General features: G+C 59.1%; 52 protein-coding genes (2 of these 52 cut by a window edge). 36 read left to right on the plus strand and 16 right to left on the minus strand.

Annotated features, from left to right (window positions below):
- The 4 genes from LAO20_11870 to LAO20_11885 form a co-directional block, all read right to left on the minus strand.
- Window positions 1–154: the beginning of a DUF4350 domain-containing protein gene (locus tag LAO20_11870; protein ID MBZ5532119.1), read on the minus strand. It extends 1,028 nt beyond the left edge of the window; the window shows 154 of its 1,182 coding nt (coding positions 1–154); its start codon is at window positions 152–154; its stop codon lies off the left edge, out of view.
- The gene (locus tag LAO20_11875; protein ID MBZ5532120.1) at window positions 145–1,107 is read right to left on the minus strand and encodes a DUF4129 domain-containing protein; all 963 of its coding nucleotides are present in this window, start codon (window positions 1,105–1,107) and stop codon (window positions 145–147) included. Before LAO20_11875 ends, LAO20_11870 begins: the two co-directional genes overlap by 10 nt.
- Entirely contained in the window at window positions 1,104–2,069 is a 966-nt protein-coding gene (locus LAO20_11880) for a hypothetical protein (GenBank protein MBZ5532121.1), read from the minus strand. Before LAO20_11880 ends, LAO20_11875 begins: the two co-directional genes overlap by 4 nt.
- Window positions 2,070–2,158: 89 nt before the next feature.
- Window positions 2,159–3,130: a glycerophosphoryl diester phosphodiesterase membrane domain-containing protein gene (locus LAO20_11885; GenBank protein ID MBZ5532122.1), complete on the minus strand. Its 972-nt coding sequence runs from the start codon at window positions 3,128–3,130 to the stop codon at window positions 2,159–2,161.
- Window positions 3,131–3,436: 306 nt separating this feature from the next.
- On the opposite strand from LAO20_11885, the gene LAO20_11890 reads away from it, so the two are divergent.
- Together LAO20_11890 and LAO20_11895 are read left to right on the plus strand one after the other, a co-directional pair.
- The gene (locus tag LAO20_11890; GenBank protein MBZ5532123.1) at window positions 3,437–4,747 is read left to right on the plus strand and encodes an amidohydrolase family protein; all 1,311 of its coding nucleotides are present in this window, start codon (window positions 3,437–3,439) and stop codon (window positions 4,745–4,747) included.
- A 106-nt stretch (window positions 4,748–4,853) separates the two neighbouring features.
- Window positions 4,854–5,036 (plus strand): hypothetical protein, encoded by a 183-nt coding sequence (locus LAO20_11895; GenBank protein ID MBZ5532124.1) that lies wholly within the window; start codon window positions 4,854–4,856, stop codon window positions 5,034–5,036.
- A 277-nt stretch (window positions 5,037–5,313) separates the two neighbouring features.
- Here the strand turns inward: LAO20_11895 and LAO20_11900 are convergent, their stop codons facing one another.
- The 3 genes from LAO20_11900 to LAO20_11910 all read right to left on the minus strand — a co-directional run bounded on the left by LAO20_11900 (window position 5,314) and on the right by LAO20_11910 (window position 8,301).
- On the minus strand, window positions 5,314–5,895 hold the full coding sequence (locus tag LAO20_11900; GenBank protein ID MBZ5532125.1) for an outer membrane beta-barrel protein: 582 nt from the start codon (window positions 5,893–5,895) through the stop codon (window positions 5,314–5,316).
- Between the two features lie 355 nt (window positions 5,896–6,250).
- Window positions 6,251–7,375: a lactonase family protein gene (locus LAO20_11905; GenBank protein MBZ5532126.1), complete on the minus strand. Its 1,125-nt coding sequence runs from the start codon at window positions 7,373–7,375 to the stop codon at window positions 6,251–6,253.
- Between the two features lie 155 nt (window positions 7,376–7,530).
- Window positions 7,531–8,301 carry an energy transducer TonB gene (locus tag LAO20_11910; GenBank protein MBZ5532127.1) on the minus strand — a complete coding sequence of 257 codons (771 nt, stop codon included), beginning with the start codon at window positions 8,299–8,301 and terminating at the stop codon, window positions 7,531–7,533.
- Window positions 8,302–8,381: 80 nt separating this feature from the next.
- Between LAO20_11910 and LAO20_11915 the strand changes: the two genes are divergently transcribed.
- From LAO20_11915 to LAO20_11955, 9 genes are all read left to right on the plus strand, one after another.
- Complete coding sequence (locus LAO20_11915; protein ID MBZ5532128.1) at window positions 8,382–10,040, plus strand: AsmA family protein; 1,659 nt, start codon at window positions 8,382–8,384, stop codon at window positions 10,038–10,040.
- Between the two features lie 91 nt (window positions 10,041–10,131).
- Window positions 10,132–11,277 (plus strand): peptidylprolyl isomerase, encoded by a 1,146-nt coding sequence (locus LAO20_11920; GenBank protein MBZ5532129.1) that lies wholly within the window; start codon window positions 10,132–10,134, stop codon window positions 11,275–11,277.
- Window positions 11,278–11,432: 155 nt separating this feature from the next.
- Entirely contained in the window at window positions 11,433–12,212 is a 780-nt protein-coding gene (locus LAO20_11925) for a hypothetical protein (GenBank protein MBZ5532130.1), read from the plus strand.
- A 171-nt stretch (window positions 12,213–12,383) separates the two neighbouring features.
- On the plus strand, window positions 12,384–13,109 hold the full coding sequence (locus tag LAO20_11930; protein MBZ5532131.1) for a hypothetical protein: 726 nt from the start codon (window positions 12,384–12,386) through the stop codon (window positions 13,107–13,109).
- Window positions 13,106–14,260 carry a M48 family metallopeptidase gene (locus LAO20_11935; GenBank protein ID MBZ5532132.1) on the plus strand — a complete coding sequence of 385 codons (1,155 nt, stop codon included), beginning with the start codon at window positions 13,106–13,108 and terminating at the stop codon, window positions 14,258–14,260. The genes LAO20_11930 and LAO20_11935 overlap by 4 nt, the downstream gene beginning before the upstream one ends.
- Before the next feature lie 120 nt (window positions 14,261–14,380).
- Entirely contained in the window at window positions 14,381–15,826 is a 1,446-nt protein-coding gene (gene tilS / locus LAO20_11940) for a tRNA lysidine(34) synthetase TilS (protein MBZ5532133.1), read from the plus strand.
- The gene (locus LAO20_11945; GenBank protein ID MBZ5532134.1) at window positions 15,816–16,352 is read left to right on the plus strand and encodes a hypoxanthine phosphoribosyltransferase; all 537 of its coding nucleotides are present in this window, start codon (window positions 15,816–15,818) and stop codon (window positions 16,350–16,352) included. The genes tilS and LAO20_11945 overlap by 11 nt, the downstream gene beginning before the upstream one ends.
- 246 nt (window positions 16,353–16,598) lie before the next feature.
- The gene (gene ftsH / locus LAO20_11950) at window positions 16,599–18,524 is read left to right on the plus strand and encodes an ATP-dependent zinc metalloprotease FtsH (GenBank protein ID MBZ5532135.1); all 1,926 of its coding nucleotides are present in this window, start codon (window positions 16,599–16,601) and stop codon (window positions 18,522–18,524) included.
- Between the two features lie 238 nt (window positions 18,525–18,762).
- Window positions 18,763–19,389 (plus strand): hypothetical protein, encoded by a 627-nt coding sequence (locus tag LAO20_11955; GenBank protein MBZ5532136.1) that lies wholly within the window; start codon window positions 18,763–18,765, stop codon window positions 19,387–19,389.
- 93 nt (window positions 19,390–19,482) lie between these two features.
- Here the strand turns inward: LAO20_11955 and selD are convergent, their stop codons facing one another.
- The 4 genes from selD to tldD all read right to left on the minus strand — a co-directional run bounded on the left by selD (window position 19,483) and on the right by tldD (window position 24,407).
- Complete coding sequence (gene selD / locus LAO20_11960) at window positions 19,483–20,523, minus strand: selenide, water dikinase SelD (protein MBZ5532137.1); 1,041 nt, start codon at window positions 20,521–20,523, stop codon at window positions 19,483–19,485.
- 322 nt (window positions 20,524–20,845) lie between these two features.
- On the minus strand, window positions 20,846–21,376 hold the full coding sequence (locus LAO20_11965; GenBank protein MBZ5532138.1) for a DUF2393 domain-containing protein: 531 nt from the start codon (window positions 21,374–21,376) through the stop codon (window positions 20,846–20,848).
- Between the two features lie 200 nt (window positions 21,377–21,576).
- Window positions 21,577–22,959 carry a TldD/PmbA family protein gene (locus tag LAO20_11970; GenBank protein MBZ5532139.1) on the minus strand — a complete coding sequence of 461 codons (1,383 nt, stop codon included), beginning with the start codon at window positions 22,957–22,959 and terminating at the stop codon, window positions 21,577–21,579.
- Window positions 22,960–22,976: 17 nt separating this feature from the next.
- Complete coding sequence (tldD, locus tag LAO20_11975; GenBank protein ID MBZ5532140.1) at window positions 22,977–24,407, minus strand: metalloprotease TldD; 1,431 nt, start codon at window positions 24,405–24,407, stop codon at window positions 22,977–22,979.
- A gap of 300 nt (window positions 24,408–24,707) precedes the next feature.
- Between tldD and LAO20_11980 the strand changes: the two genes are divergently transcribed.
- Both LAO20_11980 and LAO20_11985 read left to right on the plus strand, forming a co-directional pair.
- Window positions 24,708–28,235 carry a DUF11 domain-containing protein gene (locus tag LAO20_11980; protein ID MBZ5532141.1) on the plus strand — a complete coding sequence of 1,176 codons (3,528 nt, stop codon included), beginning with the start codon at window positions 24,708–24,710 and terminating at the stop codon, window positions 28,233–28,235.
- 53 nt (window positions 28,236–28,288) lie between these two features.
- Complete coding sequence (locus LAO20_11985; GenBank protein ID MBZ5532142.1) at window positions 28,289–29,845, plus strand: hypothetical protein; 1,557 nt, start codon at window positions 28,289–28,291, stop codon at window positions 29,843–29,845.
- A gap of 19 nt (window positions 29,846–29,864) precedes the next feature.
- On the opposite strand, the gene LAO20_11990 is transcribed toward LAO20_11985, so the two are convergent.
- Window positions 29,865–31,142: an excinuclease ABC subunit C gene (locus LAO20_11990; protein MBZ5532143.1), complete on the minus strand. Its 1,278-nt coding sequence runs from the start codon at window positions 31,140–31,142 to the stop codon at window positions 29,865–29,867.
- 184 nt (window positions 31,143–31,326) lie between these two features.
- Here LAO20_11990 and LAO20_11995 point away from each other — a divergent pair, with 184 nt between their 5' ends.
- Together LAO20_11995 and LAO20_12000 are read left to right on the plus strand one after the other, a co-directional pair.
- On the plus strand, window positions 31,327–32,019 hold the full coding sequence (locus LAO20_11995; protein ID MBZ5532144.1) for a hypothetical protein: 693 nt from the start codon (window positions 31,327–31,329) through the stop codon (window positions 32,017–32,019).
- 3 nt (window positions 32,020–32,022) lie between these two features.
- Window positions 32,023–32,478: a type II toxin-antitoxin system VapC family toxin gene (locus LAO20_12000; protein MBZ5532145.1), complete on the plus strand. Its 456-nt coding sequence runs from the start codon at window positions 32,023–32,025 to the stop codon at window positions 32,476–32,478.
- Window positions 32,479–32,507: 29 nt separating this feature from the next.
- Here the strand turns inward: LAO20_12000 and LAO20_12005 are convergent, their stop codons facing one another.
- Together LAO20_12005 and LAO20_12010 are read right to left on the minus strand one after the other, a co-directional pair.
- Window positions 32,508–33,308, minus strand: coding sequence for an ATP-binding protein (locus LAO20_12005; protein MBZ5532146.1), 801 nt, complete (start codon window positions 33,306–33,308; stop codon window positions 32,508–32,510).
- Window positions 33,309–33,857: 549 nt separating this feature from the next.
- Window positions 33,858–36,161 (minus strand): malate synthase, encoded by a 2,304-nt coding sequence (locus tag LAO20_12010; protein ID MBZ5532147.1) that lies wholly within the window; start codon window positions 36,159–36,161, stop codon window positions 33,858–33,860.
- Window positions 36,162–36,316: 155 nt separating this feature from the next.
- On the opposite strand from LAO20_12010, the gene LAO20_12015 reads away from it, so the two are divergent.
- Window positions 36,317–36,796 carry a hypothetical protein gene (locus LAO20_12015; GenBank protein ID MBZ5532148.1) on the plus strand — a complete coding sequence of 160 codons (480 nt, stop codon included), beginning with the start codon at window positions 36,317–36,319 and terminating at the stop codon, window positions 36,794–36,796.
- Between the two features lie 21 nt (window positions 36,797–36,817).
- Here the strand turns inward: LAO20_12015 and LAO20_12020 are convergent, their stop codons facing one another.
- Window positions 36,818–37,504 carry a hypothetical protein gene (locus tag LAO20_12020; GenBank protein MBZ5532149.1) on the minus strand — a complete coding sequence of 229 codons (687 nt, stop codon included), beginning with the start codon at window positions 37,502–37,504 and terminating at the stop codon, window positions 36,818–36,820.
- 425 nt (window positions 37,505–37,929) lie between these two features.
- On the opposite strand from LAO20_12020, the gene rpmE reads away from it, so the two are divergent.
- The 6 genes from rpmE (at window position 37,930) to galU (ending at window position 42,483) form a co-directional block, all read left to right on the plus strand.
- A complete protein-coding gene (gene rpmE, locus LAO20_12025; GenBank protein ID MBZ5532150.1) occupies window positions 37,930–38,148 on the plus strand; it encodes a 50S ribosomal protein L31 in 219 nt (72 codons plus the stop codon).
- A 51-nt stretch (window positions 38,149–38,199) separates the two neighbouring features.
- Window positions 38,200–38,625 carry a hypothetical protein gene (locus tag LAO20_12030; GenBank protein ID MBZ5532151.1) on the plus strand — a complete coding sequence of 142 codons (426 nt, stop codon included), beginning with the start codon at window positions 38,200–38,202 and terminating at the stop codon, window positions 38,623–38,625.
- Window positions 38,609–39,091: a hypothetical protein gene (locus tag LAO20_12035; protein ID MBZ5532152.1), complete on the plus strand. Its 483-nt coding sequence runs from the start codon at window positions 38,609–38,611 to the stop codon at window positions 39,089–39,091. Before LAO20_12030 ends, LAO20_12035 begins: the two co-directional genes overlap by 17 nt.
- Window positions 39,092–39,292: 201 nt before the next feature.
- Window positions 39,293–41,017, plus strand: a complete 1,725-nt coding sequence (locus tag LAO20_12040; GenBank protein MBZ5532153.1) for a DUF885 domain-containing protein — start codon at window positions 39,293–39,295, stop codon at window positions 41,015–41,017.
- 134 nt (window positions 41,018–41,151) lie between these two features.
- Window positions 41,152–41,382: a hypothetical protein gene (locus tag LAO20_12045; protein MBZ5532154.1), complete on the plus strand. Its 231-nt coding sequence runs from the start codon at window positions 41,152–41,154 to the stop codon at window positions 41,380–41,382.
- A 207-nt stretch (window positions 41,383–41,589) separates the two neighbouring features.
- On the plus strand, window positions 41,590–42,483 hold the full coding sequence (gene galU / locus LAO20_12050; protein MBZ5532155.1) for a UTP--glucose-1-phosphate uridylyltransferase GalU: 894 nt from the start codon (window positions 41,590–41,592) through the stop codon (window positions 42,481–42,483).
- Window positions 42,484–42,574: 91 nt separating this feature from the next.
- On the opposite strand, the gene LAO20_12055 is transcribed toward galU, so the two are convergent.
- Complete coding sequence (locus LAO20_12055) at window positions 42,575–42,739, minus strand: Trm112 family protein (GenBank protein MBZ5532156.1); 165 nt, start codon at window positions 42,737–42,739, stop codon at window positions 42,575–42,577.
- 293 nt (window positions 42,740–43,032) lie between these two features.
- Between LAO20_12055 and folD the strand changes: the two genes are divergently transcribed.
- The 14 genes from folD to rocF all read left to right on the plus strand — a co-directional run.
- Complete coding sequence (folD, locus tag LAO20_12060) at window positions 43,033–43,965, plus strand: bifunctional methylenetetrahydrofolate dehydrogenase/methenyltetrahydrofolate cyclohydrolase FolD (protein ID MBZ5532157.1); 933 nt, start codon at window positions 43,033–43,035, stop codon at window positions 43,963–43,965.
- Between the two features lie 4 nt (window positions 43,966–43,969).
- Complete coding sequence (gene coaE, locus LAO20_12065; GenBank protein MBZ5532158.1) at window positions 43,970–44,602, plus strand: dephospho-CoA kinase; 633 nt, start codon at window positions 43,970–43,972, stop codon at window positions 44,600–44,602.
- A 35-nt stretch (window positions 44,603–44,637) separates the two neighbouring features.
- The gene (locus LAO20_12070) at window positions 44,638–45,777 is read left to right on the plus strand and encodes a trypsin-like peptidase domain-containing protein (GenBank protein MBZ5532159.1); all 1,140 of its coding nucleotides are present in this window, start codon (window positions 44,638–44,640) and stop codon (window positions 45,775–45,777) included.
- Between the two features lie 102 nt (window positions 45,778–45,879).
- Entirely contained in the window at window positions 45,880–46,371 is a 492-nt protein-coding gene (locus LAO20_12075) for a GAF domain-containing protein (protein ID MBZ5532160.1), read from the plus strand.
- A 202-nt stretch (window positions 46,372–46,573) separates the two neighbouring features.
- A complete protein-coding gene (locus LAO20_12080; GenBank protein MBZ5532161.1) occupies window positions 46,574–47,392 on the plus strand; it encodes a DUF1837 domain-containing protein in 819 nt (272 codons plus the stop codon).
- Window positions 47,393–47,875 (plus strand): hypothetical protein, encoded by a 483-nt coding sequence (locus LAO20_12085; protein ID MBZ5532162.1) that lies wholly within the window; start codon window positions 47,393–47,395, stop codon window positions 47,873–47,875.
- The gene (locus LAO20_12090; protein MBZ5532163.1) at window positions 47,862–49,634 is read left to right on the plus strand and encodes a DEAD/DEAH box helicase; all 1,773 of its coding nucleotides are present in this window, start codon (window positions 47,862–47,864) and stop codon (window positions 49,632–49,634) included. The genes LAO20_12085 and LAO20_12090 overlap by 14 nt, the downstream gene beginning before the upstream one ends.
- A gap of 588 nt (window positions 49,635–50,222) precedes the next feature.
- Window positions 50,223–50,786: a hypothetical protein gene (locus tag LAO20_12095; GenBank protein ID MBZ5532164.1), complete on the plus strand. Its 564-nt coding sequence runs from the start codon at window positions 50,223–50,225 to the stop codon at window positions 50,784–50,786.
- A 2-nt stretch (window positions 50,787–50,788) separates the two neighbouring features.
- Window positions 50,789–51,859 carry a GNAT family N-acetyltransferase gene (locus tag LAO20_12100; GenBank protein MBZ5532165.1) on the plus strand — a complete coding sequence of 357 codons (1,071 nt, stop codon included), beginning with the start codon at window positions 50,789–50,791 and terminating at the stop codon, window positions 51,857–51,859.
- A 239-nt stretch (window positions 51,860–52,098) separates the two neighbouring features.
- The gene (locus LAO20_12105; protein ID MBZ5532166.1) at window positions 52,099–52,476 is read left to right on the plus strand and encodes a hypothetical protein; all 378 of its coding nucleotides are present in this window, start codon (window positions 52,099–52,101) and stop codon (window positions 52,474–52,476) included.
- A gap of 343 nt (window positions 52,477–52,819) precedes the next feature.
- The gene (gene ggt / locus LAO20_12110; protein MBZ5532167.1) at window positions 52,820–54,556 is read left to right on the plus strand and encodes a gamma-glutamyltransferase; all 1,737 of its coding nucleotides are present in this window, start codon (window positions 52,820–52,822) and stop codon (window positions 54,554–54,556) included.
- Entirely contained in the window at window positions 54,556–55,386 is an 831-nt protein-coding gene (locus LAO20_12115) for a sugar phosphate isomerase/epimerase (GenBank protein MBZ5532168.1), read from the plus strand. The genes ggt and LAO20_12115 overlap by 1 nt, the downstream gene beginning before the upstream one ends.
- A 206-nt stretch (window positions 55,387–55,592) precedes the next feature.
- A complete protein-coding gene (gene asnS, locus LAO20_12120; GenBank protein MBZ5532169.1) occupies window positions 55,593–56,927 on the plus strand; it encodes an asparagine--tRNA ligase in 1,335 nt (444 codons plus the stop codon).
- A gap of 42 nt (window positions 56,928–56,969) precedes the next feature.
- Window positions 56,970–57,671: the 5' portion of an arginase gene (gene rocF, locus LAO20_12125; GenBank protein ID MBZ5532170.1), read on the plus strand. It continues 270 nt past the right edge of the window; the window shows 702 of its 972 coding nt (coding positions 1–702); the start codon lies at window positions 56,970–56,972; its stop codon lies off the right edge, out of view.

A 57,671-nucleotide genomic window follows, 5' to 3' on the forward strand; every position in this document is an offset into this window, starting at 1 on the left:
CTTTCGCGCCGCGCGACTGCGCCGAATACGAGCTGGGTACGCCAGACTCTTCTTCATTTCGGGGCGCCAGCGCCAAAGCAACGATGATGGGGAAAATGATGAGGCCGGCCCACATGAGCAAACGACGGTCGCTCTTGGCGATGTTCAGCGGCACCCGAGTCTCTCCAATTCGCTGAGAGTTTCCTGAAAATCGGGCTCGCCCGCCGGGCGATGGCCGTACCAGACCACCTCAAACTTGCGGGTTAGCGCGGCCAGCGGCGGATGCTGCGGCGTCCATGCGCCCAACAGCCGCAAATACTCGCGCGGTGTGCGAGCGCGATTCGGCTTCCACGCCCCGTTCTCTTCCAGAAAGGAAATCCCCGCCCAATACGCCAAGTGGATGGCATTGGCCCAGTCCTGTTGCTGGGCAAACGCGCGGGCCTCCGCCAGCCACGTGCGCCAGCCTTTGGCCGAAGGCGAAAATGGGATGATCTCCCGCGGCCCATCTTCTGGCGCCGGCCGCGCCAGGCGAAGGATGGTCCATATCAGCAACGTGCCCAGGGCCGCGGCGGCCAGACCATAAACGATGACCTGCAACACCGTCCACGTAGCCTGACCGGGTGTACGCATGCGGCCCAAGAGCCGCCCCAACCAGCGCAGCACTCGGTCCACCCAAAGGTCAAACGCGCTTGGGCCGTGGACGCGGCTGAATTCCTTCCGCGCCAGGATCGTGTCCAGTTTTTTGCGCGCCGCGCTGGAGTCACCCGGCTGGTCATAGGCTTCCGCCTCCGTCCCCAGCGCATGGACGTAGCCGCGGAGGTGCAGCAACAAGGCCGGCCGGCGCGTGGCGTCTCCACTGGAGAAAGCTGCCAGATCGTTCTTCAAGGCGCGATATCTGACTTCCACCTCGCCTCGGCTGGTGGCAACTTTCACGTTGTCAGGCAGAGCAGTTTGGATTCCGGCCGCAGCTTCCGGAAGTTTTTCCAGCGACTCAATCTTGTTTTCCAGTTCGCTGAGCTGGGCGCGATATTCGTTCATGGAGATGGTCTTGGCTGAGTCCGCCCGGGCCGGGCAAAGAAGAACGCAGACAGCCAGGAGAACGGTGATCCGTGCAGCGCGGTGTTTCATCCGATCAGAGGCGGTGCGGGGTTGGGCGGTAGAGGAGCCTGTTGGCCTAGGGTTTCCATCATGAATTGCAGATCAAAAGCTTCTTTGCGCACACGCTGGTCAAAGTAGATCAGAGACCCTGCTACCGTTGCAATCGGGTAGGCAATGGTGCTGGCAATGAAGTCGCCTACATACTTCACGGCGAGGAGCGGAATCACCAGACCATCACCCTTCCTGGACGCGAAAACAACCATTCCAATCAGATAGGGGACAAGAGAAAGGGCCGCAGACAGCGCGATGCTGAGGACGAACGCCAGCACAAAGATCAGGATAATACGCCAGAACGTGCCTTCGGTCAGCCGGAAGCTGCGCTGAAGAGAATCAATGACCCCCAGCTTCTCCACCACGCACGCGGCAATCGCCAGAGAGAATTTCGCGTAGATGAAGAGCATGGCTGCCAGCGTGGCTCCTCCGAGAAGGACAGCCAGCGAAACCTCGCCGATCCGCGCGCCCACGCCTCCGCCGGTTGAACCTGAAACCCCGATGACGATCATAACCGCGCCAAAACCAAGCCCACCCACCACTCCGCCGGCGAGGCCCGTCAGGACTTCGATGCCCAGGATCCGCCAGAACGCGCCCTTGATGAACGCAAAAGATTGCCGAATCGTTGTCGCGTAGCCCAGGTGAAGGCACCACACGGCGAACACGGAAGCGCCCGATGTAAACGCATATCCCACCAGCCAAAGGACTGACAACACAAGGACAATGCCGACAAACGTGACCTCAAGGCCAACCACCGCAGCGGGCCCCACCCGGCCGATCGCCGAAAGGCCCAGCGTCACAAACAACAGTTGTCCAATCAGGAGACATGCTGGCGGCAGGATGGCAATGCCCGCAAATAAGATGAAGTTCTTGCGGTAGAGACTAAAGGTCCTATCCAGTACCTGGGAAAGACTAAGCGGGCGAAGAGTGTAGTCCATCATAGGTCGGGCCAAACCATCTTGGGCTAAATCAGCTTTGGGCTGAATCAGGCGCGCATAGTATCACAGAAAAGTCGCCAACTAACTAAGCTTCACTGCGGGATGGTAGCGGCGGGGGCTGGCGGCGGCGCCTGCGGAGGTGGCGGCTGTGGCAGGTCAGCACTGGGGATTGATTGCATCATCCATTGCAGATCAAAGGCCTCCTTGCGCACGCGCTGGTCATAGTAGATCAAAGCCACCGCAATGGCGGCAATCGGGTTGGCCAGGGCGCCGGCAATGAAGCCTCCAATCTCCTGCAAAAGAACGCCCGCCAGGAACGACTTGCCATGCATTGCCAGAGCATAGACTTGGCCCGGTACAGCAAACACGAAGCCGAGGGCAAAACCAAGTACCCACGCCAACAGGTACACCAGCATGAGACGTCCGGCCGAGCCCTTGGTCAGAGACCAACTGCGCGACAGGGCTGATCCAACGGGCAGCCGTTCCAGCATGCAAGCGGGCACCGCCAGGGAGAACCTGACGTAAAAGAGGAAAGCGACAAAAATTGCGGCCCCAAACAGGCAGATGGCCACGATCACTCCGGCAATGGCCGCGCCCGTGGCAGCGCCGCCCGCGCCGGAGAGTATCTTGAGGGACCCGGCAAACACTGCCACCACAACAATGGCAATAATTTCACCCCCGATGATCACCACCATGAGCATCAAGAAAACGAGGATGACAATGCCCAGAATCCTCCAAAAACGGGAGAGTACTTGCTTGTAGGCCCCGCCAATGGTTACTTCCTCTCCCAGGTGCAGCTTCGCCACGCCGTACACGGTAGCTCCTCCGGTGAGCGCCTGGCCGATGAAATAGACCACAAAATAACAACCCAAAAACCCAAACAATACGGGAAAAAGAGCGAATGGGTTCGCGGCTTCATTCCCGCGTGGAGGCCAGCCCAGAGGCACAAAGGCCAGCTGGACCGCCAACAACAGGGCCGGCAGAAGGACCCCAATTCCCACCAGCAGCGCAAAATGCCGTCGATAGAGTTGGAATGTCCGGTCCAGCACTTGTGAGGTGCTCATAGGACGCAACGCGGTTTCCATCGAATCGAACCTCCAGGGGCCTGCGCGTCGCATGGTAGCACAGAAAATTTCTTCTCCGTCTGGGACCTTTTTCTCGTCCGGCGGTAGCAGAGTATCTATAGCTGCCCATAGTTGCCGGTTGCTGGCCAACCCAATAAGCGCGGCATGATAGCGCGCACCAGGTCATCAATCTATCCAGGATTCCCTTTGCTTTCTTGGTCCCGTTGCCGGTGTGCTTCAGTTTTCGCGCAGAAAATATTTCTGTTAGCATTGCCAGCTTGTTACGGATTGAAAAGAGGTGCAGTCATGAAGAATGCTTTCGTCTTTGCCATGGTCTGTGCGCTGGCGTCTTTCGCCGCGGGGCAGGAAAAGAAGAACGTACAAGTCCCCGCCGTCACGCGCGTGGTCCGTTGCGGCGCGCTGATCCAGCCCGATGGCGCACAGGTGCAGCACAACGTGCTCATCACGATTCAGGGCGAGCGCATCAAGGAAGTCAAAGAAGGCGGCGTGGCGTCCGCCGGAGTTCCGGTGATTGACCTCTCTGACCACACCTGCCTGCCGGGAATGATTGACGCGCACACTCACACCTTGCTGCAAGGCGACATCACCGCCGAAGATTACGACGTGCAGTTGCTGAAGCAAACGTCAGCCTATCGCGCGATCCTGGGTACGCGTTCGGTGAAGCGCGCCTTGGAATACGGCTTTACCACCATCCGTGATCTGGAGACCGAAGGCGCGGGCTACGCCGACGTGGACCTGAAGAAAGCCATCAACAACGGCGTGATTCCCGGCCCGCGCATGAAAGTGGTCACGCGCGCCATGGACGTGACCGGCGCGTATCCGCTGCTGGGTTATTCCCCGGAAGTCCCGGTGCCGCACGGCGTGCAGGTAGTGGACGGGCCGGACAACGCGCGCAAGGCCGTCCGCGAGCAGATCAGCTACGGCGCTGACTGGATCAAGATTTACTCCGACCGCAGTTACTTCCTGCGTCCTGACGGCGTGCTGGACGACATACCCACCTTCACCATGGACGAGCTGCGGGCCATTGTGGATGAGACGCATCGCCAGCGGCACAAGGTGGCGTCGCACGCCATGGCGCTCAACGGCGTCCACAATTCGGTGGAAGCCGGCGTGGATTCCATTGAACACGGCAACTACATCGCTGACGCCGACCTGAAAACCATGGCGCAAAAAGGCATCTATTACGTTCCCACCATTTATGTGGGCGAGTATGTGGCGCAGGGCCGCGCCGACGCCGGAGCCAAGGTCTGGCTGGAGATGATCAAGGTCCATGCTGACACCTTTACTCGCGCGCTTCATGCCGGCGTGAAGATTGCCTTCGGAACAGACGTAGGCGGTTTCGATTGGGGCATCAATCCGGCGGTGGAGTTCCCGTACATGGTCAAGTACGGCATGACTCCGGCCCAGGCCATCCGCTCAGCGACGATGACAGCCGCGGAGCTGCTGGACATGCAGAATGACGTGGGCAGCATCGCGCCCGGCAAGTTCGCCGACCTGGTGGCCGTGAAGGGCGACCCCCTGGCGGACATTACTCTGCTGCAGAAAGTGGACTTCGTCATGAAAGGCGGCGAGGTTTACAAGTCTTTCATGCATTAAGGCTCGGGCATTGAGTCTTGGGCGCGTTGAGCTTGTGCGCATTGAAGCAAAAATTTAACCGGCAAAAGGCGCAACTTCTTGACCATGGCGCGAATCTATTACGTGAATGCTGCTGCTATGGACCATTGTCGCGCTGGGCTGGCTGGCGATTGCGTTATTGGCAGCCGCGCTGTTTCGCCTGGCATCTTACGCTGATAAGAAAGTGCGCCGTGACCGGGCCAAGGGCAGCGTTCAGCGCATCGTCATCACAAACAGGGGCGCGGAGTCTCGCCACAGACCGGCCGCATAAATACTGAAAACCAAGCATCTTCTTTACCGCGCATTTCTTGCGCGGCGCATTTCAATTTCTCGTTCATATCCGTTCAAGGAAAACCGCTGGCGACGCTGGGCGCTTTCTTGCCGCCCAGCGTCACCAGAAATTATTTCCTCTCAAGCAGCGGCACGGGACAAAAGCAAATCCTGGATAAAACAAACACGATAATCGGGATCAATGTATGTTGGCGCATTTCGTCGTCTGCTCAAGGTTGAGGGTTGTTGTTTGCGCCCGGCACTTGGCGCGCTGGCAATCAGAAGCGCAACACCACGCCTCCGCCGGCGAACAGGTTGTGGCGAACTTTGATTCCGATGGTGTTCAGGTTAGGGACGCCGGTGTAGAAGTCGCGTACTTCCACGCGAAAGGCCACCGGCAGCAGCGGAGGATGAAAGTCCGCTCCGGCGCCGCCCTGCACGGCGCTCTTGGTGGAGCCCTTCACCGTGGTAGTCGCCCCGCCCACTGTGGTGCTGCTGGGATTGAAGTGGACCAGGCCTCCGCCCGCGGAGATCCATGGACTGAAGACGGACTTGGACGCAATCTTCAGCCGCAGCGCCGGAGTGAAGAAGATGGAACTGTAGCTCTTCACCGCGGTCAGGTTGCTGGTGGTGAGATCGGTGGACGGAGTCGCCACCAGGGGAAATTCCAGGTGCAACGCCGCTGCGGAAACGTCCGCCAGTTCCGTGGCGTAGTTGGCTTCAAAGGCGAAGGTCTTGGAGAACGTGGTTTGGTTGGTGGTGGCCCCAACGGAAGGCGTGATTTTTCCTCCCGCTGAAAACGCCAGTTCGTTTTTCTGCGCAAGACTGCTGGCGCACAGGGCCAGCAGAAAGGTAGACAAGCAAAGGATTTTCCTCATTGACACACTCCCTCTTGTCCGGCTTAGACGCAGCCGGCATTTCTGAGGATGTTTCAAACTGTTGACTCGAAAGGACATGTCCGGACCAAGCGCGGCTGTTGCCCCTCCAGGACTTGCCTGTGAGGAATGGAATGGCCCATCCAAACTCGCAAGCGGTTTGGAGCGAAGGGACAGCTAAGGGAAGAGTCTCTTGGTCGTCGTCGATACAACCATGCAGCCAATCTTCGCGACGGCGAGGCCGGCTTGCGCGCCGAGCCGAGCCGCGTCAGATGCTTGAGAATGTCTGCCCCATCCAAACTCGCAAGCGGTTTGGAGCGAAGCGACAACTAAGGAAGATTCACTTGGTCGTAAGAATCCAAGACGGAGAAACCACTTCAGCAAAAGGAGAGTTGGTGATGGCGGTCAGCGTGCCGTCCGTGCCGTTGATGGTAAAAACAGCCACGCTCCTGGCGTTCACGTTGGAGACGAAGAGGAACGTGTTGGTGAAATCCACGGTCAGGAACCCTGGCTGGGCGGAATTGGTGATACCGGCGGCCTTGGTGCTGAACGGAGATCCCACATCTTCCGTGAGCACGCCGGCCTTGATGGTGTAGGCGGAAACATTGTCAGAGTCGCGATTGGACGCGTAGAGGAATTGTCCACTGGGGTCCACCGTCACCGCTACGGGAGTTGTGCCGGTGGCCACCGGCGAACCAACGGGAGAGAGAACGCCGGTGTTAGCGGCAACCGAAAAGCTCACCACTTTGTTGTTCACCGCATCAACCGCAAAAAGAAATTGCCCTTTGGGGTCCATGGCTATTCCCATCACGTTGGCCCCTGCGCCCGCCGAGACTGGCGCGCCTATGGAAGTAAGGGCGCCGCCGGCCCCAATGGTAAAGCCGGAAACCGTGGACAATGTGCCGTTGGCCACATACAGCGCGGGCGAAGTCGGAGACACCACCAGAAATTGCGGATTCGCCAGTGTGGGAAACGGCGAACCGGCAATTTGCGTGAGCAGACCGCGCGCGGGGTCAATGCTGAAAACGGAAATGCTGGCCGCCACCGTGGCCGACCCCTGATTGAGCACGAAGAGGAATTGTCCGGTGGAGTCTATTCCCACGCCAATGGGAGCCGTGCCCACCGGCGAAGGCGCCACGGCTGTACCCACCGGCGTAAGCACCCCGGTCGTGCGGTCAAGGTTGAACCCGGAGACCGTGTTGGAGGTCAGGTTGGCTACATAGATAAAGTCCTTGGTGGGATGAAGCACCATGGCTACCGGACGCGGGTTGGTGGCGAAGTTGGAAAGCGGGAGCGCCGAAAGTTCTCCGTCGCCAAGCATATTGAGACCAATAATGTTGTTCGACCCCTGGCCCACCATGTAGAGCAGCCCGATTTTGGCCGGCCCGCTGGAGCCGCCGCAACCTACCACCGCAACCGCGGCCATCACCAGCAATAAGAAAAGAATAAGTGCCTTCGTTTTCATGATGCCTCTTCTTGAGTAAGAGAACTTGCAGCACGCCACATCCCTGGAACGCTCGCGGACCCTGGGACTTGCCTGGAAATGCATGATTAGCTGCAGAACAGTCTAGCCGTTTACCCGCATTCTGGCCAAATGGGAAGGCCGGGACTGCTTGCGCGTTACATGCGGAAAGCGACCAGGATGGCGCCCTCCACCTCCACCGGATCGCCGTTCAGCAGAAATGGTTTGTACTTCCACTCTTTGACAGCGTCCATAGCCGCTTGCGCCAGGATAGGATGGCCCGAAACCAGCCTTAGGTTGTGCACATTGCCCTCTTTATCTATAGTGACGAGCATCCGCACGTCCCCCTGAATGTGCGCAACCCGGGCCATCGGCGGATACTTGGGCTCCACCTTCTGGAGGATCATGCCTTCCAGGACTCCCGGGGCAATGCGCAGCCGTTTGACCTGCGGCGCTGCCGCGCCTGGTTCGTTCGAAGGCAATGGCGTTTCTGACGGCTGCGGCGCCAGCTGCGAAGATACAAGTTTGAATCTGACCACCACCCGGGTTTCTACTTCAACGGCCTCGCCATTGAGGAGATACGGTCGGTATTCCCACTGCTTCACCGCCTTGATGGCGGCTGCGCGCAGGCGCGGGTCTTCGGTTACGGCTGGGTCAGGCGGCAGACCTTCGCGCGACACGGGCGCGACCTCAACCACCTTGCCTTGCTTATCCACGATGACGCGCAGAACTATGTCGCCCGCCACATGCTCGGCGCGCGCCCCTTCCGGATACTCCGGCTCAGCGCGATGCGTCAGCAGTCCCTCGGAAACTCCCAGCGAGACACGCAGACGCTGCGGCTTTGGGGCTTCGCTCTGTTGTTGCAGCGCGCTCAGATGCCAAGGCGACAATAAGGCGGTAGCGATGGCCAATAAACACAGGATTTTCATAGCGTCCAAAAGCTTGCAGCAAAGCCTTCTAGGTGTCAATTGCGCCCCCGGGCCGGGGGCTTTCTGGTAGCATTTTGGGCATGAAACGCCTACTGATCATCGCTGGTATTGTGGTGGGAGTGCTGTTGCTGGCAGCCTTGTTGGTGCCGCTCTTCGTGAACGTGGATACCTTCCGTCCGCAGCTGGAACAAACGCTTTCCGCGGGGCTGAACCGCCCGGTGCACATCGGGAAGCTGGAGGCTTCCATCTTCAGCGGTGGAGCCGCGGCCAACGACATTTCGATCAGCGACGATCCTGCGTTCAGCAAGTCGCCATTCCTGCAGGCGTCCTCCGTCAAGATCGGGCTGCATCTGATGCCGCTGATCTTCTCCAAAAAGCTGGAAGTGACGTCCGTATCGGTGGTGAAGCCGGAGATCGTCCTGCTCAAGAACGCCGCCGGCAAGTGGAACTACTCCACAGTAGGAAGTTCCAAGCCCAGCGCACAGCCCACGCCGACAACCTCTGCTTCCATGGATATCTCGGTGGAGAAATTTGAAATCGTGGACGGCAAAATGCGCGTGGGCCACGCAGGAGGACAAGCCAAGGAAAGCGTGTACGAGAACGTGAACCTGGTAGCCAAGAGCATCTCGCTCTCGAGCGCCATGCCATTCACCTTTAGCGCCAACACGCCCGGCGGAGGCGCGCTCAAGCTGGAAGGCCAGGCCGGCCCGGTGAACCAAAGCGACGCAAGCCGCACGCCGCTGGACGCGCAGATCAAGCTGGAACACGCGGACCTGGCAGCCACCGGATTCATTGATCCCAGCTCCGGCCTGGGCGGGATTTTGGATTTTGAAACCAAGCTGAAGTCCGACGGCCGCAAGCTGCATTCTGAAGGCAAGGCCAAGGCCGAGAAACTCAAAGTGGTACCGGGCAGCTCTCCCGCACAGGGCGCCGTGAGTCTGGACTACAGTTCCGATTTCGGGCTGGATTCAGAAACCGGGACGCTCAACGCCAACGTTCACAGCGGCAACAGCACCGCCAACGCCAGCGGCAGCCTGGACGCGCACGGCGCCGATACCCTGGCCCATTTGAAGATCCACGGCAAAGACATGGCGGTGAATGATCTGGTCGGGCTGCTGCCGGCCTTCGGCGTGGTGCTGCCCTCCGGCTCTTCGCTGAAAGGCGGGGTCCTCAACATGGACTTTAACGCGGAAGGGCCGCTGGACCGGCTGGTGATTACCGGCCCCTTGCGCATTACCGGAACCACCCTGACCGGCTACAACCTGAGCCAGAAATTGGGCGCGATCGCCTCCTTTACCGGCATCAAGTCCAGCAACGAGACTCTGATCCAGACGTTCAGCTCCGGGCTTCGCGTAGCTCCGGAAGGCATTCGCTCCGACAACCTGCTGCTGGATGTGCCTTCCATCGGAACGCTCACTGGCGACGGGACGATTGGCGCCAACAAGTCGCTGAATTTCAAGATGCGGCTCAAAGTATCCACCAGCGCCGGGGGCGTTATGGGGGCTGTGGGCGGACTTACTTCCGTGGCGTCGGCTAACGGTATCCCGTTCACCGTTTCAGGCGACACCACCAATCCGGTCTTCAAGCCTGCGCTGGGCGATGAACTCAAAGGCCTCAAGGGCAACCTGTTGGGCGGCGGCGCCAAGGGCGTGAAAGAGCAGCAACAGCAGGTGAAGGACGTGTTTGGCGGGTTCCTGGGTAAGAAGAAGCCGGATGCGTCACCCACACCCAAGAAATAAGGACATTAAGGAATCCCGTGCGGGGGACGCTGCGCTGCTACAATAAAGTGCATAAATCCACTTTTCCAGCGTTCGTCAGGAAGTTGCCATCATGAAGAAGTTGACTCTTAGTTTGGGAGTTTTAGCGCTGTTCGCCGTGGTCCTGCGGGCGGACAACATCGTGGACGAGATCATCGCCCGCGTGAATGACTCCATCATCACCCAGGCCGACTACAAAAAAGCCCAGAGCCAGTCCATGGAAGAGCTGAAACAGCAGTTCCCCGGCGACTGGCAAACCCGCTGGAGCCAGCAGCAGAAAGACCTGTTGCGCGAGCTGATTGACCGGCAGGTCCTGCTGGAACGCGGCAAAGAGATGGGCGTGACCGGCGAAACCGAAGTGGTCAAGCGGCTGAACGCCATGCGCCAGCAGATGAACCTGCCGGACATGGATTCCCTGGAGAGAGAAGCCCGCAAACAAGGCGTCTCCTTTGAGGATTTGAAGGAAGACATCCGCACCCGCGTGGTGACCGAACAAGTGATCGGCCAGGAAGTGGGCTCTCACCTTTCCATTACCAAGCAAGACATCCAGGACTTCTACGACAAACACCAGAAAGAGCTGCAGGGCGAGGAAGAAGTCAGCTTGAGTGAAATCCTGGTGGCCACCCAGGTCACTAAGCCTGAAGGCGGAGAGCAGAAAGACGCCCAGGGCAAACCTGTGCCGGACAAGCCTCTGCCGGAAGACCCGGCGCTGGTGGCCCAGGCGGAAGCCAAAGCCAACCAGATCCTGCAAATGCTCCGTGGCGGAGCGAAATTTGAGGACCTGGCCAAGCAATACTCGAATGGCACCACCGCGGCGCAGGGTGGTCCGCTGGGCAACTTCAAGCGCGGCGAACTGGCCAAAGATTTTGAAGACAAGACCTTCTCCCTCAAGCCCGGTGAATTTACTGATCTGGTCCGGACCAAGCAAGGCTTCCTCATCATGAAGGTCAACAGCCATCGTTCCGCCGGCGTGCCGCCGTTGAAGGAAATTGAAGAGAGAATCCGCCAGGCCATCTACTCGCAGAAACTGGAGCCTGCGGCGCGCACGTACCTGACCAAGCTGCGGGAGAAGTACTACATTGACGTGAAGACCGGATACGTTGACACCGGCGCCACCGCCAATCCCAACCGGCCCATCATGATGGCCGCGGCCGGCGATCCCGCCACGCGCCAGGGCAAATCAGGGCTGAAAAAAAAGAAGAAGTTCCTGCTGTTCTAGGAAAACAAACTCCTCTCGTCTCAGCGAATGCGATGATTGTCGCCGGACATCGCTCGCTTGGCTTCTGTGCCACGACAGGCTCTCGCAGATGCCGGACTGATGTACGTCCCTTTCGCGCTTGCATTCGCTGCTGGTGCATCTACAATATTCTGCCTATGAAACGAGCCTTGATCGCAGTGTTCCTGCTTCTGTCTCTTTGCGCCCTGGCGCAGCAACCTTCGGCGACGGTGGAGATCACCGCTGAGCCCCACCACCATCTGGTTATCGAAAACCTGTTTGTGCACGCCTACGCCGTGAATGTTGCTCCCAAGGAGACGTCCCTGATGCACCATCACGGGCGCGACTACCTTTCCATCTCGCTGGGCGACGCTGAGATCATCAACGCCAAAGAAGGCGCCGCGCCGGTGAACGCCAAATTCAAAGATGGCGACGTGCGTTTCACGCCGGCAGGCCTGGTCCATGCCGTCACCAATACCGCCGACCAGCCGTTTCGCAACGCCACCATTGAACTGATGCAGCCCACCACCAACCAGCATGCCTGCACCGAGGGGTGCTCGGTCCCGGTCCCGTGTGACGCGGCAGACAAAACCAAGTGCACCATGGTGACCAAGGCTTTCCAGTCAGACCAGTGGTCGGTCACCATCGTGACCATGCCGGCAGGGGCCAGTTACGCCCAGCACACGCACCTGGCAAATTATCTGGTGTTCTCCCTGAGCGACGGCGACGTGAAGGTCCGCGTCCAGGACGGTCCGGAAACCGCGGTCCACTACAAGCGTGGCGACCTCATCTGGAACAATCCGACGGTCCACAGCTTGAGCAACACGGGCGCCAGTACAGTGCGAGCGGCAGTGTTGGAGTTCCGCGGTCGACCCGCCGGTGAAGGCTCCGAGTCCATGGGGCCGGACACCAAGCCCAAGCCGCACGACCACCACTAGAACAGGCCGCAGCGCTCTGGCTGCTCCACATAATCGCCAATGACGGCGGATTCGAGCTAAATCGATCCGCCGGATTCGGCCTTTATGTCTTTTCAAGCGTGCTTTTGCTTTTAGGCTTGCTCTTCTTCAGGCTTGCCGGGCATAGCATTTTGTTTCTACAATATTTCATATATGCGAAAAACAGGGATCACGGTGCTGCTGGTATCGGCCCTTGCCGTCTGCGCGCAGCAGCCGCCAGTCGAGGTGGAGATCACCTCTGAACCCAGCCATCACCAGGTCTTGCAGAACGAATATGTTCGTGTTTTTGACGTGACTGTCTCGCCCAAAGCGACCACGCTGGTGCATATCCATCACAGCGACTACCTGTTCGTCACCCTGGGAGACGCCGACCTAATCAACGCCCGCACCGGCGCGAGCCCAGCGCCGTTGAAGCTTAAGGATGGTGAAACGCGTTTCACACCCGGTAACTTTTCTCACGCGGCCATCAACCTGAGCGAACGTCCTTTTCACAACCTGACCATTGAATTGCTGAAGCCGTCCACGGGCGTCAAGAATTGCACGGAAGCGTGCGCCATGCCTGTCGCGTGGTGCGCCGCAGCACCGGGCAAAGTCTGCCCCACCATCGAGCGGCGAATCTCGTCCGACCAATGGACGGTCATGTTCGTGACCATGCCGCCCGCCGCCGCCTTCGATAAGCACACCCACACCAAGCCTCACCTGGTGATCGCGGTATCTGATCTGGACTTGACGCAGCAGGTTGGAGAGGAAACCAGGCACACCAAAGTCCCAGCGGGCGGCTACGCCTGGGTCCCCGCCGGACTGACGCATACTTTGGTCAACAGCAGCACGACGACCGCGCGGTACGTCGCCATAGATTTCAACCCGGAGCAGAAATGACGGCGCCTGAAACCACTCTGCTGCCGGACTCTCCCCAGGCGCAGGCCTACAACCACACCAAGCGCTGGCTGGAAATCGGCGATCTCGCGCTGAGCTTTGGCTTTCTCATCGTGCTGCTGGCCACCGGATGGACCAACTCGCTGCGCGACGCGGCTTCCCGCCTGGGTGGTGAGTATTACGTGGTACGCCTGTTCTTTTATGTTCTGCTGCTCAGCATCCTGAGCAAGCTGCTGGGCCTGGCGCTGGATTTTTACAGCTTCCGCCTGGAGCATCGCTTCAACTTGTCAAACCAGGGCTTTGCTTCCTGGGTGCGCGACCAGATCAAGGGCTGGATTCTGGGCTTGGTGATCACCACCATGCTGGCGGAAATCGTGTACGCGCTGATTCGCGTCTCTCCGGAGAATTGGTGGTTCCTGGCCTGGCTGATTTTCATGGCCTTGTTCATCTTCTTTTACCAGGTGGCGCCGGTCCTGCTGTTCCCGCTGTTTTACAAGTTCGTTCCCCTGCAGAACGAAGAGCTCAAGGCCCGCCTGACGCGCCTGGGGGAACGCGCCGGAACGCGCGTCCGCGGCGTGTACGAGTGGAAACTCTCGGAGAAGAGCAAGAAAGCCAACGCGCTGATCGCCGGCCTGGGCAACACCCGCCGCATCATGCTGGCTGACACCCTGCTGCAGGATTACGACAACGATGAAATCGAAGCTGTGCTGGCGCATGAACTTGGCCACCAGGTCCACTCGCATATTTTGAAAGGCATCATCGTAGAAGCTCTGGTGACCCTGGCCGGGTTCTGGGCGGCAAGCGTGGTCCTGGAATATGCCATAGACCGCCAGCACATGTTCCTTTTCTTGACCGACTTTGCCAACCTGCCGCTCATGGTGCTGGTGTCCAGCCTGCTTTCGCTGATTCTGATGCCGGCGCTGAACGCCTACTCGCGTTTCACTGAGCGCCAGGCTGACATTTACTGCTGGAAGTCAGTCCCCAGCATTACCCCCTACATTACCGCCATGGAGAAGCTGAACAAACAGAACCTGAGTGAGAGCCATCCATCGCGACTGGTGGAGATACTCTTTCATTCCCATCCACCCATCGCCAAGCGGATCGCGGCGGCCCAGGAGTGGGCCAGGAAACACCGGCCCAGTCTAGCCACGTAGCCGCTTCTTCGTTTCAATAAACAACTTCAAAAACCCACACCGCCAACGTTGCCCCAGGGCGCGACTTGCGGTGTCTAAAGCAAGTAACATTGAGGGACTAGGGAAGTTGAAGGCCCGGCTGTGATCGAACAAATTCGCAAATACGTGAGCGAAAAGCGGCTGCTCCAGCCCGGAGACCGGGTGGCCGTGGCGGTGTCCGGCGGGGCCGATTCCGTCGCCCTTCTGCGCGCGCTGCTGGAGTTGCAGCATGAGTTGGGCCTGGTGCTCTCCGTCGCGCACTTTCACCACGGGATTCGCGGCGCGGAAGCCGATGCCGACCAGCAATTTGTGAGCGCGCTGGCCGACAAGTTCGGACTGGCCTTGCACGCGGGCTCGGGTGACGCTCCAGCCTTTGCGCGCGAACAAAAAGTCAGCCTGGAGACCGCCGCGCGCGAACTTCGCCACCAATGGTTCGCTCAACTGGTGCGCGCAGGCCACGCGGACAAGATCGCCACCGCGCACACGCTGGACGATCAGGCGGAGACCGTCCTGATGCGGATTGTGCGTGGCGCCGGCCCACGCGGGCTGGCGGGGATCGCGCCGTGGCAGCAGGAAAAGCACCTGGTCCGGCCGTTGCTCGAAATCAGCCGCCGCGAAGTTGAGGCCTATTTGAAGGCGATTGGCCAGCCGTGGCGCGAAGACGCAACCAACGCGGACCTGGCGCATACTCGCAATCGCGTGCGCCGGCTGCTGCTGCCCATGCTGGAGAAGGAATTCAATCCGGCCATCCGCCAAACGCTGGCCGATCTGGCGGAGCTGGCCCGCGGTGAGGCCGGCTATTGGGACGGTTTGTTACCAGGGTTATTGCCTCGGCTGGTTCATGAAGGCAAGCCCAGCCGCAGTGGCCGGTCATCGAGCGGAACGGCGGCCCAGACTTTAGCGGTGGACTTGGCCGCGCTCCAGCAATTGCCCGTGGCTGTGCAGCGGCAGGTGCTGCAGAGGACCGCGGAAAAACTCGGCGGGACAGTTGAATTCAAGCATGTCGAAGAGCTGATCGCCATGGTGCGCGACCAGCGTCGAGGCAAGCCCGTGGCCTTGCCCGGAGGGCTGGAAGCGGTATGCACCTTCCGCGAACTTCAGATCGGCCGCAGGCGCGATACGGGAAGCGGCGGTTACCAGTACGCTCTGGAAGTCCCTGGCCAAGTGAGCGTCCCGGAGCTGGGTTCAACGTTGCGCGCGCGGGTAATAACCCACGGGAGCCCTGCAAATTCGGGATATAATCCAGACTTGTTGCTGGATCGTGCCTTGCTCGCACCAGGATTGACTGTCAGAAACTGGCAAGCTGGAGACCGTTTTTTCCCGGCACATACCGGCTCCCCCAAGAAAGTAAAAGAATTGCTGCAAAGCGGACGGCTGGGCCAAACGCTGACCCAGGCTGAACGCAAGACGTGGCCGGTGGTTGAGAGCGCCGGACAGATCGTCTGGATGAAAGGGTTCGCCGTGCCGGAGGCCTTTGCCCATCATGCGGGAGAGGCCGTCCTGATCGAAGAAATCCATATGAACGCTGGGACAAACGATGAGCCATAGCCTCGCACAGCAGTACCCACGCGTAATTTTGTCAGCCGAGCAGATTCAGAAACGCGTACAGGAGATGGCCCGCCAGATCGCCCGGGACTTTGAGGGAAAAACCATCCACATGGTGGCGGTCATGGAAAACGGCTTCATCTTCATGGCTGACCTGGTGCGCGAACTTGACCTCCCTGTGGTTTGTCAGTTTGTGACCGGCCAATTCAAGGAATCCGGGCCGTCCGCCGCGGAGATCTTCTACAGCCCGGAGGTGGACGTTCACGGCCAGCACGTGCTCCTGGTGGAAGGGGTGATCCAGTCGGGTCATACCAGTGACTTTCTCATGCGCAACCTCGCGGCCCGCGGCGCCAGCAGCGTGAAGCTGGCTGTCCTGTTGGACAAGCAGGCCGCCCGCCGGATTTCCCTGCAGCCTGATTACTTTGGTTTTCTTATGAATGAGAGTTTTGTCGTAGGCTATGGGCTGGGTGCACCTGAAGTGGGCAGGAATCTGCCTTACATAGCGGCCAGGCCGGCAGGCTCCCCGTAAGCAAGACGGCTAGATTGGTTTGAGTCGGCGGGCCGGGCGCAAACGGGTATAGAATTGTAAATACGCGAGCTTTTGGAACGTAGACCGCGCCTCGAGCATCTAAAGAGAAGCCGGGCCTGTCCTAAACCTGGAAGAATCGCGGCTTTAGCGACGGACAATTTTTTCGCATCCCGGACGTCTTTATATCAAGTATGGACGGCGTGGCTCTTGATCGCGATCAGGACCAGGGAAATTCAGGAGTATTGAGTGAACTCGACATTCAAAACGGTGATCTTGTGGGTGGTGCTGCTGGTGGTGGCCTTCTTCCTGTGGAGGGTGATCCAGAGCGGCACATCCGGCGCCAAAGAAGCGGACATCTCCTATTCGGAATTCACGGCAGCGCTCAACCAGAACAACGTGAAAAAGGTGGAGATTGACGGCAATGTGGCGCGCGGCGAATACAACAACGCGGTTGACGGCAAGACCAATTTCCGCGCCACCGTACCCGCCAGCAACCCTGAGCTGCTAAAGGCCCTGGACAAGATCAGCAATGACAAGACCGGCAGAGTGACTTTCAAAGACGGCCAGGGATCCAACTGGCCCATGATGCTGATTCAATTCTCTCCGCTGCTGCTGATCGGCGTGCTGTGGTTCATCATGATCCGCCAGATGCAGACCGGCGGCAACAAGGCCCTGAGTTTCGGCAAGAGCCGCGCCCGCTTGCTCTCCATGCAGCAGAAGAAGATCACGTTCAAAGACGTGGCCGGCGTGGATGAAGCCAAAGAAGAGCTGCGCGAGATCATTGAATTCCTGCGCGAAGCGCAGAAATTCCAGAAGCTGGGCGGACGCATCCCCAAGGGCGTGCTGCTGGTGGGCCACCCGGGCACCGGCAAAACGCTGCTGGCCCGCGCCGTAGCCGGTGAAGCCAACGTTCCCTTCTTCAGCATCTCCGGTTCCGACTTCGTAGAAATGTTTGTGGGCGTGGGCGCAAGCCGCGTTCGCGACCTGTTTGAGCAAGGCAAGAAGAACGCGCCCTGCATCGTCTTCATTGACGAAATTGACGCCGTGGGCCGCCATCGCGGCGCAGGCCTGGGCGGCGGACACGACGAGCGCGAACAGACCTTGAACCAGCTTCTCGTCGAGATGGACGGCTTTGAGTCCAACGAAGGCGTGATCCTGATCGCCGCCACCAACCGTCCGGATGTTCTCGATCCCGCGCTGCTGCGTCCAGGACGCTTTGACCGCCGCGTGGTGGTGCCGCTACCCGATGTCCGCGGCCGCGAAGAGATTCTCCGGGTCCATACCCGCAAGATTCCCCTGGCGGACGACGTGGACCTCTCCATCCTGGCGCGCGGATCACCGGGCTTCTCCGGCGCGGAAATCTCTAACATGGTGAATGAGGCCGCTCTCAACGCCGCCCGCTGCAACCGCAAGTCAGTTCTGATGTATGACTTTGAACTGGCCAAGGACAAAGTGCTGATGGGCGCCGAGCGCAAGAGCATGCTGCTGACCGACGAAGAGAAAAAGGTCACGGCGTATCACGAAGCGGGGCACGCGATTGTCGCCGCGCTGATGCCGCATTCCGATCCGCTGCACAAGGTCACTATCATCCCCCGAGGCATGGCCCTGGGCGTGACCATGCAGCTTCCGGAAACCGACAAGCACAACTACACGCTGGAGTATCTCTCCACGCGCATCGCCGTCTCCATGGGCGGACGCATCGCCGAGGAGATCTTCCTCAGCCAGATGTCCACCGGCGCCGGCAGTGACATTGAAACCGCCACGGAAATGGCCCGCAAAATGGTCTGCGAGTGGGGCATGAGCAAGCTTGGGCCCCTGACCTACGGCAAGAAAGACGAACAGATCTTCCTGGGACGCGAAATCGCCCAGCATCGCGACTTCAGTGAAGAGACGGCCCGCGAGATTGACGCCGAGGTCCGCCGCTTCATCAATACCGGCTATGACAGCGCCAAGAGGATCATTACCGAGCACCGGGAGACCGTGGTCCGCATCGCCGAGGCGCTGCTGGAACGCGAGGTCCTGGATTCGAGCGAGTTGAAACTGATCGTGGATAACAAGCCGCTGCCCGCGCGCGTAATCCCCTCCAAGGGCGAGGGCGACGTGCAGCAGGTCCTGCGGCCGGAACCAGGACGGACCCCGGGGATCGCTCCAGGAAAGCCTTCTCCCGCCTAAATCCCGGGAACACAAGTAACCTCAGGGCAGCTTCGGCTGCCCTGTTTTCTTGTGCCTGAACAGCAAGTCCAAGCGCGCCTACGGCCTCTCGTAACCTCGTTGCGGCGGGTTTTCCCTTGATGCCGCCTGCGTTCCGGCTTACAGTTTCATTCACTCCCCTTAGTTATTTCGGCCACCTCGTTCGCCACCGCGGGTTGCTCGGCCGCAGGTCTTTTTAGGACTTCGGAGGTCTTCCGCCATGGCTTCGACCAGCCTTGACACCGTGCGTTCAGGAACGGATGCAAGCCCAGCCATTTTCCAGCAGGACACCTTCGTCGCCCGCCAGAAGATGGTTTCCATGGCCCCCGCCTACTACCTTCGCGACCAAGTGGGCGCGCCTCTGGCCTTCCTGTGCCAGAAAGTCTTCAGCCTGAAAGACGACATACGCGTGTTCACCGACGAAACCCAAAGCCAGGAGCTGCTGCGCATTCGCGGACGCAAGATTTTGGACTTCGGCGCGGCCTTTGACGTGACGGACTCCGTGCGTGAGCAAAAAGTGGGCGTGCTCAAGCGCCAGGGCTGGAAGTCATTCGTGCGCTCAGAGTGGAGCATCCTGGATGCCGAGGAACGCGAAATCGGCAAGATTCGCGAAGACTCGCTGTTCCGCGCCATGGTGCGCCGCGTGCTGGGCAACGTGATCCTGAAGGGCTACTCGTTCGAACTTGACGGCGAAACCGCGGGCACAGCCAAGCGCGTGTGGAACTTCTTTGTGCCTACCATGAAAGTGGACTTCAGCAACGATCCGCAAAAACGGCTCGACCGCCGCCTTCTGGTGGCTGCCGTGATCCTGCTGATGACGGTGGAGCGGAACGAAGAGAGTAACTAGGTTGTAGGCGCCTTGATCCCTGCTACATTCCAGCATTTTGCGGACTACGATTCTCGGGTCCGAAAGGGATCCCTCGCTTACGCTCGGGATGTTTCAAACAACCCGAATCAGCGGCTTGCCCTGCGGCAACACTTCGCCAATTTCAACTGCTGTAACGCCTGCACCTTGCAACGCGCTGATCAATGCTGCTGCGTCGTCGCCGGCGACTGATATCAGCAACCCTCCAGCGGTCTGCGGATCAAACAAAATCGTGCGCAATTCGTCCGGGACGCTACCGTCGTATCCCACCAGGCACTCGGCGAAATCGCGATTGTTGTTCAGACCTCCGGGAATGTGTCCGGCGCGAACGCAATCCAGCGCGCCCGCGAGCAGCGGGACTTTTACAGAAGAAATACGCAGGCTCACGCCGCTGCCGTCGGCCATTTCGCGCGCGTGGCCGATTAGGCCAAAGCCGGTGATGTCGGTGGCGGCATGGACGCGCAGATTGCTTTGGACGGCCACGTCCGCGGCCTTGGCGTTGAGTGTGGTCATGGACTTGGTGGCGGTGTCAATCCATTCCTGCCTGGCTTCGCCCTTCTTGATGGCCGTGGAGATCACGCCGGTGCCGAGGGCCTTGGTGAGGATCAGGCGGTCGCCGGGCTGGGCGCCGGAGTTGGTCCACACACGGTCCGGGTGGATGGTCCCGGTCACGGCGTAACCGAATTTGATCTCGGGATCGCGGACGCTGTGCCCGCCAATCACCACGCAGCCGGCTTCCATCATCTTGGACAGCCCGCCGGCCAGGATTTGCCCCAGGACTTCCAGGTCGCCTTTGTCAGGAAAACAAACGATGGCCAGCGCGCTCAGCGGACGCCCGCCCATGGCGTAAACGTCACTCAAGGCGTTGGTGGCGGCAATCTGGCCGAAGGTGTACGGGTCGTCCACGATGGGTGTGAAGAAGTCCACGGTCTGCACCAGCGCCTGCTGGGCGGAAATTTTGTACACTCCGGCGTCGTCGGCTTTGTCAAAGCCAACCAGCACGTTCGGATCATTTTGCCGGGCTAATTTCCCAAGCACCGCGTCCAGCGCCGCCGGACTCAGCTTGCTTGCTCAACCCGCGGCTTTCACCTGCTCGGTAAGCCGGATGGACTTCACTTCAGACATATGGACATTCTACCTGTTGATTGCTCGGTGATTTACCGCAACGGACGCTTCTTCATGAAACCCCGAGCGGAGCGAGGGGGCCCTATGAGGACGAGGAATTGAGGGTTTTGAGACGTAGCGGTGCTACGTCTCTACGCTGCGAGCATCGCAGGTGTGGCGAACGTAGTATGGGCAAATCAGCCGTGAATGCACGCAAATCTTATGCTCGTAGTTCGCGTTCATCCGCGAGATCCGCGCCTCGATGTTCATTGCGATGATAGGGATCCCTCGCTGGCGCTCGGGATTTCAGAAAAAGCGTCCTTTGCGGTTAAGCTCAGTAGCCGACGCTCACCACTTTGACCGTAGGCACCTGGCCGTCCCAGTCGGTGGTGACGTATTCCAAAGTGAGGCGGAAGTCGCGCAGCTGGCCGGGTGCGAGTGGAGCGCGGTCCAGCGAGCCGTAGTCCTGGTAAGGAATGTTGGGCAGCAGAACGGTGACGGGAACAACTTCTTTCTGCGAGACTTCGCCAATGGAATTCCTGAAGATGATCTGGACGCGCGCGCTGGTGACCTTCTTGTCGCCGGTGTTGGCGATGCGGCCCAGGATGTAGGTGACCGATCCACCGGCAAAATTTTCCGCCGTGGCCATGTGCAGGCCGCCGATCTCAAGCTTTGTAAGGTAGGCATCCGGGGCCGCCGGCTTGGTCTGGCCCATCCGGGCAATCACTGTAACGGCCAGCAGCACTACCACCACCAGGCCGGAGCCAATGGCCATAGGCAGCCAACTGCGGTCTTTTTCTTCGGCTTCTTTTTCCGCTGCTGGGGAGGCTGGAGAAGCAGGTTGCGGGTTTTCAGGTTCGGCCATGGAAGGTGATTCTACTACGACAGCGTGAATAGGAGAGCGTATGAGCGGCCCTAATCAGGCCTTGATGAGAACATCAAGGGCGAGGCCGACTTGCGCGCCGAGCCCGCTGCATCGGGCGCCGCTTCAGACTCTGAGCTGGCTGGACTCGGCGGCGGTGTGGAGCGCAGCGACAGGAATGAAGCGGAGCGCAGCGACAAAAACTAAGCCCCTGCGATGGTCATCCCTTCCAAACGCAGCGTGGGGCAGGCAGTGGAGCCGCGGAAGACCAGGTCATTGCCGATCTCAGAGATGTTGTTCAGCATGTCCTTGAGATTGCCGGCGACGGTGACTTCTTCCACCGGGTACGTCAGCTCGCCGTTTTCAATCCACAGGCCGCTGGCGCCGCGGGAAAAGTCGCCGGTGACCAGGTTCACGCCAAAGCCCAGGAACTCCGTCACGTAAAATCCGCGCTTCACGTCGCCGATGATCTGCTGCGGCGTACGCGCTCCCGGCTGGAGAAAGAAGTTGCCGCAACCGATGCCCGGGCTCCCGGCGAGTCCGCGCGAAGCGTTGCCCGTGGACTTCAAGCCAAGCTTGCGCGCTGTGTAGGTATTCAGCAGGTAAGACTTGAGTTCGCCGTTTTCAATGACCACGGTGCGGCGCGTGGGGACGCCTTCAGCGTCAAAGGGCTCAGTGCCGAAGCCGCCGGGCATGGTGCCGTCGTCAACCACCGTGATGTTGCCGCCGGCAATCTTTTCGCCCAGCTTGCCTGCCAGGAATGACGACTGGCGGTAAACCGCGTCGCCGGTGGCGGCCTCAAAGATGTTGCCCAAAATGGAAACCGCCACCATGGGGTCGAGCACGATGGGCGCCTGCGTGGAAGAAATCTTGCGCGCGCCGAGGCGGCGCAGCGTTCGCCGCGCAGCTTCACGGCCTACCGATTCCGGCGACTCCAGCTTGGCCAGCGTGCGGGCCACGGAGAACCAGTAGTCGCGTTGCATGGAGCCGTCTTCACCCTGGGCGATGGGCACGGCGCTCACGGAACACAGCGACCGGCGATACTCGCCGGAAAAACCCAGTGAATTGACCAGAACTTTGTGTCCGGTGCTGGCATCAAAGCTGCCGCCGTCAGAATTCTTGAAACGCGGGTCAACCTCCAGAGCGGCGCGTTCTGCGCGGCGCGCGTAATCAATGCGCTCCTCCGGAGGCAGCGAATACACGTCTTCAAAGTACAGCTGGAGATCGCCGGGCAGCGCGCCCAATTCATTCGCTTCAGGAAGCCCGGAGAACGGGTCTTCCGAGGTGACGCGGGCCAGTTCCAGCGCGCCGTTGATCAGGCGGTCCACGCCGTCGGCGGTAAAGTCACTGGAGTAGGTGCTGGCGGAGCGCTGGCCGCGGAAGACGCGCAGCCCCATGGCGCGCGCTCCGGATTCTTTCAGGGTCTCAACCGAGCCCATGCGCACCACCACGGAGAACTCCGTACCTTCGCGCACAACGGCTTCCGCGGCGGAAGCTCCGCCCTTCATGGCGCGGGCGACAACGTCCGTGGCTAATTCGCGCAGATCAGTCTCCGCTGCGGGAAGAACTTCAGTGTTGGTGGCCATGCAAATCCTTGTCTCGCTTATCTCGCGGTGCCGCCCACGGTCATACTGTCCAGCTTGATGGTGGGGATGCCGACGCCCACGGGGACCGACTGGCCGTCTTTGCCGCAGGTACCCACGCCCTCGTCGAGCTGGAGATCATTGCCGACCATGGAAACCTTGGTGAGCGCGTCCGGCCCGTTGCCGATCAGCGTGCAGTTCTTGAGCGGGGCGGTAACGTGGCCGTCTTCAATCAGGTAGGCTTCAGACGTAGAGAACACAAACTTGCCGTTGGTAATGTCCACCTGTCCGCCGCCAAAATTCACGGCGTAAACGCCGCGCTTGACCGAGCGAATGATGTCTTCCGGAGAATCTTCGCCGGCCAGCATGTAAGTGTTGGTCATACGCGGCATGGGAATGTGTTCATAGCTTTCACGGCGGCCGTTGCCGGTGTCCGGCATACCCATCAGCTTGGATGAAAGCTTGTCGCTCAGGTAACCCTTCAAAATCCCTTTTTCAATCAGGACGGTGTTTTGCGTGGGTGAACCTTCATCGTCCACATTGATGGAGCCGCGGCGCGAAGGCAGAGTTCCGTTGTCCACTACGGTGCATTTGTCCGACGCCACGCGCTTGCCCAGCATGCCGGCAAAGGCCGAAGTGCCTTTGCGGTTGAAGTCCGCTTCCAGCCCGTGGCCAATGGCTTCATGCAGCAGGATTCCCGGCCATCCTGGACCAAGCACCACTTCCATCTCGCCGGCCGGAGCCTCGCGCGCGTCCAGCTGGATGATGGCCTGGCGGGCGGCTTCGTGGGCGTAGTACTCGGGAGTCTTGTCAGTCTGGAAGAAATCCAGGCTCACGCGCCCGCCGCCGCCGGAGGCGCCGCGGGCAGAATTCTCGCCGGACTTGGCGATGCACGTGAGGCTGAAGCGCGCCAGGGGCTGAACGTCAGTGGCGTAGGTCCCATCGGAGCCGATGACCAGGATCTGGCGGAGTTCGTCCACGTAGCCGCCACGGACCTGGACAATGCGGGGATCGAAGGCGCGCGCAGCTTTGTCGGCGCGCATGACCAGGTCAAGCTTGGCGGCGATGTCAGCGTCAGCGGATGGCGATGAAATCTGATAGAGCTGATGCGCCGGGGTTTCTTTCAAGCTCTGTACCGGCTGTTGCGCAGGACCGCGGGCAATCAAGGCGGCGGTGCGCGCCGCGCGCAGGATCTTTTCCGGAGCCAGATCGTCGGTGTAGGCGTACCCGGTACGCTCGCCTGACAGGACACGTACCCCGCACCCTGCGGAGATTCCCTGCGAAGCCGACTTTACAATGGACTCCTCCACGTTGATGGAGGTGGACGTCAGATACTCAAAGTACAGGTCGGCGTATTCGCCTCCGGCGGACAGAGCTTCGCCCAGATAGTGCTGCAGATCGTTCGCGGTAATCCCGAATTTCTGAAAGAAGAGCGATTGGGTATGTGTCATGTTTTCCTGAGCTTATTCGATGCGACGCGTATTTACGTTATTAGATGCACCAGGGGGCGTAGCAGGCGCAACTTGCATGTCCCCAATTGTCGCACCGTTTTGTGTGCCCGTAAACCGCGGTGCATGAACCGGAATCCCGCGCACGCCGGGGCCAAGATGGCTCATAGGTAGCCGCTATGCTTGCATTGCTAAAAATGCTGGTCAGCAAACCTATTATGATGATCCTACTTTACCAGCTATAATCTATCCCCGTAATCTACAGAGTCTCTATTGTCTCGCCTGCAATTCTAAGGAGTAACTATGTGCCCGAGCGGATGGTTTCCCCTGTTGTCCCAATCTCCTGCTGGGTTTCGGTTGTCTAGCTTGGCCAAGGCCCGTTTCCGCACGCTCGGCACGCGCAAGGCTTCTCATCGCGAACCAGATTTGGCTAAGCTGCGGGGCATAGGGAAAACTATGGCGATCGTGTGCGCGATCGCGGGCCTGGCGTTGCTGGGTAGCATGGAAAACGCGCTCGCGCAGACTCCCGCCGCCGATTCCGCGCCCCTGGTCAGCACGCCGCCGGCGGCTTCGAGACCGACGGCTTCGACACCAGCGGTTGCTCCGGGCGCGCAGGTTGCCCCCGCCGCGCCGGCTCCGCAAGGCTTGGTGCACATTGTCCCGTTTGGCCGAGGCGGCATCAAGACCACGTCAGCGCCCGTCGGCGCTCAACTGACCTATTGGGGCGGGCCGGTTATCTCCCAGATTCATGTGGTCGCGGTGTTCTGGGGACCGAACGTCAATACGGCCGTAACCGGGGGCATCGGACAGTTTTTTACCGACATCACCAATAGCAGCTTCTATGATTTGCTGACGGAATACAGCACCATCGGAGTCACTGGCGCGGGCGTCCCGGCCATCAGCAGCAACCAGGCGATTGTGCGCGGCGTGTTTGACACCGCCGTGACCATTACGCCGACTTTGTGTCCGGGGCCCGCTGCGTGCACGCTGTCAGACGCTCAGATCCAGACGGAATTGGCGGCCCAGATCACGGCAGGCCACGTTCCTCAACCGGTCAACGATGCTACGGGCAACGTTGAGACGTTCTACATGATCTACTTCCCTCCGGGCGTTACCATCAGCCTGAGTCCCACCATCAAGAGCTGCCAAGCCGGAGGGTTCTGCGCGTACCACTCGAACCTAACATCGAACGTGCCCTATGGAGTTTTGCCGGATTTTGGACCAACCAGTGGGTGTGTCAGTCCCCATTGCGGAAGTGGAACAACTTTTCAGAACGTCACCGCCGTCACCAGCCACGAAATGTCGGAAGCCGTGACCGATGTTCTGGTTTCGTCCGCTATTGATTTCGCGCCTCCTCTGGCCTGGTATGATCCCACACCCAACCATGCTGAAATCGGCGACATCTGCAACGGCCAGGACGCGTTGGTCAACGTTGGAGCCAACAGCTACGCGGTCCAACTGGAATTCTCGAATGTGCAGAATGACTGCGTAGGTGCGCCGCCGGTTTTCAACCTGTCCGCTCCCGCAACTGCCTTCTTGACAGTACCCTTCAATTTGACGTTGACGGTGCAAAGCAGCGTGAATCCATCCGCGCTCCCCGGTTACGCGGGCACGGTGCACTTCACCAGTTCGGACCCGCAAGCGGTGCTGCCGGCCGATTACACCTTTGTCGCCGCAGACGCCGGCACGCACACTTTTTCCGTTACGCTCCCGACCCTGGGAAACCAAACCATCACCGTCCAGGACATCCACGCGGCAGGCTTTCACGGAACCACCACCACGAACGTCAGCAACACTCCGGACCTGACCATCAGCAAGAGTCATACCGGCAATTTCACGGTCGGGCAGGTTGGCGCCGTCTATACGATCACTGTTTCCAACGCCGGCGGAGGCCCCACCAGCGGAACGGTCACCGTGACCGACAATCTCCCCGCGGGGCTTTCGGCCGCGGCCATCAGCGGCACCGGATGGACGTGCGTGCTGGGCACGCTGACTTGCACACGCTCTGACGCTCTGCCACTGTCATCGAGCTATCCCGCCATCTCGCTCATCGTGAACGTGGCCGGCAACGCTCCTGCGCAGGTGACCAACGTGGCCACGGTTTCCGGCGGCGGCGAAGCCAATACCGCCAACGACACGGCCAGCGACCTCGCCAACATCAACGCACCGGACCTGATCGTAACCAAGTTCCACGCCGGGGCCATCAACGGCAGCTTCTTCCAGGGTGAGACCGGTGCGACCTATCTGCTGAACGTCATCAATACCGGCAACGCGTCTACTCTCGCCCCGGTCAGCGTTGTGGACACCCTCCCGACAGGTCTTACCGCCACGGCCATCAGCGGCACGGGATGGACTTGCACTCTGGCCAACCTGACCTGCACGCGCAGTGACGTGTTGGCAGCCGGAGCAAATTATCCGTTCATCACGGTGACGGTGGACGTCGCCCTGAACGCGCCGGCCAACGTGACCAACACGGCCACGGTCTCCGGCGGCGGCGAGACCAATACGACCAACGACCTTGCCCAGGACCTCACGATTGTTTTGCCTCCGCCGACCACGGATTTGAGCATCTCAGTGTTCAACCCGTTCAACTTCGTGCAGGGCCAGCCGGGTACCTACACCATCGGTGTTTTCAATGTAGGCACCTTGGATAGTACGGGCACGGTGACAGTCACGGACAGTCTCCCGGCAGGCCTGACGGCGACAAGCATGTCAGGGACGGGCTGGAACTGCAATTTGCTCTCCGTGACCTGCACTCGCAATGATGTGCTTGCTTTTGGCAGTTCCTATCCATCCATTACGCTGAACGTCAATGTAGCCGCGAACGCTGCCGCCGTGGTAACCGATACAGTCACCATCTCCGGCGGCGGTGATGCAAACCCGGCGAACAACACCGCGACCGCCCAAAACCAGGTCGCGCCTCCCCTGGTGGACCTGGTGATGCAATTTTCCTCGCCGACGGGCTTTTACCAGGGCCAAACCGGCGGCACGATTAACCTGTTCATCAGCAACGCCGGAAACATCCCGTCGTCCGGTACAGTGACCGTAACCGACGCTCTCCCAACCGGCATGACGGCCACAGCCCTGAGCGGGACCGGATGGAGTTGTACGTTGAGCAGCGTAACATGCACGCGTTCTGATGCCTTGCCCTCAACTGGTCCCGCCTACCCGAATATTGTCTTGACGGTAGACGTAGCCAAGAATGCTCCCGCCCAATTGACGAACACAGCCACGTTAACCGGGGGTGGTGACGGCAATCCGAACAACAACACCGCCAGCATTCCGTTTCCCATTACGCCAGCCGTTCAGCTAGCGGTTTTGGGGCCGGCAACAGCCAGCGCTGCCGCCGGACAGTCTTCTACCTTTTCAGTCCAGGTAGCCACAACGGCATCCACCGGAGCGGTCACGTTTGCTTGCAGCGGGCTTCCCACCGGAGCGGCGTGCAGTTTCAGCCCGTCCAGCATCGCTCCGGTGCCGTCCATCACACCGGTGAACGTGGTGATTTCAACCACGGCCAGAACAGCTTCAGTTTTTGGCTGGCGCTTCGATCAGACTCCACAGGCCCCGAGCAAACCGGTACTGTTGCTCCTGTTGGGAACAGTAGCTGCAATGGTATTCGTCAAACGGAAACGGCCGCTCCTGAGATGGGCGGCGGGCGCGGCTAGTCTGCTGCTTGCGGCTGTGCTGGTGGGATGCGGCGGCGGCAGCAGCACTCCTCAAGTTGTGCAGAATCCGAACGGTACACCGCCTGGCACATTCGCGATCACTGTTTCAGCCACCGGCGCCACCACCGGTTCCGCAACTCAGGTGTTCACTTTGACCGTAAGATAACGGCTCGTTCGCCTGGCGGATTGAACTCGTAATTCGCCAGGCCGTTCTCTCGCATGACTCCCGAACTACTCGCACGCGCGCTCCAGGAGTTTCTCGCCGATGCCGGAAGCGGCGTGGTCATCGAAGACGGGCAGATCATCTTCGACCTGGATTCCTCGCAATACTCCGTCTCCGCCGAACGCGGCAAGTGCCTGCTGCACCTGTGGTCTGAAGAGCGCAACGTGGTACGCAGTGTGGTTGACGCGGAAGCTAAGGACGGCGTGCTCACGCTGAGCGTGCGCCGCTTTGCCCAGGCCAAGCCGCACAAGCTGGAAATCTGCCGCGACCGCGACCGCCGCACGCCCACCGCCAAGAAAGCTTCGCGCAGCCGCTACGCACGGTTACTGGAGCATGTACTCCGCCGCAGCGAACCGGACTGGAACCTGGCCGGCGGCAAGCTTGCCACCGGCATGGACCTGGAGCGCAGTTTTTCTCCGGTGTACGCCCGCGGGCTGCTGCGCAAAGGCCGCTCCGCCCTGGCTGTGCTGGGAGTGAACCAGCAGGAAACCCAAGGCTCGGTGGATGCCGCGCTTACGTTTGGCTTGCTCTGGCTGGCGGCCTGTCGCGAACGCGAAGCCGGCCACAGCGTGGTGGAAGGGCTGAGGCTTTACGTTCCGCCGCGCAGTTCCAGCACGCTGCAGATCCGCCTGGCCCACCTGAACCAAGATGCCGCCAAGTTTCAACTCTGTGAGCTGGACGAGCGCGACGAATCGCTCAGCGAAGTTGACTTCCACGATACCGGCAACATTCATACACGTTTAGTGCACTGTCCGGATAGCGCGCAGACCCGCGCGCGGTTTGAGGGCGCCGTCCGTAAAGTGCTCACCTGCGCGCCGCAGGCGGAGGCGGCTGTGCTCTCGCCAACCGAGATTGCGTTTCGCGTTCATGGCATGGAAATCGCGCGAGTACGCGCGGTAAACAAGCCGGGAACGTTCAGTGTGGAAGAGGAAACCGTCTTCGGCGTGCCGGGATTTGAAGCGCGGCTGACGGAAGAAAGTGAATCTGTGTTCGCCGACTATGCGAAAACAGTTGCGATAGCGCGGTCGGTGAGCGGCGACCGCCGTGATCCGCTGTGGCGCATGTATCCCGAACGCTGGCTGGAGTCGCTGGTGTTCAAGAACGTGGCAGCCATTGATTCCCGCCTGGAGTCTTCCCACTCAGACGGCTCACGCGTCTATTCCCAGGTCCCTGCGTTTTCCGCCTCTGACCGCGCCATGATTGACGTGCTCACCTGCACCCACGACGGACGGCTGGCTGTCTTGGAACTCAAGGCCGATGAAGACATCCACCTGCCGCTGCAAGGCCTGGACTACTGGGCGCGCGTGCTGTGGCATCATCAGCGCGGCGAGTTCCAGCAGTATGGATATTTTCCCGGCGTCGAGCTATCGTCCAAGCCGCCGCTGCTGCTTCTGGTGGCGCCGTCATTGCGTGTGCATCCCGCGGCGGACACCATCCTGCGGTATTTCTCGCCGGAGATCGAGTGGACGCTGGTGGGCGTGGATGAGAGATGGCGGGAGGGAGTGAGGGTGGTATTCAGGAAATCTTCTGCGCAATCTGCCCGCGGGGTTTGACCACGAAGGACACGAAGGATCACAAAGGAAGTGTGCTCGGCTGGCCCGGGCCTTCGTGTTCCTTCGTGTCCTTTGTGGTTTGCGGTTTTTCGCCTTTCAGAACACGGTTGATGGCGTTGGCGATTCTTCTTACCGGCAGCTCGCCGTCTGCCTTCGCCAGCACAATCTCGCCGACTTTATGCGTGCGGTAGTACCAGCGCTTGAGGATCGCCAGCTCTTCGGCAAACTGCGCGGCCGTGCGGGCGCCCGCCGGAGCCAGTTGTTCCAGGGCTTCGCGCACCCGCTGCTCAAGCGACGGGCTGTCAGGCTTGATTGCTGCTTCCGTCTCAAGTGCGGGTTCCGTGGCGGGTTCGACGGCGGGTTCCATAGCGGTTTCCATAGCGGCTTCCACGACGAAGACATGCGGGCCGGCGATTTCGCCTTTATGGAAGCGGAAGAGCGCAACCGATTTGGGTTGCGAAGCTGACTTGATTTGCGAGGGTGCGGCCGGCTGGATAATCACTGCGTCAAGTTGGTCCAGGCGGCGGCAGATCTCATCGCAAGTGGAAAGAATGCCTTTGACCTTGACGGTCTTTGAATGTTGCTGCGCGGCGGCCTCAAATTCCAGGCCGGCAGAGAGGCGGTCGCGTTCGGCTGCAAGCTCCTGCAGCAGGGAGTCGCCGCCGGAATCAAGATAAGCCTGCACGCGCGCGACTTCCGCCATGTAAGCTTCGTCGGTGCAGCCCTCGAAGCACGGCGCCAGGCACATCTTCATCTCCGAATACACGCAGCCGGGATACTTGGGATCAGGATTCAGATCAAAGGTGCAGCGGCGCATCTTGTAGAGGTCGAGTGAATCGTTGAGAAACTTCTCCGCCACCGCGCGCGAACGAAACGGGCCGTAGTAAAGCGACTTGCCGGTGAGCCGGCCGAGTTTGTTGGTGACGTAAGCGCGCGGGTACTCGTTTTCCAGATTGAACTTGATCAGCGGCGCAGGATGCAGCCGCAGGCGCTTCTGATAGCTCTTGGGAAATTCCTGCCGCAAAACCTTGTAGAGGAGAAGTCCCGACTCAAAGTCCGATCCGGTCAGAGCGTATTCGATCTTGGCAACGCGCTCACGCAGGTTCAGGCGCTTGGATTGCGACTCCGGCGGGGACAGCAAGCGCAGCAGACGTCGGCGAAGATTGGCTGTCTTGCTGACGTAGGGTTCAGCGGACGCGTCAGCGCCGCGCAGCAGGAAGACGGCGGGCGTGGCGGGGAACTGGGCGAAGAAATCCGGCGGGTGGGCGGGCGAGAACGAGATGGAATGGGTCAGCAAAAGATCTCACCACTGATTTTCACGGATGAACACTGATAAAAACAAATCTTGATTGCGGATGAGCGTCGTACTTTTCGTCAGCCGTCCTGAAGATTTTCCTTGACAGCGCCGTTTTGTCTATATTAAATATAGATGTCGATATTTACTCGACGAATATCTTAGAAGCCTATATAGGAGTTGTGAAATGAAAATCAAAGAAGTAGAGCCCGAGTTCGCCCAGAAACTGGGTAACCCGCTCAAAAACATCCTCCACGACCTCAGCTATCACCTTCCCGAACACTACCAAGTCCGTGTTTCCATGCTGGACTCAAACGGAAGGAAAAAAAAGAGCAATGCCGCAGCGAACAACTGGTCGCCTGAATCAGGGCGGATCGAAATCCGATTTGAGCCCACGCCGCAAGAAGAAGAACAGTTGAGCCCCGAGATCACTCCGGCAAACTTGGGCACAGCCCAGCCTCAACCTCACGGAGTCCCAGCGAATGCTGCCGGTACAACCAGCTACATTCACCCGGCTGAAGCTGAATTGCTGCGGGCGCTGGAACGTGCGGAATCCAGGCCGGGGTGGAACTTTGTGCCCTTGAAGAAATTCCGAGATGAGATCCTGCCGCAAGAACCGCGGGAACTCTGCCCTTCGCTCCGCACGGATGTAGAGCAGCGCCACATGCTTGAATCTGCCATCGAAAAAAGACTAATCCTGACCGGGAAAGTGCCTAATCCAAGGTCTCCACAATTCCCCGTGACCATAATTCGCTTGAACAGGTTGATGCCCGAAGTCAAAGCAGCCCTGGGACAGAGGGACAATCCGGACTTAGATTTTCGTCCAATCGATATTGGGGGCGAACCGCTATCGACGACAATTCTGCGTGAGAGGCGCTAAGCATTGGCACTCTACTACCTAGAGACCAGCGCTTTGGTCAAACTGTATGTCCGCGAGGCCGGCACCGACCGGGTGCTGGCTCTCGCAGACAGGTCAAGTGAAAACAGGCTCGCGACCCTAGCACTGTCCAGAATCGAATTCCGTTCAGCCGTGCGCAGACGGGAAAAGAATGGAGAAATTCCCGCCCATATCGCAAGTCATTTACTGGACGCCTTTGACCGCCATTTACAAGGCAGGTTTGTAACTCAGATGGTCACCGACTTTGTGCTGGATATTGCGTGTAAGCTCGTCGATCGTTACGCGCTGCGCGCCTACGATGCGGTTCAACTGGCTGGATACACGGCATTGAAGAGTTCAGCGGGAGCTGACGTGCCGGTCTTTGTTTGCTCCGACCAGACACTCCTCACGGCGGCAAAGCAGGAGGGTATTCCGACCCTAGACCCCTGCGCCAACCCGTGAGGAGAACAGGCCTGGAAATCCTCTTGTGATTACCGGAAACCGGCGCTCTGCACTTTTTGCCGGAAGTCGGCGCCATCGAGCTGGACCACGCGGCACATCTCCAGCAGGCGGGAGCGCATGCGCTCGGTGATGCGGTCGCCCAGAGTTTCATTACGGGCCGCGTGACGCGCAGCTTCCGTGGCGGAAAGGCCGCGCGCGCTCTGCATCTCGCCCGGAGGCAAGTTGGGAAAGTTGGTGGTGATGATCGTCGTCTTTTTCTCGTTGTAGCGGCTGTTGAGGACGTGGCTCACGGTGTCCCAGACCCACTCGGTGGGCTTGACCGCGCCGAGCTCGTCCAGCACCAGGACTTCGGCGTCAAAGATGGGGCGCAGAATTTCCAACTCGGTGGTCTGGACGCTGGGGTTGTAGGAATTCTGGATCTCCTTCAGCAGCTCACGATAGTCGCAGAACCGGCACGGCACGCCTTTGCCGCGAATCAACTCCTGCAGGATGCCGACGGCCAGATGCGTCTTGCCGGTGCCAATCGTCCCGATGAACAGCAGCCCGGTCTTCTCCACCGGATACTCTTCGACGAAACGCCCGGCAGCGAGGCGTGCCTTGGCCAGCGAAGAGTGGGCGCCGGGAAAATCAGTGTCAAACTCCGCCAGCGTGCAGTGCTCGTAACGAGCGGGGATGCGGGCCGCTTTCAGCAGGCGCGCGGCGCGGGCGTCAATGCGGCAGTCGCAGCGCGTGACCCGGCTCGCTCTGCCGGGAACTTCCACGGACTTCCAGCCGGTGCCTCCGCAAAATGGGCACTCCGGCGTGGTTTGCGGGTTGGGGACGGACGCCATTGAGGTCTGTTAAGAAAATAGCATTAATCGGTTGCCCGGCGCAGCGGATTTCACCGCGGAGAATCCGGTTGTGCACAGGAAGTTCACAGCGCGTGCACCGTTTTTTGTGTCGCTGCGCTCCAAACCGCCGGGCAACATCGTGTGCAAGGAGCCTTTTTCAGCACCTGTTGCACAGGGCTCAGCAGCCACTGCGGGCTTCGCACCTCTTTGGAGTTTTCAGGGGCTGAAGCCCGATTTACTAAACGCACTTACGGGACGGCTGAAGCCATCCCCTGATACCTGCGGGAGCTGAAGCCAGTGTCGCCCCTCCGGGGCTTACTTCTTATTGTGGACGCCTACCCACCGCTGCGCGGTGGGCTAACCTCTGATCGCGCCTGCGGCGCTCGGATTTTTGTGTCAAATTACTTCTCGGCAGACTTTCGGCAACGAATCGTTTGGCCGCCTGACTTTCGATCAACACAGATCGTCGAGGTCGCTACCGAATTTACTCGCCAAACCTCGACAAAAGCAGATTCGTTCGAGTAGCGGCCGAGGTCTTTCCACAGAATTTCACTTCGCAAAAATATCAAACACGTAGTCGTGCGCGGCCAGCGCTGCCTGGCTCAACGTGCCGGCCTGGACGCGCTTCACCGCTTCTTCACGCGAGAGATCAAAGATGGCCTCCAGCAATTGCGCGCTTTCTTTCTTGGCGGTCTGGCCCACAACGAACAGCACGCGGGCGCTGTGCTGGATGTAGCGCGAAGAAAGCAGCTGTTTGTGGAGCAGCTCCATGATCAGGTCGGCCTTGCTGCGGTCAAAACGGCCGGGATCACCGCGGCGGTCCTGCTCAGCGAAGAAGGCCTGCGTCCACTCGTTGTGATAGGTCCACAGCTTGTCGAACAGCTCGCGGGTGAAGCGGGTCCCGGCCTTGACCTGGTCGGCGTTGGCGGCGGGCTCCACGCCGTCTTCCGTGAGGGCCGGGCGCTTGAGGTAGCCGTCTTTAGTGATGGCCGCCTGATGATGGAGCAGCGTCCACAGCCAGGAGACGTCAATGCGGTAGGTGGCCAGGTCATTCATGAAGCGCAGTTTGAGTTCGTAGTCGTCAATGGCGGCGGCGAAGTTGCCGTTGAGGATCTGAAAGCCGTAGTTTGCGGCCATGTAGAAGGCGTGCTGAATGCGTTCGATGGTGATCTCGCCCTTGGGAACGCCGTAGATCAAATCCCAAAGTTCTTGAGAAAAAAGTTTCTCCGGCGTGTCCAACGATTCCCGGGTAATGATCTGCGGAGTGATCTTGCCGTGTGTATCCAACAGGCCTCGTGACTCCAGCACGTGGCGCTCCGCTTCGCTGATGCCGCTGGTGACCGTGGGGACAGGCTGGTCTTTCACCGGCTCGGTCTTCGTCCGGGCATCCAGAATTGCCTGGAGCCGCTCCACGGGCGCTTGCAGAGGCGTGTTGCCGGCAGCGACGTACGCCGGTTCGGGACTGGCCACCCAGCTTTGCCGGTAGGCATCGTACAGGCGTCCCTTAATCTGCTTGGCCAGAATCTCTTCGAGCGTCGGTTGCTGGCCTTCTTCCAGGGGTTCGTCGGGCACAAACATCAGGCCGAGCAAACGTTCACGCAGCTTATCCACCACCATGGCGCGCAACGCGAGCGGGTTGTAGCGCGAACGGCCGTAGGGGTCGCCGAGCTGGTAGATCATCACCGCAGCCATGCCGCCGATAGGAGCGCCATTCTCAAGCTCGCCGTTTTTCATGCCGGCCATCAGCATCATCAGCGCGTTGTAGCGCTGGTAGGCAATCATGTTGGGCGCAGCCATGTTGATGCTTTGCGGGTCGGGATAGACGCCTTGCGGATCGTCCTTCCACATCTCCATCAGACTGCCGAGATAATCCCAGCGGCCTACGTTGGTCCCCAGCAGGCGCCGGCGGAGGACCCAGGCGATGGCGGGCAGAGTGCGTCCGGCGTTGCCTTCTTCGTACAGGACTTTGATCTTGAAGGTGCCGGCGGGCACGCCGATCATGCCTTCGAGGCGCGCCAAAAGCTTTTCTTGAATGAGCGCTTCCTCGGGCGTTTGGATTTTGGGAATGTAGAAGTACACGCCGGTACCGGACTTGGTGAGCGAATCGTAATTGTTGAAGATCCACAGGACCGTGACTACGACCAGAGCCGGCGCGGGCTGGCCATCCACGGTGACGTGGTCATAGTTGATGTGGATGCCGGGCGGGCGGCCGAAGCGCGTGGGCCACTTGGCCGGAGGAATGGTGATCCGGTACTCGCGCTTCTTGCCCTTCTTGGAAACTTCATACGCCCGTCCGTTCCACTGGCCGGCAAAGATCTCTTTCGCGTTCTGCAAGGCGGCAAAAATTCCCACCGGCTGGTTGGCGGGCGTACCATCCGGCTGAAAGTGCGGCGGCGAGGCATCTTCGAAATCCGGCATGTTCATGGGCGCGGGACTGTTCAATGCGTTGAAGGCCATATCCAACGGATGCCAAGGCCCGGTGAGTTCGAGGCCGGGATTGCGCGTGGGATGCGCGTCGGCGGGGATGGGGACTTCGTCATTCAGGCGCCAGCGCCACTGGCTCTCGCGGCCTAGGAAGTTATCAATCATGCCCTGGACGATCTGGCGCCAGGTCCAGGACTGGCCGCTGATGGGGTCTACGTATTTCGCGTCCCACTTGGGCCAGCCGTATTTTTCGCGCACAGGGGCCGGCGACTGCAGCATCTCGCGGCGCGCACTCAGGGCAGCGGTGATGGACGGACGCAGCTCACGCGTCAGCGCGATGATGGTCTCTTCTACGTTGACGTCACGGCCGTTGACCTTCTTGGCCCCGAACAAATCAGGAAACTTCTGGAGAATGTCGTTACGGAAGATAGACACTGAGCGGCTCCTCGGCTGGCTTTGGCTCACGACTTAAATCATTGATTCTAATCTAACGGCAGCCAGCGTAAAACGATTACCATGATGGGGCCTTTATTAATTTCGCTCGCACCGGCTAGAGGCGGCAAGCCCCAGAAGAGAGTTTTGCGATGAATGACGGAGCGGTCGAATACGTGGTGGCCCCGGAAGTTCGGTACGGCGCATCCAGCAGGCTGGCTCTGTGGACGCTGGTTTTTGCCGTGTTGATGCTGGCGTTCATGGCCACCTTCACCGCGATAGACTGGTTCATCTTCCACAAAGTCCGGGTCGTTGAGAACCTGATCAAATGTCTTTTCCTCAGCGCCGTGATGACAGCAATCTGGTTTCGTAAGTCTGTACTCATAGTTGGCGGCAATTTCATTGAAGGCAGTTATTCAGTCTTTCGCTCGGAGCGAATCCGGCAGGATGAAGTCACACAGGTGAAGGAAATTCCGCGCCGGTTTCTGGTGACCGGAGCTGGGCTGTTGGTCTTTGGCAAGCCGCTTTCCTTGCGGCGCCTGCGGGTGGTCCTGGTGCCGGCCAGCGTCGCCAACTATGAACAGATCAAGGCCCGGCTGATGCAGTGGCCCAACGTGAATCCGGCGCAGTGACCTTCCCGTGGCCGCCGGCGGTTACTGCTTGTTGAAGGTAAACCCGCCGTGGGCGCCGGCACATGGGCCCGTGCCGGAGACGGTGAAACCGCCGCTGAACATCACGGCAGAACCGTCATTGGTTGTTCCCTGGAAGTCGAGGGTGTCACCGGTGTTGGTGAGCAGGGTCACGCCCGCCGCTTCGCCGCTCTGGTTAGCCGCTTGGACGGTTGCTGAAGTAAATCCACCACAGCCCGCGGTATTCGTAAAAGCTGAGGTCAGGGTGAGAGGAATGTTGCTGTTGGCCTGAGGCAAGCCCGGAGCGCCAAAAGTGAGAGTCGCGGCGACGGGGGCGCCGCCGGCGAAAAACGAGCCGGTGAAAGTCCCGCTCAGCAGGTTAAACATGGTGATGCGGCCGTGGTCGCCGTTCAAGCATCCGCCGGTGATGGTGTAGCTGGCGTTGCTCAGGGCGCCGTTGGAGCCCGCGACGGCGGTAATGGAAATCACTTGCCCGGCAATTGGCGTGCCGGTGATGGTCCAGCCACCACTGGAATCCCGCGTACCGGTAAAGGTGGCGCTGGAGCCGACAGGGATGCAGCTGGAGATCCGCGTGTCCGTAGAAGCGCCCAGGGTGGCCGTCATGTGCCCGGCAGGATCGGTTTGAATGCCGCCGGCCAGGTAGAGAACATTGGTCAGTGCGATGGCCGAGGTCCCGAAGAGGTCAACCATAGCATTCAATGGGGGAGGAGCATTAATGATTTGCGGGGGTTGGCTGCTACCACCGCAGGACACCAAAGAAAAGAGAGTAAGAAGACAGAAGCAGAACAGCGCAGATTTCTTCATTGCGGCTTCCTTTTTTGTGCGGCTTCACGATTAGTTTAGAAGCACTCAATCAGCATGTCAATCTAGGTTCGGCCCTTAAAAAGTATGGGAAAGTATGCTCTGTTGCTTATTTGTGTAACAGGGTGAGCTAAAGCCTGGATAGAGCGTCCACATTCTCTGCTTCGGCATGTTTTGCGGCGGGCGCTTTCGCGTGCGAAACAGGGGTCTGAATCCTTTTGCCCGGGGACGAATCCAAGAATGCAGGGTGAGAGTAGCCAAATTCCCTCAAATTCGCTAAAATAAAGCTCTTACAAACGAAAGGTCCAGAGGCCATGAAGGAAGCGATTCATCCCGCTTACAAAGAAGTCCACGTGCATTGCGCATGCGGCAACACGTTTAACACCCGCTCCACGCACAAAGGCGACATTAGCCTGGAAATCTGCTCCAACTGCCATCCGTTCTTTACCGGCAAGCAGAAGCTGCTGGACACCGCCGGACGCATCGAGCGCTTCCGCCGCAAATACGAAAAAGCCGGAGCACCCAAGAAATAAGTGCGCCAAAGTTCTTATGGGCCTCCGCTGTGGCGGAGGCTTTTACATTAGATGGAAAATCGCTCTCCATTGTTAACGGCACATTACGCAGAGAAAGCGTACGATTTTCTGCAAGGAATGAAGCTCCTGGCAGAGTACGATTTGGCCGTGCATCGGGCGAGCATTGGGCTCTTGGCAACGCATAGCGCGATAGCGCTCAACGACGCTATTCTTACGAGTGTTAGAGGTAAGAGCAGCAAGGCGGAGGACCATTCTGAAGCCGCTCGCGAACTGGAGAGAGTCTGCAGTGAACTGAAGATTGAAAAGAGGCATGGCGTCCGCCATTTGTCATCATTGTTGAAGAAGAAGAACCTTATCGCGTATGGTGACCAGCGGATCGAAGACAACGACGTGAAGTCAGCGATCGATCAAGCGGAGAGATTCGCGAACTGGGCCTATATTCATTTTAAGGAGGTGCTGGGTGCTAGAGAATCTTAGCCCGTCTCAGCGCGAAGGGCGCCTGAAGAACGCAGCCGCCGACTTCCTGCAGCACCGGCTGATTGTTCCAAAGATCTTTCTAGATGCAGCGTGGCCGAGTCACAGGCGCATTGATGTTCTCGCCGTTGACAGAGCCGGCGCTGGCGACATCCACGTTGCGGAAGCGAAAGCATCTGTACTTGCGATCTATGACGCGGTAGCAGACATGATGTCGCTGCCAGCTCATTACAAGTACGTTGTGATTTTTGCGGGCCCTGAATTGCGGATTGACGAATCACGCTTATACGCCACTGATGGAGTGGGGCGGGTTGGAGTCATTGCCGTCACCGAGCGTCCCGCAGACAAGAGTCTTCAGACCCATCTGGTGATAGCTCCCGAACGATTTCGTTTGGAAGACAAGTACTGGAAGGAGGTTGATGCTTTTTTGGCGTCCTCAGCGCCTGATGTCGAAATTCGGGACAGGTAGTCACTCGCGTCGCGTAACTCGGTCTGGTTCAGAAAAGCCAACCCCCTCACCCACCCGCCTTCCACCACGTCCTTCATGATGTAATAGACCCCTACGGGAGAAAACGTGAAACTTACTAGCATCGGCATTGCCATTCTTCTGTTGTCCGCGCTGTTTGCCTTCGGCCAGAGCCAGCCTCCGGGGCTGCCGCCCACCAAGCCCATGACCGACACTCCTTTCCCCCAGGGTCCGAAAGACCCGAAAACCGGGCAGATTGATTACCGCGCGCTGGTAGACCGCTATTTTGACGAGTACTACTTCAAGTTCAATCCCTCGTCGGGGACGCAAGCCGGCTTCCACCAGTATGACGCCAAGCTGGAGGACTACTCGCGCGCCGGACTGCAAAAGCAGATTTCCGTACTCAAGCAGTTCAAAGCCGAGTTCGAGGCGGTGGAGGCGAAGAAACTTCCCGCCGACGTCGCCGTGGACCACCACCTCATCCTGAACGACATCAACAGCCGCCTGCTGGCGCTGGAGAACATACGCTTCTGGGAGAAAAATCCTGACGTTTATTCCTCCGGCATCACCGGTTCCGTCTTCACCATCATGTCGCGGACGTTTGCGCCGCCGGAGGAGCGGCTGAAGTCGGTGATCGCCCGCGAAAAGCAGGTTCCGGCGGTCTTCCGGGCTGCGCGGCAAAACCTGAAGAACCCGCCGCCCATTTACGTTGACGTGGCGGTGGAGCAGATTCCCGGCCTGATCAGCTTTTTCCAGAAAGACGTGCCGGAAGCCTTCAAAGACGTGAAGGATGAAGCGCTGCTCAAAGAGTTCTCGGCGACGAACGCGCAGGTGATGGCCGAACTCAAGAGTTACGGCGAGTGGATGCAAAAAGAGCTGAAGCCGCAGGCCCATGGCGACTTCCGCATCGGCGCCGATAATTTCCGCAGGAAACTACTCTATGACGAAATGGTGGACATTCCGCTGCCCCGGCTGCTGGAAATCGGCATGGCCAACCTGCGGCTGAACCAGCAGGCGTTCAAGGACGCGGCCGCCAAGATCGATCCCAGCAAGACGCCGCAGCAGATTCTGGCCGAGTTGGAAAAAGACCATCCTGATCCTGACAAGCTGCTGCAAGCCTTCCGCGACACGCTGGGTGGGCTGAAAGATTTCCTGCAACAGCACCACATCGTAAAACTGCCGTCGGAAGTCCTGCCGATCGTGGAAGAGACGCCGCCCTTCGCCCGCGCATTGACCTTCGCTTCCATGGACACGCCGGGGCCGTTTGAGAAAGTCGCCAAAGAAGCGTTCTTCAACGTCACCCTGCCGGAGAAAACCTGGAACGCCAAGGAAGTGGAAGAACACATGGCCGGGTTCAATCGGGGCACCGTGATCTCCACAGCGGTGCATGAAGCCTATCCCGGCCACTACACGCAGTTTCTGTGGGTGCCGTACGCGCCGTCGAAAGTGCGCAAGCTCCTGGGCTGCAGCTCCAACGCGGAAGGCTGGGCGCACTATTCCGAACAGATGATGCTGGACGAAGGCTATGGCCGCACGCCCGGCACCGACCAGGACCACGACGTGGCGTTCCTCAAGCTGCGCCTGGGCCAGTTGCAGGACGCGCTGCTGCGCAACGCAAGGTTCATCGTGGGAATCCAAATGCACACGGGCAAGATGACCTTTGACCAAGGCGTGGAGTTCTTTGAAAAAGAAGGTTACCAATCGCACATGAACGGCCTGCGCGAAACCAAGCGCGGTACCGCCGACCCGACGTATCTTTATTACACGCTGGGCAAACTGGAGATCATGAAGCTGCGCGACGATTACAAGAAGAAGCTGGGCGACAAGTTCACGCTGGAAGGCTTCCATAGCGAATTTCTGAAACAAGGCTTCCCGCCGGTGAAGCTGGTGCGGAAGATCATGCTGGGGGATGATAGTCCGGTGCTCTAAGAAGCAGTCAGCAGTGGAGAGTGATCACGGTCACCGCATGACACCGCCAAGCAATGGATCATCAAAGAGGTCGGGCCCCAAAAGCGAAGCCTACGGGCTAAGAATCTAACCGACACCGGAATTGAGAAATATTTATGGATAACGATTCAGATTTTACCGTGAATACGGACGGCACCGTCCATGTAGACATCCAGCCCACCCAACCCGCTAAACCCACGCCGCCGGTGGCTTGCCACAAGGAGGAGCACCAAATACTGGATTTCCCATTTACTGCGACAGTCTGCGACGGCAACGACCAAGATAGCGGACACATTGAGGAAGATGAGGATGGAACTGAAAGAGATGCTGAAGTAAATGCGGACTAGACCTAGTCTCTTACGCTCACTCTCTGACGCATTCTGACCCTGTGCTTCCCTGCGACAATGCATGAAGAAGCGCACGTGAGGCGATGCCATGCTGGACACGCGTAAACTCACGCCATTGGGCAGTGTAGTTTAATGCTGAGTGCTGAATGCTGAGTGCTTGGTTTAGAATTTCCGCATCTTTACGAGTTCGCGTCGAGGACCCTCCCGATGAAAATGCGCGTTCGCAAGGCCGTGTTTCCCGCTGCCGGACTGGGCACGCGGTTTCTTCCCGCCACCAAAGCCCAGCCCAAGGAAATGCTGCCGCTGGTGGACAAGCCCATCATCCAGTACGGCGTGGAAGAAGCGCTGGCCGCGGGCTGCGACCAGATCATCATCATCACCGGCCGCGGTAAGACCGCCATTGAAGACCACTTTGACACCAGTTACGAACTGGAAAAAATGCTGGAAGAACGCGGCAAAACCGACCTGCTGGCCGTGGTGCGGCAGATTTCTGACATGATCCACGTGGCTTATGTCCGCCAGAGAGAAGCACTGGGGCTGGGACACGCCGTGCTGATGGCCCGCGAATTGGTGGGCGACGAGCCTTTCGCCGTCCTGCTGGCCGATGACGTGATTGACGCGCAAAAACCTGTCCTCAAGCAGATGATGGAAGTGTTTGATGAAACCCAGTCGTCAGTGATTGCCGCGATGGAGGTCAACGGTCCGGCTATTTCTTCTTACGGCGTGCTCGATGCGCAAAGGATTGACAGCAAGTTCGGCGGGCGGCTTTACGACGTGAAGCACCTGGTGGAAAAACCCAAGATGGAAGATGCTCCTTCCAATCTGGCGATTATCGGCCGCTACATTCTCACGCCCAAAATCTTTGAGACCCTGGAACACACTCCGCTGGGGGCGGGCGGCGAACTCCAGCTCACCGACGGCCTGCGCGGCCTGCTGCAAGCCGGCGAGAAAATCTTTGGCTACGCCTTTGAAGGCAAACGCCACGACACCGGCGACAAACTGGGCTTCCTGAAAGCCACCGTGGAGTTTGCCCTGAAACGCAAAGACATGGGCAAACAGTTTGCGGAGTACTTGAAGACGCTGGATCTGAACGGACGCTGAGCAATCAGCACTCAGCATTCAGCCATGAGGCGCTCTCGTGCTGCAGAGGCGGTTGGTCGGGGACTGACTGCTGAGTGCTGAGTGCTGACTGCTACTTTGTTTCTTCCACCAGCAATATCGGTATCCCGTCGCGCACCGGGTAGACGCGTCCACATCCGGTGCATTGCAGCGACCTCTCGTCCGCGGCCAGCGTGAGCGGCTTGCGGCATTCCGCCACGGGACAGGCCAGCAGGTCGAGGATGGCTTTGAGCATCATGCACTGATTCTAAACCGGCAATGAGTTTTACCACAGAGGACACAGAGGAGCACTGAGGTCTCTTTCTGAAATCTCGACCCTGGGCGAAAGCGAACGGGGAGAGATCCCTATGACCACCAAACAATCTCCCGGTCAACAGCTATCCCTCCGCGATCTTGGCGGACATAGGGATCCCTCACCCGCAAAACCCGCGGGTTCGGGACTTCGGAAGAAGCGCTCCTCTGTGTCCTCTGTGGTAAAAATCCGGGTTTGGCGGCGCTTCCAAAGCGGTTTACTATAGGCCTGAATCCCATATGAACACCACCACCACGGCCACCATCCTTGACGGCAATAAGATCGCCGCACAGATCAAAGCAGAAGCCACCGAAGCAGTGCAAAAGCTGATCGCCGCCGGGCGGCGTCCTGGGCTGGCGGTGATTCTGGCGGGACACAATCCGGCTTCTGAGATTTACGTCCGCAACAAGGTCAAGACCTGCCAGCAACTGGGGATGCTCAGCGAACATCTCACACCGCCGGACACCGTCACCACCGACGAGCTGCTGCAGATGGTCCACGAGCTCAACCAGCGTGACGAAATTGACGGCATCCTGGTCCAGCTTCCGCTGCCGCCGCAAGTTGACGCGAAGAAAGTTTTGCTGGCGGTCTCGCCCGAGAAAGACGTGGACGGATTTCATCCCATGAACGTGGGCAATCTTTCCACGCAGCGTCCTGGCCTCGTTCCCTGCACACCCGCGGGCGTGATTGAAATACTGCGGCGCAGCAATATCGCCATCGAAGGGCAGAACGCGGTGGTGATCGGACGCAGTGACATCGTCGGCAAGCCGGTGGCCATGCTGCTGCTCAACGCCAATGCTACGGTTACGGTCTGCCATTCCAAGACCAAAAACCTTCCCGCAGTCGCGCGCCAGGCGGACATCGTGGTAGCCGCGATTGGCCGCGCCGGATACGTCACCGAAGAGTTCATCAAGCCCGGCGCCACGGTGATTGACGTGGGCATCAACAAAATTACCGACCGCAAGGAATTCGACAAGTTCTTTTTGGGCGACGCCGCGCGTGAAAAGACCTTCACGGAAAAAGGCTCGGTCCTGGTGGGCGACGTTGACCCTCATGTCGTCCGCGTGGCGGGAGCGTTTACGCCCGTCCCTGGCGGCGTGGGGCCCATGACCATTGCCATGCTTATGGCCAACACTGTAAAAGCTTGCCAGATGCGCCGGGGCGCAAAGTAGATTCATGGTGCGCGTCGGCCTCACTGGCGGGATCGCCTGCGGCAAATCCACCGTGGGCAAGATGTTTTCTGAGATGAGCGCCCACATCATTGAGGCCGATTCCATCGCGCATGAGCTGTATCGTCCGGGCGAGCCGGTGTACCAGGAGCTGGTGGAGAAATTCGGCAAAGACATCCTGCGGCCGGACGCGGAGATTGACCGCGCGCGCCTGGCCTCGCTGGCGTTTGACGACGGGCGCGTCCAAGAGTTAAACCGGATTGTGCACCCCGCGGTGATCAAGCGGCAGGAGCAATGGATGTACCAGGTGGGCAAGAAAGATCCGTACGCCATCACCATGGTGGAAGCCGCGCTGATCATTGAAGCCGGCGCCAAAGGGCGCTTTGACAAGATCATTGTTGTGACCTGCAAGCCGGAACAAAAAGTTGTGCGTTACGCCCAGCGCGCCGGGATCCCGGAGTCCGCCGCGCGCGCCGAGGTGGAGCGCCGCAGCAAAGCCCAGTTGACGGACGCTGAAAAAGTCCGCCGCGCCGACTACGTGATTGACAACTCCGGGCCGATCGACCTGACTCGCCATCAGGTGGAACGCATTTACGCCGAACTGAAAGTCCTGGCCAAGCGCCTGTCTTTTGAACGATGACCCAATCGAAAGATGACCCTTTGAAAGGTGACCCCATGAAGTGGCTGCGTCCTGTTCTTCTCGCCATATTGTTTGTCGCTCTTTTCTACCTGCTCACCACGCGCCGTGACTCGCACCAGCTGCCCTCTTGGGTCACGCGTCCGGAGCACGTTGAGACCACGGCTTCGGCGGCGGCGCCCACGTTTGACGCCGAAGAGCAGCTCAACATCTCGGTGTACAAGAAAGCGTTGCCTTCGGTGGTGAACATCACGTCCACCGCCGTGGCGTTTGATTTTTTCTACGGCGCGGTGCCGCAGCAGGGCATGGGGTCCGGCTTTGTGATTGACGGCGACGGCCACATCCTGACCAACTACCACGTGATCGAAAACGCGCGCCAGGTGGAGGTCACCACCAGCGACAAGAAAAAGTACAAGGCAGAGATCATCGGCGCCGACCCGCCGCACGATCTGGCCATCATCCAGATTCCCGTGCGCACCGTCCCCCGGGCCGAGCTTGGCGATTCGCGCGACCTGGTGGTGGGGCAGAAAGTGTTCGCCATCGGCAACCCGTTTGGCCTGAACGGCACCATGACGCGCGGCATCATCAGCTCCATCCGCTCGGTGCGCGGCCAGCGCGGGTTCATTGATGAAGCCATACAGACTGACGCGGCCATCAACCCCGGCAACTCCGGCGGGCCGCTGCTGAACTCGCAAGGCAAAGTGATTGGCATCAATTCCATGATCCTCACCGGAGGCGTCGAGCAGAGCGCGGGCATCGGCTTTGCCATCCCCATCAACACCGCCAAGGCCGTGCTGGACGACTTGGTGCACGTGGGCCACGCGCGCTATCCCACGCTGGGCGTACGCACGATTCCGATTGGCCCTGACCTGGCCAGCGAGATGGGCCTGGCCTCGGACTCCGGACTGCTAATCGTGCAAGTGGTTGCGGGCAGCGCGGCGGAGCGTGGCGGCCTGAAGGGCGGCACGGAAAAAGCCTACCTGGGAAACCAGCCCATCACCCTGGGCGGCGACCTGATCGTGGCCATTGACGGCGAGGCCGTCTCCGACCAGCAGGAGCTTTCTCACTTCATGCAAAACCATCACGCCGGCGACCAAGTGACGGTGACCATCTATCGCGGAAAAAAGAAGATGGACGTAAAAGTGGTGCTGGCGGAGATGAAGAATGGGGCGGCGTAATTTCTGTCGCTGCACAAGAAGCGCCGAGGTTACTTAACGTTACCTTTGTACCCTTCAAGTAACGTTGTGTGTTTCACCCAGCGAGGTTATAAGTGTGGTCAAATGCCGCACAAATACCTCTTGAAAGAATTTGAGGAGTTCGCCAGATCGGCCACCAAACCCGAGCCGCTGATGGAGTACGTGTCGCGACGAATCCACCTGCACATTCCACGCTACAACTGGGTCGGATTCTACCTGAGCAACAAAGCTGATTCTGGCACGCTGGTGCTGGGGCCGCACGTCGGCAGCTTTACTCCCAACCCGAGAATTTCCTTTGATCAAGGCCTGTGTGGCTCGGCCGCTTCCACGCACTGGGTGGTGGTGGCAGACAATGTTGCCGACGACCCACGCTATCTCCAAGCATCAGACCTGGTGAAATCGCAGATCTCGGTGCCGATCGTGGTCGGCGGCATGGCAGTGGCGGTGTTCAACGTAGAAAGCTACTTCTTGGCCGCCTTTAGGCGTCCGGAAGAACGCGGTTTTGTGGAAGCCAGCGCCAAAATCATCGCGAAGTGCTTTGCCAGGACGGTGGCCAGCGATTTAGTGCAGGTGTGAATGGGGTATCGCGGAAGGGAAAGATGGTCGGGTTGCGTGTCTTTATGACATATAATCGTGTTATATTCGCTATACTGTGTTCAGAATTTGGCTACTCTGCGCAGGAGAGCATGATTCTCTACTGTAGGGGCATTTGCAAAACCAGTTTGCAAATACGTGGGTTTCGGTAGTAGAACTAATTAACTGCTCCGCGGAGCTCACTTTGCCCGATCCTTCACCATCTCCGCCACTCCGGCGCTTGTTGGTTTCTCGCGCCAAGCTACAGGTTGTGGCAGGTGCATGCCGAATTGTTCAGGTCTCCAGCTTCAGGACACGTCAAGACGGGGTCGTTCTTTCTGACTATGTCGCGAATCGTGCACCGTTGTTTTACAGGAGATTGGAACGCGTTATCGAAGACTTAAAAGCTGGTCTTTTCTTGTCAGCGTTCCGCGATACCCTCGCTAAGCTCCCGTCAGCAGAGTCATTTCAGGAATCGCACTTTGGTGAGATTCTAGCTGGGCTATTTGCCGAGGAAATTGGCGGGCTTAAAAGGATCTACAGCAAGCTATCCTTATTAACTGCCCAGAATGCCAACGCATTCAAAATGGACCTTCTGCTGTGCAATTCTGCAACCGTCCCAATTGAATTCGTCTTTGGAGAAGTCAAGTCCAGTGCAAAGTCTTTGTCTGACGGGCTTCCGGTTGGTCATGACAAATCTTGTTATGCGTCATTGTTTGACTCGTTCAACAAGTATGGAGAGGAGGATCTCGAATTTGATATTACCGCAGCTAGAGATAATCTCGAGATCCTCGACCCGGCAGAGGCACAACGAATCAAGACAGCCCTGTTGCCCTATGCAGACCGCCGTGTGAAATACGCTGGGTTTGTCGTGATTGATCAAGCGACTCACGCTGAAAATGAGGCTAACGTACTCGCGACCCGGCGAAACAAAAAGGAGTTCGATGTGGAACTCATCTGTATTGAGTCTTTAAAAAACACCATTGATGATGCTTATGCGAAGTTGAAAACGACTAGGAGCTAGATGTTTTCAATCGAAGAAATTCGGGGCGTGATGGCGTCTGCAAGCTTTCGAACTGACCTTGCCCTTGTTCAAGAAAGCCTTAGTAGATACCGGTTGGACGAGCAAGAGCATCTCTTTTCGCATTCTGCATTACCACGTCTCCGACAATTTGTGGAGTGCGTGCTTGCAAGTGCTCCTGATTGGAATCAGTTGGCACGCGAAGAAGTTTGTAAGGCTGCGGGAGAAGTTGCTGAAGCCTTGGCATTTCAGGCCGGCCTTGACAACAAAATGCGGTTTCGGGCGATCTTGCTTTATGAGCTAGCGGGACTGCCAGCCATTTCGCAATCAATCGCGTCGACCAATAACCTTCCTCGAGAAATCAAACCCTTTTTGTCGCGCACTCGAGGATTTGGCGTGCTATCTTCTGAATCACCACTGGTGCCCGCAGTACCCGGCTGCCACAGATCTTGCCCGTTTAGCAGAACTGGGTATGAGCTCAGATAGTTATTTCCTTACAGAGTATCTACAGGGTTTATCAAGTGAGTTCACGCCCGAGGCTTCGAAGGCCGTCTCAGAGGTCGCGAAGTTCTGGGACGTAGGCTACACCGCCACAGAAATGCGTGCCTTGAAGACGGCAATGGAAGGCAGGGCTCGTTCATCTACAAGGAAATCTGTCGATCCTGAGCTGTTCAAAGCCCTGCAACAAACCAAGTTCCCAGTTGAGCTTTGGCCAACCCAACTTGCGGCTCTGGAGGGCGGCATCCTAGATCAGAGTATTGAAAGTTGGGGGCTTGCAGCGCCTACCGGTACAGGAAAAACATTTTTAACTCAGCTGCTGATCATTAATACTCTCCAGATTCATCCCGCGAGCAAGGTTCTTTATATTGCGCCGAGTCGGGCCCTAGTCCACGAAGTGACAACTAATTTGGCTAGGTCACTTGAGCCATTCGCATTAGGAGTCCTCGCGGTCACTCCTCACCTCGTCGAGCTTGACGAGCAGGAAGCTTCTGAGGTTGATGAAGCATCTGTCCTTGTTCTCACGCCTGAAAAGGCGGACATGCTGCTCCGGCTTGGGTTGGAAGTATTTCAAGATCTAGCATTGGTAATTGTTGATGAGGCGCATCATCTGGAATCGAGCACCCGCGGAATCTTGTTGGAGATGTATTTGTGGCGTCTCAAGTCTCTGATAAGACCCGGTAGCCGCTTTGTCTTCTTGTCGGCTGTCACGCCAAATATTGCAGACATAACAAGATGGATCAGGCCTCGGGCCCAGAGCGTGGAGATCACGCGGCGACCGACGAGGATGCGAGCCGGAATCTACCGAATTGATTCCGGCGGAAAGAGCAAAGTAGGTGTCATTGAATATACGGATGGCATCAGGTTACCAGTTGTAGCTTCTCCTGAGACTGGTGTAAGACGACAGTTGATTCAGTTGGCAGCTGCGGTGAGGAAAGCAGGCCCAGTACTTGTCGTCGCCAAGGGAAAAGGAGAGTGCGAGATTCTCGCGGATGCTGCTTTGAATTGGCTGAAGGAAAACAATATTCTCAAGCAAAATGAGCCTTCAGAAACTCTCGAACGCCTGGATTCGAGGCTCGAAAGGGAGATGTATCCCGACGTACTGCTTCGGTCGTTGGTGGCCAACCGAATTGCTTATCATCACGCGGGCTTGCCACCACGTGTTCGGCTTTCGCTTGAAACCGCGATCAGGGAAAACCTCATCGATTTCGTGTTTGCCACTACAACTCTCGCCGAAGGTGTTAATTTCCCATTTGCGACAGTTATCGTTCAGTCTCTTGCGCTGCGAGAGGCCCCTCAACGCGGCAGGGCGGGAAGATACCATCCTGTGACCCCGCGCGTATTCTGGAATTTAGCGGGGCGCGCGGGGCGTCCAGGGCATGATCGCGAAGGGCAAGTTTTGATGTTCGAACCTAGCATTGGATTCGACAAAATCAAATATGTCTTGGGCGACTATTTCAATGATGAGCTCACGGTAGCGCAGCCTGTCCGAAGCGCACTCGCCGACAGCATTGAAGAAATTGTCAACGAGGTGCGGACCGGCGTTCTGAACTTGGAGGAACTTGCGTCTCCTGCATTATCAGAACAGGTATCAAGACGTGTTCAAGGGGCGGTGAACTTGATAAGAGTCAGCCTATTGCATGCGCGAGCTTCAAAGCTCATCAATTCCTACGAAGAGATTCTGGATGGCACATTTGCAAGGGCGGCTGCGCTCCACAGTTTTCGTTCGGAAAGCGACAAGACGTAGCAGTGTTGCGTCTCTACGCCGGGGCTTCTTGAGTTGTCCTGAAAGCAGGCGAAGAGCCCAGGTTCATGCAACGCAGCCGGGGGCGGCTGCGGTCCACAGCTGCCAATGGAAAACCACAAGATGTGGGGATGGTCTAAGGTGTGCCATCCCCATATTTTGTGTTTACGACGATTTTGGGTTGTTGCCGGGCGCGTTTTTGATTGCAGTTTTGGCCCTTCTATGGTATTATAAGTCATTTTATTGCAATAGCTTAGAGGTATATGTGTATCCCCGAACGTCGCCGGGGATGGAGGGCAGGTTTTGAGGGGATATCGCCGGGGATGTTTGGGGTTAAGTCCTTATTTTCCGGGGATGAAGGGTGCCCCCGGAGGGGGCACATCGCCGTAATCGCACGTGATCGCCGACATCGCGCGTGATCGGAAGAGCGAACCCGAAATTGACCGCAGAGGACGCAGAGGTCGCAAAGGAAGAGGCAGCCGAGGGCGGCGACGGCACACGAGGATCGTGATCGCCGACATCGCGCGTGATCGGGTGATCGGAAGGCAGTTAATGAGCGTAAAGTACGTAAGCAAGAACCAAGGAGCGACCATGAGCCACGCACGGCAAATCGTCAGGCAACCGTTCTGGAGGAAGATGCAAAACGGCATCGCACAAGCGTCCATCTTGGCCCTGTTGATGGCAGCCGTCAACGTAGCGGCGCAGACGCAGGCGCAGACGCAGGCGGCGGACAACAAGGCCTGCAAGCTGCTCACTTCGGCTGAGCTGGAGCCGGTGACGGGCAAGCTGGCGCCGTTCAAGAGCGCGCTGGCCACGGCGGACTCGCAGATGTGCACAGCCAAGTCGCTCAAGGGCACGGTGATGCTGCGCTGGTCCAAGAGCAAGACCAAGCCGGGCGAGCCCAGTGCCGCAGCCAAGGGCGTGGAGGCAGCCAGGGACATGGGCGCCACGGTGGAAGTGAAGACCTTTGGGCCCATCACCTGCTCCACCATGGTCCCTCCGGCGAAAATGAACCAATACGGCTACAACACCACCTGCTCGGTGATCAAGGGCGACGCGGTGGCGGCGGTGGAGGTGGGCGCCCGCTTCCGAAAAGACATGGTGCCGATTGACAAGCTGCGTCCGCTGGCGGAAAAGCTGGCCGCGCGTTTTTGACGATGAAGTCAACTTTGTTGACGTACGGGCAATCCGGCGCTGACTTCCGCCACCTCTCCTCGGCCGACGCGCGGCGCATGGAGGCCGCCGAGGAACATGGCGCGCTGCGCTACGCGCAGGCCGTCGCGCCCCTGCACCCGGAGTGGGGGACGGCCTGGGAGGAATTTGCAGGCGGGCATCTGGTGTTTGTGCAGCGGATGTCGCCCGTCGGCCGCGCGCACGGGATGGGGTTCTGCGCAGCGACAAGCGGCAAAGCCAGGTTAGGTGCCAGAGGCCGAGCGGGCGGAAGGAAGTCGGAAGCGGGCGGCGAAGATAGCACTTACGTCGCGGCCCGAGACGCAGAGAAAAACGCAGCGCGCCAGCAGGCAACCGAAGCGGTTTGCAAAGTGAAGATTACGCCTGAGGCCATCGCCCACGTTGAAGACTTCTATTTCAGCCGCGAGGCCGACGCCCAGGTGGACGTTTGTCCGTACGCTGATCCGAGCCTGTTTGCAGCGCTCAACGAGCGCGGGTTCCAGGTGGCGGAGTTCAATCAGACACTGGCGCGCTGGATTTCGCCGGACGAAGAGCTCGTCCCGGCCAGCGATCTGCTCAAGAATGCTGGAGAACTGTCGAAGCTTGAGGTCCGCTCCATCGAGCCGGGCGAAGCCCAGGAGTGGTCGGCAATTTCCGCGCGCGTCTTCTTTGGCGACCAATGGCAGCAGTGGCAGGAGCTGTTCAAGCCCTGGGCCGGCGCTCCGGACTCCATGAACCTGGCGGCCTTCGCCGACGGCCAGATGGTGGGCATGGCCGGCGGGCTGGTGGTGCGCGAATATAATATGGCGGGTTTTTGGGGCGCGTCGGTGCTGCCGGAGTTCCGCGGACGCGGCATCCAGCGGGCCTTTCTGCAGGAGCGGCTGCGGCTGGCGCAACAGGCGGGCTGCGATCTGGCGGTCACGCTGACCCTGCCCGGCACCGCGTCGCAACGCAATGCCGAGCGTGCCGGCTTCCGTACGGCGTACACCAAGGTGGTGTGCATCAAACGTCATCCGGAGGGCAAGGGGGTATATGTTGAGGTGGGGTATTCGAAATAAGGGGCCGGTAGAGCGCAAAAAGGAAATAATCCAGGAAGATTTACCTGGGGGAGGCTTTTCTACCTGAAGATTCTCAGGGCACACGCTCAAAGACGGGAGCCACCCTGCGGTCTTCGTCCAGCTTCGTTTTACTTTTGGTACCGCGACATAAGTTTCTTCCCTTCTGGCGAAAGTAGGACTAAGCTGTACCACGAATATTTGCCCCCCTAAACGAGACTCGGACGAAGGAGACGAAAAATATGGGTTCTGCGCCAACACCTCAGTCAAGCTCCGGCATGCAAAACAACCTGGCGGCTGCGCTGTCGTACATCACAATTGTGGGGATCATCTTCTTGTTGATTGAGCCGTACAACAAGATCCGCTTCGTTCGCTTCCACGCTTTTCAATCTGTTTTCTTTGCGTGTGCCTGGTTTGTGTTTTGGATCGGCTGGTGGATCCTGTCCGCCATCCTCGCCGCCATGACCCACGGGGCAACGCTTTTCCTGACGTTCCCACTGTCCCTGCTGATTAGCCTTGGGTTCTTTGTCGGCTGGATCGTGTGCGTCGTCAAAGCTTACGGCAACCAGGAATTCAAGCTGCCCATCATTGGCGATCTCGCTGCCAAGCAGGCGGGCTAAGAACATCAGGCACGGCTCGGCCCATTGCGAGCTGCCATGCATATCAGGGGTTTCCTGCGCCTGTGGTCCTGACCATGACGGATTTGACTCGTTTCGTCCTTCAGGGCCATGGGCGGCAAGGGACCCTTTGGTTTCATCTCGATGACCCAGGTAGCAGCTGGCGATGCCTGGCTGAAATTTAAGTCGTCCGGGCCGGGTTGTTAGAGCTAGCCAGTTTCAGTTCTTGCCCTATCTGCCGATTTGACTGTCCCTTACCCGCTGGGCTAGCCTCAATGGTTGGCCTGCTGAATCTGCCTCCGTCAGTTGGCTCACCGCCTTGTTCCCCGGGTTACTTGCAAATCGCATGAAAGCTATTCGTAAATCATTGATTCTTAAGCTGCTTGTCCTCTGGATAGCGGCTGCATCGGCCGGCTCGGCAGACGGACTGCGGCCCGTCCACGCCAAAAAGGCGATCGTCGTCAGCGTGCATGAGGAAGCCAGCAAGGTCGGGGCGGACATCATGCTCCGCGGCGGCAACGCGGTGGATGCGGCCGTCGCTACGGGCTTTGCGCTGGCCGTGGTCCACCCTGCGGCGGGCAACATCGGCGGCGGGGGCTTCATGCTGGTCCGCATGGCCTCAGGGGAAGTCCACTTCCTGGACTATCGCGAGAAAGCGCCCCAGGCCGCCACGCGCGACATGTACCTGGACGCGCAAGGCAACGTGATCCCCAACGTCAGCCTGGTGGGATACAAATCCATCGGCGTGCCTGGCTCGGTTGGTGGACTGGTGTACGCGCAGTCCCGTTGGGGCAAGCTGCCGCTCAAGACCGTGATGGAACCCGCCATCCGCCTGGCGCGCGACGGCGTTCGCCTCACCTGGGAAGAGGCGCAGTCCATGCATAACCGCGAGCTGGCGCACTTTGCGGACTCCAAACGCATCTTCCAGCGCGACGGCAACTTCTATGAACCAGGCGAGCTTTTTCGCCAGCCTGAGTTGGCGCGCACCCTGGAGCGCATCGCCGCCCATCCGGACGACTTCTACAAAGGCGCGCTGGCCCGCGAGCTGGCCGATGAAGTCCAGCACGGCGGCGGCCTGATCACCGCAAAAGACCTGGCCGACTACGAGGTCAAAGAACGCCGCCCGATCCACGGGACGTATCGCGGTTACGAAATCTTTAGCGCACCCCCGCCCAGCTCCGGCGGCGTCACGCTGCTGGAGACGCTGAACATCCTGGAAGCCTACGACCTGGGCAAGATGGGCAACCGCTCCGCCGACGCGATTCACGTGACAGCAGAAGCTTTTCGCCGGGCGTTTTTCGACCGCGCAGAATTTCTGGGCGACCCTGACTTCGCCCAGATTCCCGTGGCCCAGTTGATTGACAAGAAATACGCCAACGCCTGGCGCGAGTCGCTGGACATGGCCCACGCAAGCGAGAGCAGCGCGCTACGCCGGCCTGCTATCTTCGGCGAGCTTGACCGCCAGGCGGCGCAGCATGCTCCTTACGCCGGCGCGGAAAAGCAGAACACCACGCACTACTCCGTGGTTGACCAGCAAGGCAACGCCGTGGCGGTGACCACCACGCTGAATGACGGTTTTGGCTCGGCGGTCACCGCCGGCAAACTCGGCTTCCTGCTCAACGACGAAATGGACGACTTCACCTCCAAGCCCGGCGTGCCCAACGGCTACGGGCTGATTCAGGGCGAAGCCAACGCCATCGCTCCGGGCAAACGCCCGCTCTCCGCCATGGCCCCGACCATCGTCCTCAAGGACGGCAAACTCTTTCTGGTGCTGGGCTCGCCCGGCGGGCCGCGCATCATCAGCACGGTGGCCAACATCCTGATGGGCGTAGCGGACTTTGGCCTGGACATTCAGCAGGCGGTGAACGCGCCGCGCTTCCATCATCAGTGGATGCCCGACGCAATCGTGCTGGAGAGAAACGGCATTTCGCCGGACACGCTCAGGATGCTGGAATCCCGCGGACACAAAATCAAATTGGAAGGCTACTGGAGTGACGGCGAATGCATCGCCGTTGATCCCAAATCCGGCGACCTGCTGGGCGCGCCTGACGGTCGCAATGGCGGAAAGGCGGTTGGCTTCTGATGCTGCGTGCCATGTCGAGTTACGTTTACATCAAGAAGCGGCTGCATCCCGGCCTGCTGGACACGTTCAAGCGCGGCGGCGCACAAGCGGTGGAGATCTTTGCCGCGCGCGGCCATTTCAACTACCACGAAAAAGAACACATCAAGGAACTGGCGGAATGGTTCAAGACCGAAGGCGTGGCGCTGAACTCCATGCACTCGCCCATTTACCTCAGCAATGATTTCCGTTCCGGCGCGCCTCCGCTGAACATCGCCGACCTGGAAAAGCCCAACCGCGTGGAAGCCATGGACGAAATCAAGCGCGCGGTGGAAGTCGCCGAATACCTGCCGTTCAGGTTTTTGGTCCAGCACATCGGCAAGACCGACGAATACGACGATCCCCGCAAATTCGAAGCCGCGCTCAGCTCCATTGAGCACTTGCGCGTATTTTGCCGCCAGTTGGGCGTGACGCTGCTGCTGGAAAACACCCCCAACGACCTGGCCACGCCGGAAAAGCTGAAAGAGTTGCTGCTGGCGCTGCATTATCCTGACCTGGGAATTTGTTTTGACACCGGGCACGCGCACATGATGTCCACGGTGCACCAGGCATGGGACCTGCTGGAAGCTCGCATCCACTCCACGCACGTGCATGACAACAAGCGTGACCGTGACGCCCATCTGTGGCCGGGCGAAGGCAACATTGACTGGGCCAATACCATGCAGGCGCTGCAGGCCGCGCCGCTGTCTCCGGCATTGGTGATGGAAATTGAAGGCGAAGACGGCGTGGACGTCGCCAAAAAGATGGCGGAAGCCTACAAGAAGCTGGAAGCAGCCGCAGTAGCCGCAGAATGAAGTATTTGGTGAACGTGATCCTGAGTCCCGTAAATGAGGGTGCGCCGTCGCCAGCACCCGAATAGGGACGAAGGACCTTGTGGTTGTTCCACTGCGATCGTGGCAACGCAAGGTCCCTCCGGCCTGCTCGGACGCTGATGACATCGCGCCCTCGCTTCACGGCCGTCGGGATGACGACGCTTACGAATCAAGACCAGAGACGAAAAATGGAAACCACACAAGCACCCGTCACCACCATCGCCGAACTGGGCAAGCATGACGGCCAGACCGTCACTCTGCGCGGCTGGCTGTACAACAAGCGTGAAAGCGGCAAGCTCATCTTTCCCATCTTCCGTGACGGCACCGGAGTGGTCCAGGGCGTGGTCCCCAAGAACCAGGTTGCGCCGGAAGTTTTTGACACGCTGCATGCCCTGACCGACGAATCCAGCGTGATCGTCACCGGCAAAGTGCGCGCCGATAAGCGCGCCCCCGGCGGCTTCGAGCTTGACGTCATCGGCGTGAAGGTTATCCAGCGCGTTCCGGAAGACGATCCGTTTCCCATCGCGCGCAAAGAGCACGGTATTGATTTCCTGATGGAAAACCGCCATCTCTGGATTCGGACGCCCCGGCAGGCCGCTATTCTCCGCATTCGCGCGGAAATCATACGCGCCGCGCGCGGGTACTTTGACGACCGCGGTTACACCCTGACTGACCCGCCCATCCTCACGCCGGCCGCGTGTGAAGGCACATCGACGTTATTCCCTGTGAAGTATTTTGAGGAAGACGCGTTCCTCACCCAATCCGGCCAGCTCTACATTGAAGCCACGGCCATGGCGCTGGGCAAGGTGTACTCGTTTGGTCCGACGTTCCGCGCGGAAAAATCCAAGACGCGCCGCCACCTGACCGAGTTCTGGATGGTGGAACCGGAAGTCGCCTACTTCGAACTGCATGACCTGATGGAGCTGGCGGAAAACTTCATCAGCCATCTGGTGCAGAGCGTGCTCGCCCATCGCCCGGACGATTTGAAGACCGTTGGCCGCGACCCGGCGAAGCTGGAAAACATCAAGCCGCCTTTCCCCCGCATCACCTATGACGAAGCCGTGAAAATGCTGCAGGAAGGCCACGCCAAAGGCCTGGTGGAGCACAAGTTCGAGTGGGGTGGAGATTTCGGCTCGCCTGACGAAACTTACTTGTCTTCGCAATTTGATAAGCCGGTGATGGTGCATCGCTACCCCACACAGGTAAAAGCGTTTTACATGGAGCCCGATCCGCAGCGTCCTGAGCTTGCGTTGTGCGTGGACGTGCTGGCGCCGGAAGGTTACGGCGAGATCATCGGCGGCTCGCAACGCATTGGCGACTACGAGCTCTTGCGCAAGCGGATTCAGGAACACAATCTGCCGGAAGAATCCTTCAAGTGGTATCTGGACTTGCGCAAGTACGGCGGCGTGCCGCACTCCGGATTTGGCATGGGCATTGAGCGCGCCGTCGCATGGATCTGCGGACTGGAGCACGTGCGCGAGACAATTCCTTTCGCCCGTACGCTGACGCGAATTTATCCCTAAACACTTTATCCTTTAGCACGAAGCGACAAATTTATGCCGGAAATGACAACGCCAACCGCCAACAAGACTGAGACCGCCAGGCCCGTGGTCGGGGACAATATTGCTCCCAAGAAGATCCGCATTTTAGGCGTGCCGCTGGACCTGGGCGCCTCCCGCCGCGGCGTGGACATGGGCCCTTCCGCGGTTCGCGTCGCCGGACTGGAAGCGCGTCTGGAAGCCCTGGGCCACATTGTTGAAGATGGCGGCAATGTGGCCGTGGCCATCGCCGAGCAGAAGAAAGAAGGCGATCCCCACGCCAAATATCTGAAAGAAATCACCGCTACCTGTACCAAACATGCGGACATGGTGGCCAAGACTTTGGAAACGGGGAAATTCCCTCTCAGCCTGGGTGGCGACCACTCCATGGCCGCGGGCACGGTGGCCGGCGTGGCGGAGTTTTACCGCCGCCAGAACCAGAAGATCGGCCTGATCTGGATTGACGCCCACGCCGACATCAACACCCCGGAGACCTCGCCCAGCGGCAACGTCCACGGCATGCCGCTGGCGGCGATTCTCGGGCTGGGCCCCGGCGATTTGAGCAACATCTGCGGGTTCTCTCCCAAAGTCCAGCCGGAGAATTGCGTGCTGATCGGCGTGCGCGACATTGACGCCCGCGAGAAAGAAAATATCAAGAAGACCGGCGTGGAAGTCTATACCATGCGCGATATTGACGAACGCGGCATGCGCACCATTACCGAAGAAGCC

The organism is Terriglobia bacterium, from assembly GCA_020072815.1.
In the GTDB taxonomy this organism is placed as follows: Bacteria; Acidobacteriota; Terriglobia; order Terriglobales; family Acidobacteriaceae; genus Angelobacter.

Excerpts from the sequence above, each read along its gene's own strand:
- LAO20_11875 (MBZ5532120.1), bottom strand. The coding sequence starts at position 1,107 with ATGAAACACCGCGCTGCACGGATCACCGTTCTCCTGGCTGTCTGCGTT.
- LAO20_11880 (MBZ5532121.1), bottom strand. The coding sequence starts at position 2,069 with ATGATGGACTACACTCTTCGCCCGCTTAGTCTTTCCCAGGTACTGGAT.
- LAO20_11885 (MBZ5532122.1), bottom strand. The coding sequence starts at position 3,130 with ATGAGCACCTCACAAGTGCTGGACCGGACATTCCAACTCTATCGACGG.
- LAO20_11890 (MBZ5532123.1), top strand. The coding sequence starts at position 3,437 with ATGAAGAATGCTTTCGTCTTTGCCATGGTCTGTGCGCTGGCGTCTTTC.
- LAO20_11895 (MBZ5532124.1), top strand. The coding sequence starts at position 4,854 with ATGCTGCTGCTATGGACCATTGTCGCGCTGGGCTGGCTGGCGATTGCG.
- LAO20_11905 (MBZ5532126.1), bottom strand. The coding sequence starts at position 7,375 with ATGAAAACGAAGGCACTTATTCTTTTCTTATTGCTGGTGATGGCCGCG.
- LAO20_11910 (MBZ5532127.1), bottom strand. The coding sequence starts at position 8,301 with ATGAAAATCCTGTGTTTATTGGCCATCGCTACCGCCTTATTGTCGCCT.
- LAO20_11915 (MBZ5532128.1), top strand. The coding sequence starts at position 8,382 with ATGAAACGCCTACTGATCATCGCTGGTATTGTGGTGGGAGTGCTGTTG.
- LAO20_11920 (MBZ5532129.1), top strand. The coding sequence starts at position 10,132 with ATGAAGAAGTTGACTCTTAGTTTGGGAGTTTTAGCGCTGTTCGCCGTG.
- LAO20_11925 (MBZ5532130.1), top strand. The coding sequence starts at position 11,433 with ATGAAACGAGCCTTGATCGCAGTGTTCCTGCTTCTGTCTCTTTGCGCC.
- LAO20_11930 (MBZ5532131.1), top strand. The coding sequence starts at position 12,384 with ATGCGAAAAACAGGGATCACGGTGCTGCTGGTATCGGCCCTTGCCGTC.
- LAO20_11935 (MBZ5532132.1), top strand. The coding sequence starts at position 13,106 with ATGACGGCGCCTGAAACCACTCTGCTGCCGGACTCTCCCCAGGCGCAG.
- LAO20_11945 (MBZ5532134.1), top strand. The coding sequence starts at position 15,816 with ATGAGCCATAGCCTCGCACAGCAGTACCCACGCGTAATTTTGTCAGCC.
- LAO20_11955 (MBZ5532136.1), top strand. The coding sequence starts at position 18,763 with ATGGCTTCGACCAGCCTTGACACCGTGCGTTCAGGAACGGATGCAAGC.
- LAO20_11965 (MBZ5532138.1), bottom strand. The coding sequence starts at position 21,376 with ATGGCCGAACCTGAAAACCCGCAACCTGCTTCTCCAGCCTCCCCAGCA.
- LAO20_11970 (MBZ5532139.1), bottom strand. The coding sequence starts at position 22,959 with ATGGCCACCAACACTGAAGTTCTTCCCGCAGCGGAGACTGATCTGCGC.
- tldD (MBZ5532140.1), bottom strand. The coding sequence starts at position 24,407 with ATGACACATACCCAATCGCTCTTCTTTCAGAAATTCGGGATTACCGCG.
- LAO20_11980 (MBZ5532141.1), top strand. The coding sequence starts at position 24,708 with ATGTGCCCGAGCGGATGGTTTCCCCTGTTGTCCCAATCTCCTGCTGGG.
- LAO20_11985 (MBZ5532142.1), top strand. The coding sequence starts at position 28,289 with ATGACTCCCGAACTACTCGCACGCGCGCTCCAGGAGTTTCTCGCCGAT.
- LAO20_11995 (MBZ5532144.1), top strand. The coding sequence starts at position 31,327 with ATGAAAATCAAAGAAGTAGAGCCCGAGTTCGCCCAGAAACTGGGTAAC.
- LAO20_12005 (MBZ5532146.1), bottom strand. The coding sequence starts at position 33,308 with ATGGCGTCCGTCCCCAACCCGCAAACCACGCCGGAGTGCCCATTTTGC.
- LAO20_12015 (MBZ5532148.1), top strand. The coding sequence starts at position 36,317 with ATGAATGACGGAGCGGTCGAATACGTGGTGGCCCCGGAAGTTCGGTAC.
- LAO20_12020 (MBZ5532149.1), bottom strand. The coding sequence starts at position 37,504 with ATGGTTGACCTCTTCGGGACCTCGGCCATCGCACTGACCAATGTTCTC.
- rpmE (MBZ5532150.1), top strand. The coding sequence starts at position 37,930 with ATGAAGGAAGCGATTCATCCCGCTTACAAAGAAGTCCACGTGCATTGC.
- LAO20_12030 (MBZ5532151.1), top strand. The coding sequence starts at position 38,200 with ATGGAAAATCGCTCTCCATTGTTAACGGCACATTACGCAGAGAAAGCG.
- LAO20_12040 (MBZ5532153.1), top strand. The coding sequence starts at position 39,293 with ATGACCGACACTCCTTTCCCCCAGGGTCCGAAAGACCCGAAAACCGGG.
- LAO20_12045 (MBZ5532154.1), top strand. The coding sequence starts at position 41,152 with ATGGATAACGATTCAGATTTTACCGTGAATACGGACGGCACCGTCCAT.
- galU (MBZ5532155.1), top strand. The coding sequence starts at position 41,590 with ATGAAAATGCGCGTTCGCAAGGCCGTGTTTCCCGCTGCCGGACTGGGC.
- LAO20_12055 (MBZ5532156.1), bottom strand. The coding sequence starts at position 42,739 with ATGATGCTCAAAGCCATCCTCGACCTGCTGGCCTGTCCCGTGGCGGAA.
- folD (MBZ5532157.1), top strand. The coding sequence starts at position 43,033 with ATGAACACCACCACCACGGCCACCATCCTTGACGGCAATAAGATCGCC.
- coaE (MBZ5532158.1), top strand. The coding sequence starts at position 43,970 with ATGGTGCGCGTCGGCCTCACTGGCGGGATCGCCTGCGGCAAATCCACC.
- LAO20_12070 (MBZ5532159.1), top strand. The coding sequence starts at position 44,638 with ATGAAGTGGCTGCGTCCTGTTCTTCTCGCCATATTGTTTGTCGCTCTT.
- LAO20_12075 (MBZ5532160.1), top strand. The coding sequence starts at position 45,880 with ATGCCGCACAAATACCTCTTGAAAGAATTTGAGGAGTTCGCCAGATCG.
- LAO20_12085 (MBZ5532162.1), top strand. The coding sequence starts at position 47,393 with ATGTTTTCAATCGAAGAAATTCGGGGCGTGATGGCGTCTGCAAGCTTT.
- LAO20_12090 (MBZ5532163.1), top strand. The coding sequence starts at position 47,862 with ATGAGCTCAGATAGTTATTTCCTTACAGAGTATCTACAGGGTTTATCA.
- LAO20_12095 (MBZ5532164.1), top strand. The coding sequence starts at position 50,223 with ATGAGCCACGCACGGCAAATCGTCAGGCAACCGTTCTGGAGGAAGATG.
- LAO20_12100 (MBZ5532165.1), top strand. The coding sequence starts at position 50,789 with ATGAAGTCAACTTTGTTGACGTACGGGCAATCCGGCGCTGACTTCCGC.
- LAO20_12105 (MBZ5532166.1), top strand. The coding sequence starts at position 52,099 with ATGGGTTCTGCGCCAACACCTCAGTCAAGCTCCGGCATGCAAAACAAC.
- ggt (MBZ5532167.1), top strand. The coding sequence starts at position 52,820 with ATGAAAGCTATTCGTAAATCATTGATTCTTAAGCTGCTTGTCCTCTGG.
- LAO20_12115 (MBZ5532168.1), top strand. The coding sequence starts at position 54,556 with ATGCTGCGTGCCATGTCGAGTTACGTTTACATCAAGAAGCGGCTGCAT.
- asnS (MBZ5532169.1), top strand. The coding sequence starts at position 55,593 with ATGGAAACCACACAAGCACCCGTCACCACCATCGCCGAACTGGGCAAG.